This window comes from Paenibacillus sp. Paensp111, assembly GCF_059492195.1.
The window spans coordinates 2,907,924-2,965,594 of the sequence record NZ_CP168527.1; the positions used below are offsets into that span (position 1 = coordinate 2,907,924).

The 57,671-nt window shown below is 48.2% G+C and carries 62 protein-coding genes (2 of these 62 cut by a window edge); 3 read left to right on the forward strand and 59 right to left on the reverse strand.

What is annotated here, in order from left to right; all coding sequences use genetic code 11:
• The 31 genes from flhA to sucC all read right to left on the reverse strand — a co-directional run.
• Positions 1 to 294, reverse strand: the start of a protein-coding gene (gene flhA, locus ACEN86_RS13505; RefSeq protein WP_495631140.1) for a flagellar biosynthesis protein FlhA. It extends 1,740 nt beyond the left edge of the window; the window shows 294 of its 2,034 coding nt (coding positions 1-294); it begins with the start codon at positions 292 to 294; its stop codon lies off the left edge, out of view.
• Between the two features lie 24 nt (positions 295 to 318).
• Entirely contained in the window at positions 319 to 1,407 is a 1,089-nt protein-coding gene (gene flhB / locus ACEN86_RS13510; RefSeq protein WP_495631141.1) for a flagellar biosynthesis protein FlhB, read from the reverse strand.
• Between the two features lie 16 nt (positions 1,408 to 1,423).
• Positions 1,424 to 2,212 carry a flagellar biosynthetic protein FliR gene (fliR, locus tag ACEN86_RS13515; protein ID WP_495634305.1) on the reverse strand — a complete coding sequence of 263 codons (789 nt, stop codon included), beginning with the start codon at positions 2,210 to 2,212 and terminating at the stop codon, positions 1,424 to 1,426.
• A gap of 11 nt (positions 2,213 to 2,223) precedes the next feature.
• Positions 2,224 to 2,493, reverse strand: coding sequence for a flagellar biosynthesis protein FliQ (gene fliQ / locus ACEN86_RS13520; protein WP_127199671.1), 270 nt, complete (start codon positions 2,491 to 2,493; stop codon positions 2,224 to 2,226).
• A 54-nt stretch (positions 2,494 to 2,547) separates the two neighbouring features.
• Positions 2,548 to 3,306 carry a flagellar type III secretion system pore protein FliP gene (gene fliP / locus ACEN86_RS13525; protein WP_495631142.1) on the reverse strand — a complete coding sequence of 253 codons (759 nt, stop codon included), beginning with the start codon at positions 3,304 to 3,306 and terminating at the stop codon, positions 2,548 to 2,550.
• An 8-nt stretch (positions 3,307 to 3,314) separates the two neighbouring features.
• Positions 3,315 to 3,833, reverse strand: a complete 519-nt coding sequence (locus tag ACEN86_RS13530; protein ID WP_495631143.1) for a flagellar biosynthetic protein FliO — start codon at positions 3,831 to 3,833, stop codon at positions 3,315 to 3,317.
• 9 nt (positions 3,834 to 3,842) lie between these two features.
• Complete coding sequence (locus ACEN86_RS13535; protein WP_068619324.1) at positions 3,843 to 4,208, reverse strand: response regulator; 366 nt, start codon at positions 4,206 to 4,208, stop codon at positions 3,843 to 3,845.
• Positions 4,209 to 4,233: 25 nt separating this feature from the next.
• Entirely contained in the window at positions 4,234 to 5,514 is a 1,281-nt protein-coding gene (fliY, locus tag ACEN86_RS13540) for a flagellar motor switch phosphatase FliY (protein WP_495631144.1), read from the reverse strand.
• Positions 5,504 to 6,502 (reverse strand): flagellar motor switch protein FliM, encoded by a 999-nt coding sequence (gene fliM, locus ACEN86_RS13545; RefSeq protein ID WP_495631145.1) that lies wholly within the window; start codon positions 6,500 to 6,502, stop codon positions 5,504 to 5,506. Before fliM ends, fliY begins: the two co-directional genes overlap by 11 nt.
• Positions 6,503 to 6,545: 43 nt before the next feature.
• Entirely contained in the window at positions 6,546 to 7,007 is a 462-nt protein-coding gene (locus ACEN86_RS13550) for a flagellar basal body-associated FliL family protein (RefSeq protein WP_495631146.1), read from the reverse strand.
• Positions 7,004 to 7,228 carry a flagellar FlbD family protein gene (locus tag ACEN86_RS13555; protein ID WP_127199665.1) on the reverse strand — a complete coding sequence of 75 codons (225 nt, stop codon included), beginning with the start codon at positions 7,226 to 7,228 and terminating at the stop codon, positions 7,004 to 7,006. Before ACEN86_RS13555 ends, ACEN86_RS13550 begins: the two co-directional genes overlap by 4 nt.
• Positions 7,229 to 7,283: 55 nt before the next feature.
• Positions 7,284 to 8,099: a flagellar basal body rod protein FlgG gene (gene flgG / locus ACEN86_RS13560; protein ID WP_495631147.1), complete on the reverse strand. Its 816-nt coding sequence runs from the start codon at positions 8,097 to 8,099 to the stop codon at positions 7,284 to 7,286.
• A gap of 102 nt (positions 8,100 to 8,201) precedes the next feature.
• Positions 8,202 to 8,585, reverse strand: a complete 384-nt coding sequence (locus ACEN86_RS13565; protein WP_495631148.1) for a TIGR02530 family flagellar biosynthesis protein — start codon at positions 8,583 to 8,585, stop codon at positions 8,202 to 8,204.
• Positions 8,582 to 9,091 carry a flagellar hook capping FlgD N-terminal domain-containing protein gene (locus ACEN86_RS13570; protein ID WP_495631149.1) on the reverse strand — a complete coding sequence of 170 codons (510 nt, stop codon included), beginning with the start codon at positions 9,089 to 9,091 and terminating at the stop codon, positions 8,582 to 8,584. The genes ACEN86_RS13565 and ACEN86_RS13570 overlap by 4 nt, the downstream gene beginning before the upstream one ends.
• A gap of 42 nt (positions 9,092 to 9,133) precedes the next feature.
• On the reverse strand, positions 9,134 to 10,621 hold the full coding sequence (locus tag ACEN86_RS13575; protein WP_495631150.1) for a flagellar hook-length control protein FliK: 1,488 nt from the start codon (positions 10,619 to 10,621) through the stop codon (positions 9,134 to 9,136).
• A gap of 42 nt (positions 10,622 to 10,663) precedes the next feature.
• Entirely contained in the window at positions 10,664 to 11,578 is a 915-nt protein-coding gene (locus ACEN86_RS13580; protein WP_495631151.1) for a MotE family protein, read from the reverse strand.
• Between the two features lie 35 nt (positions 11,579 to 11,613).
• The gene (gene fliJ, locus ACEN86_RS13585) at positions 11,614 to 12,057 is read right to left on the reverse strand and encodes a flagellar export protein FliJ (RefSeq protein ID WP_495631152.1); all 444 of its coding nucleotides are present in this window, start codon (positions 12,055 to 12,057) and stop codon (positions 11,614 to 11,616) included.
• Positions 12,058 to 12,066: 9 nt separating this feature from the next.
• Entirely contained in the window at positions 12,067 to 13,386 is a 1,320-nt protein-coding gene (gene fliI, locus ACEN86_RS13590; protein WP_495631153.1) for a flagellar protein export ATPase FliI, read from the reverse strand.
• Positions 13,373 to 14,227 carry a FliH/SctL family protein gene (locus ACEN86_RS13595; protein WP_495631154.1) on the reverse strand — a complete coding sequence of 285 codons (855 nt, stop codon included), beginning with the start codon at positions 14,225 to 14,227 and terminating at the stop codon, positions 13,373 to 13,375. The genes fliI and ACEN86_RS13595 overlap by 14 nt, the downstream gene beginning before the upstream one ends.
• Positions 14,220 to 15,236, reverse strand: coding sequence for a flagellar motor switch protein FliG (fliG, locus tag ACEN86_RS13600; protein WP_495631155.1), 1,017 nt, complete (start codon positions 15,234 to 15,236; stop codon positions 14,220 to 14,222). Before fliG ends, ACEN86_RS13595 begins: the two co-directional genes overlap by 8 nt.
• A gap of 11 nt (positions 15,237 to 15,247) precedes the next feature.
• A complete protein-coding gene (gene fliF / locus ACEN86_RS13605; protein ID WP_495631156.1) occupies positions 15,248 to 16,843 on the reverse strand; it encodes a flagellar basal-body MS-ring/collar protein FliF in 1,596 nt (531 codons plus the stop codon).
• A gap of 35 nt (positions 16,844 to 16,878) precedes the next feature.
• Complete coding sequence (fliE, locus tag ACEN86_RS13610) at positions 16,879 to 17,187, reverse strand: flagellar hook-basal body complex protein FliE (protein WP_495631157.1); 309 nt, start codon at positions 17,185 to 17,187, stop codon at positions 16,879 to 16,881.
• Positions 17,188 to 17,220: 33 nt separating this feature from the next.
• Positions 17,221 to 17,673 carry a flagellar basal body rod protein FlgC gene (flgC, locus tag ACEN86_RS13615; RefSeq protein WP_495631158.1) on the reverse strand — a complete coding sequence of 151 codons (453 nt, stop codon included), beginning with the start codon at positions 17,671 to 17,673 and terminating at the stop codon, positions 17,221 to 17,223.
• Positions 17,674 to 17,675: 2 nt separating this feature from the next.
• Complete coding sequence (gene flgB, locus ACEN86_RS13620) at positions 17,676 to 18,086, reverse strand: flagellar basal body rod protein FlgB (protein WP_495631159.1); 411 nt, start codon at positions 18,084 to 18,086, stop codon at positions 17,676 to 17,678.
• Between the two features lie 378 nt (positions 18,087 to 18,464).
• The gene (hslU, locus tag ACEN86_RS13625; RefSeq protein ID WP_495631160.1) at positions 18,465 to 19,871 is read right to left on the reverse strand and encodes an ATP-dependent protease ATPase subunit HslU; all 1,407 of its coding nucleotides are present in this window, start codon (positions 19,869 to 19,871) and stop codon (positions 18,465 to 18,467) included.
• Positions 19,872 to 19,901: 30 nt separating this feature from the next.
• Positions 19,902 to 20,444 (reverse strand): ATP-dependent protease subunit HslV, encoded by a 543-nt coding sequence (gene hslV, locus ACEN86_RS13630; RefSeq protein WP_495631161.1) that lies wholly within the window; start codon positions 20,442 to 20,444, stop codon positions 19,902 to 19,904.
• A 95-nt stretch (positions 20,445 to 20,539) separates the two neighbouring features.
• The gene (gene trmFO, locus ACEN86_RS13635; RefSeq protein WP_495631162.1) at positions 20,540 to 21,865 is read right to left on the reverse strand and encodes a methylenetetrahydrofolate--tRNA-(uracil(54)-C(5))-methyltransferase (FADH(2)-oxidizing) TrmFO; all 1,326 of its coding nucleotides are present in this window, start codon (positions 21,863 to 21,865) and stop codon (positions 20,540 to 20,542) included.
• Positions 21,866 to 21,905: 40 nt separating this feature from the next.
• A complete protein-coding gene (topA, locus tag ACEN86_RS13640; RefSeq protein WP_495631163.1) occupies positions 21,906 to 24,005 on the reverse strand; it encodes a type I DNA topoisomerase in 2,100 nt (699 codons plus the stop codon).
• Between the two features lie 88 nt (positions 24,006 to 24,093).
• Positions 24,094 to 25,179: a DNA-processing protein DprA gene (dprA, locus tag ACEN86_RS13645; RefSeq protein WP_495631164.1), complete on the reverse strand. Its 1,086-nt coding sequence runs from the start codon at positions 25,177 to 25,179 to the stop codon at positions 24,094 to 24,096.
• A 218-nt stretch (positions 25,180 to 25,397) separates the two neighbouring features.
• A complete protein-coding gene (sucD, locus tag ACEN86_RS13650; protein ID WP_495631165.1) occupies positions 25,398 to 26,327 on the reverse strand; it encodes a succinate--CoA ligase subunit alpha in 930 nt (309 codons plus the stop codon).
• 27 nt (positions 26,328 to 26,354) lie between these two features.
• Positions 26,355 to 27,515, reverse strand: a complete 1,161-nt coding sequence (gene sucC / locus ACEN86_RS13655) for an ADP-forming succinate--CoA ligase subunit beta (RefSeq protein WP_127199646.1) — start codon at positions 27,513 to 27,515, stop codon at positions 26,355 to 26,357.
• 448 nt (positions 27,516 to 27,963) lie between these two features.
• Between sucC and ACEN86_RS13660 the strand changes: the two genes are divergently transcribed.
• Both ACEN86_RS13660 and ACEN86_RS13665 read left to right on the forward strand, forming a co-directional pair.
• Entirely contained in the window at positions 27,964 to 29,547 is a 1,584-nt protein-coding gene (locus ACEN86_RS13660; protein ID WP_495631166.1) for a YifB family Mg chelatase-like AAA ATPase, read from the forward strand.
• Between the two features lie 292 nt (positions 29,548 to 29,839).
• Positions 29,840 to 30,538 carry a hypothetical protein gene (locus tag ACEN86_RS13665; protein ID WP_495631167.1) on the forward strand — a complete coding sequence of 233 codons (699 nt, stop codon included), beginning with the start codon at positions 29,840 to 29,842 and terminating at the stop codon, positions 30,536 to 30,538.
• Between the two features lie 150 nt (positions 30,539 to 30,688).
• Here the strand turns inward: ACEN86_RS13665 and ACEN86_RS13670 are convergent, their stop codons facing one another.
• From ACEN86_RS13670 to ACEN86_RS13715, 10 genes are all read right to left on the reverse strand, one after another.
• Entirely contained in the window at positions 30,689 to 31,192 is a 504-nt protein-coding gene (locus ACEN86_RS13670) for a DinB family protein (protein ID WP_495631168.1), read from the reverse strand.
• 32 nt (positions 31,193 to 31,224) lie between these two features.
• The gene (locus ACEN86_RS13675; protein ID WP_495631169.1) at positions 31,225 to 31,623 is read right to left on the reverse strand and encodes a YraN family protein; all 399 of its coding nucleotides are present in this window, start codon (positions 31,621 to 31,623) and stop codon (positions 31,225 to 31,227) included.
• Positions 31,613 to 31,921: an EscU/YscU/HrcU family type III secretion system export apparatus switch protein gene (locus ACEN86_RS13680; RefSeq protein ID WP_495631170.1), complete on the reverse strand. Its 309-nt coding sequence runs from the start codon at positions 31,919 to 31,921 to the stop codon at positions 31,613 to 31,615. Before ACEN86_RS13680 ends, ACEN86_RS13675 begins: the two co-directional genes overlap by 11 nt.
• Positions 31,918 to 34,158: a TP0910 N-terminal domain-containing protein gene (locus ACEN86_RS13685; protein ID WP_495631171.1), complete on the reverse strand. Its 2,241-nt coding sequence runs from the start codon at positions 34,156 to 34,158 to the stop codon at positions 31,918 to 31,920. Before ACEN86_RS13685 ends, ACEN86_RS13680 begins: the two co-directional genes overlap by 4 nt.
• Positions 34,159 to 34,318: 160 nt before the next feature.
• On the reverse strand, positions 34,319 to 34,939 hold the full coding sequence (rnhB, locus tag ACEN86_RS13690) for a ribonuclease HII (protein WP_495631172.1): 621 nt from the start codon (positions 34,937 to 34,939) through the stop codon (positions 34,319 to 34,321).
• Positions 34,936 to 36,096, reverse strand: a complete 1,161-nt coding sequence (locus ACEN86_RS13695; protein WP_495631173.1) for a polysaccharide deacetylase family protein — start codon at positions 36,094 to 36,096, stop codon at positions 34,936 to 34,938. The genes rnhB and ACEN86_RS13695 overlap by 4 nt, the downstream gene beginning before the upstream one ends.
• A 299-nt stretch (positions 36,097 to 36,395) precedes the next feature.
• Complete coding sequence (ylqF, locus tag ACEN86_RS13700) at positions 36,396 to 37,259, reverse strand: ribosome biogenesis GTPase YlqF (protein WP_495631174.1); 864 nt, start codon at positions 37,257 to 37,259, stop codon at positions 36,396 to 36,398.
• A 142-nt stretch (positions 37,260 to 37,401) separates the two neighbouring features.
• Positions 37,402 to 38,025 carry a signal peptidase I gene (gene lepB, locus ACEN86_RS13705; protein WP_495631175.1) on the reverse strand — a complete coding sequence of 208 codons (624 nt, stop codon included), beginning with the start codon at positions 38,023 to 38,025 and terminating at the stop codon, positions 37,402 to 37,404.
• Positions 38,026 to 38,127: 102 nt separating this feature from the next.
• Positions 38,128 to 38,472: a 50S ribosomal protein L19 gene (gene rplS / locus ACEN86_RS13710; protein ID WP_127200719.1), complete on the reverse strand. Its 345-nt coding sequence runs from the start codon at positions 38,470 to 38,472 to the stop codon at positions 38,128 to 38,130.
• A 161-nt stretch (positions 38,473 to 38,633) separates the two neighbouring features.
• Complete coding sequence (locus ACEN86_RS13715; protein ID WP_495631176.1) at positions 38,634 to 40,085, reverse strand: 4-hydroxyphenylacetate 3-hydroxylase family protein; 1,452 nt, start codon at positions 40,083 to 40,085, stop codon at positions 38,634 to 38,636.
• 101 nt (positions 40,086 to 40,186) lie between these two features.
• On the opposite strand from ACEN86_RS13715, the gene ACEN86_RS13720 reads away from it, so the two are divergent.
• Positions 40,187 to 40,651, forward strand: a complete 465-nt coding sequence (locus ACEN86_RS13720) for a cupin domain-containing protein (protein ID WP_495631177.1) — start codon at positions 40,187 to 40,189, stop codon at positions 40,649 to 40,651.
• 251 nt (positions 40,652 to 40,902) lie between these two features.
• Here the strand turns inward: ACEN86_RS13720 and ACEN86_RS13725 are convergent, their stop codons facing one another.
• The 18 genes from ACEN86_RS13725 to fapR all read right to left on the reverse strand — a co-directional run.
• Complete coding sequence (locus ACEN86_RS13725; RefSeq protein ID WP_495631178.1) at positions 40,903 to 41,037, reverse strand: hypothetical protein; 135 nt, start codon at positions 41,035 to 41,037, stop codon at positions 40,903 to 40,905.
• A 168-nt stretch (positions 41,038 to 41,205) separates the two neighbouring features.
• Positions 41,206 to 41,967 (reverse strand): tRNA (guanosine(37)-N1)-methyltransferase TrmD, encoded by a 762-nt coding sequence (trmD, locus tag ACEN86_RS13730; RefSeq protein ID WP_495631179.1) that lies wholly within the window; start codon positions 41,965 to 41,967, stop codon positions 41,206 to 41,208.
• Entirely contained in the window at positions 41,968 to 42,486 is a 519-nt protein-coding gene (gene rimM / locus ACEN86_RS13735) for a ribosome maturation factor RimM (RefSeq protein WP_495631180.1), read from the reverse strand.
• Positions 42,487 to 42,610: 124 nt separating this feature from the next.
• Positions 42,611 to 42,841 carry a KH domain-containing protein gene (locus ACEN86_RS13740; protein ID WP_127200714.1) on the reverse strand — a complete coding sequence of 77 codons (231 nt, stop codon included), beginning with the start codon at positions 42,839 to 42,841 and terminating at the stop codon, positions 42,611 to 42,613.
• 23 nt (positions 42,842 to 42,864) lie between these two features.
• On the reverse strand, positions 42,865 to 43,137 hold the full coding sequence (rpsP, locus tag ACEN86_RS13745; protein ID WP_127200713.1) for a 30S ribosomal protein S16: 273 nt from the start codon (positions 43,135 to 43,137) through the stop codon (positions 42,865 to 42,867).
• Between the two features lie 43 nt (positions 43,138 to 43,180).
• Positions 43,181 to 44,566, reverse strand: a complete 1,386-nt coding sequence (gene ffh, locus ACEN86_RS13750; protein WP_495631181.1) for a signal recognition particle protein — start codon at positions 44,564 to 44,566, stop codon at positions 43,181 to 43,183.
• Between the two features lie 36 nt (positions 44,567 to 44,602).
• Complete coding sequence (locus ACEN86_RS13755) at positions 44,603 to 44,956, reverse strand: putative DNA-binding protein (protein WP_495631182.1); 354 nt, start codon at positions 44,954 to 44,956, stop codon at positions 44,603 to 44,605.
• 130 nt (positions 44,957 to 45,086) lie between these two features.
• On the reverse strand, positions 45,087 to 45,734 hold the full coding sequence (trhA, locus tag ACEN86_RS13760) for a PAQR family membrane homeostasis protein TrhA (protein ID WP_495631183.1): 648 nt from the start codon (positions 45,732 to 45,734) through the stop codon (positions 45,087 to 45,089).
• Between the two features lie 16 nt (positions 45,735 to 45,750).
• Positions 45,751 to 46,752, reverse strand: a complete 1,002-nt coding sequence (gene ftsY, locus ACEN86_RS13765; protein WP_495631184.1) for a signal recognition particle-docking protein FtsY — start codon at positions 46,750 to 46,752, stop codon at positions 45,751 to 45,753.
• A gap of 672 nt (positions 46,753 to 47,424) precedes the next feature.
• The gene (gene smc / locus ACEN86_RS13770; RefSeq protein WP_495631185.1) at positions 47,425 to 50,994 is read right to left on the reverse strand and encodes a chromosome segregation protein SMC; all 3,570 of its coding nucleotides are present in this window, start codon (positions 50,992 to 50,994) and stop codon (positions 47,425 to 47,427) included.
• A 285-nt stretch (positions 50,995 to 51,279) separates the two neighbouring features.
• Positions 51,280 to 51,975 (reverse strand): ribonuclease III, encoded by a 696-nt coding sequence (rnc, locus tag ACEN86_RS13775; RefSeq protein WP_127200707.1) that lies wholly within the window; start codon positions 51,973 to 51,975, stop codon positions 51,280 to 51,282.
• Positions 51,976 to 51,987: 12 nt separating this feature from the next.
• A complete protein-coding gene (gene fabF / locus ACEN86_RS13780; RefSeq protein WP_495631186.1) occupies positions 51,988 to 53,226 on the reverse strand; it encodes a beta-ketoacyl-ACP synthase II in 1,239 nt (412 codons plus the stop codon).
• A 123-nt stretch (positions 53,227 to 53,349) separates the two neighbouring features.
• On the reverse strand, positions 53,350 to 53,583 hold the full coding sequence (gene acpP / locus ACEN86_RS13785; RefSeq protein WP_024630176.1) for an acyl carrier protein: 234 nt from the start codon (positions 53,581 to 53,583) through the stop codon (positions 53,350 to 53,352).
• A 103-nt stretch (positions 53,584 to 53,686) separates the two neighbouring features.
• Positions 53,687 to 54,436, reverse strand: a complete 750-nt coding sequence (fabG, locus tag ACEN86_RS13790) for a 3-oxoacyl-[acyl-carrier-protein] reductase (protein ID WP_495631187.1) — start codon at positions 54,434 to 54,436, stop codon at positions 53,687 to 53,689.
• Between the two features lie 197 nt (positions 54,437 to 54,633).
• On the reverse strand, positions 54,634 to 55,578 hold the full coding sequence (gene fabD, locus ACEN86_RS13795) for an ACP S-malonyltransferase (RefSeq protein ID WP_495631188.1): 945 nt from the start codon (positions 55,576 to 55,578) through the stop codon (positions 54,634 to 54,636).
• 29 nt (positions 55,579 to 55,607) lie between these two features.
• Complete coding sequence (locus tag ACEN86_RS13800) at positions 55,608 to 56,597, reverse strand: beta-ketoacyl-ACP synthase III (RefSeq protein ID WP_495631189.1); 990 nt, start codon at positions 56,595 to 56,597, stop codon at positions 55,608 to 55,610.
• Entirely contained in the window at positions 56,594 to 57,595 is a 1,002-nt protein-coding gene (gene plsX, locus ACEN86_RS13805) for a phosphate acyltransferase PlsX (RefSeq protein WP_495631190.1), read from the reverse strand. Before plsX ends, ACEN86_RS13800 begins: the two co-directional genes overlap by 4 nt.
• Positions 57,579 to 57,671, reverse strand: the 3' portion of a protein-coding gene (fapR, locus tag ACEN86_RS13810) for a transcription factor FapR (RefSeq protein WP_495631191.1). 504 nt of this gene lie beyond the right edge of the window; the window shows 93 of its 597 coding nt (coding positions 505-597); its start codon lies beyond the right edge, outside the window; its stop codon occupies positions 57,579 to 57,581. The genes plsX and fapR overlap by 17 nt, the downstream gene beginning before the upstream one ends.

Here is a 57,671-nt window from a genome sequence, read left to right on the forward strand (position 1 = left end):
AGATACCCAACTGCCGAAAGTGGCAACCACGTGGCCCGCCTCAGCCTGTCCGAGAATCAACTTGGTTGTCGAAACGTTAAGCGCCAAGCGGAACAAGGTGGTAATCAGCAGCATGGCCGGGAAGATCGAGAACTGCAAAGCCTCTTTGGTATTCATGGCTACAAGAAGTATCATCATAGCCAGTGAAATGTTGATGACCAAGAGAATGTCCAGCAGCCAGGTCGGGATCGGGAGGATCATCATAAGTACGATACCGATAATACCTAGCAGTACCGATATATCTTTTATTTTCATGCGCTCCCTGCCTCCCATCCCGGATTATTTGACTTTCCCTTTAAGCTTATATACATAGGCCAATACTTCAGCAACGGCTTGGAACAAATCTGCGGGAATACTGTCCCCGATCTCAGATCGTGCGAACAATGCGCGTGCCAGCGGCTTGTTTTCCATAATAGTAACCCCATTATCCTTCGCGATCTCCCTGATGCGGAGTGCGACAAAATCCTGTCCTTTAGCAACAACTTGAGGCGCCTCCATCTGAGTACCGTCATACTTCAACGCTACCGCGAAGTGAGTCGGGTTCGTAATAATAACGTCCGCTTTGGGTACTTCCTGCATCATACGCTGCATAGCCATATGGCGCTGTCTCTCCCGGATCTTCCCTTTAATCTGCGGATCGCCTTCCATTTTCTTATATTCATCCTTGATATCCTGTTTGGACATCTTCAAGCTTTTCTCATGCTCGTATTTCTGATAAATAAAATCTAGGATTGCTAGAACAAACAACCCTACTGCGGTCTTGATTCCTAGTTGAAGCGTTAATTTGACTGCAAAAGAGAACGTATCCTCCACAGGAAGCTGGCCAAGCTTGGCAATATCGCCTCTTGCTCCCCATATGGTCGTGTAGACCAGATAACAGATTACGGTAAGTTTTAGTATCGATTTGAGGAACTCTACGAAAGATTTCATAGAGAAAATATTTTTGAAGCCTTTAATGGGATCCAGCTTGCTGAACTTCATCTTCAGGCCTTCGCCATTAAGCATGAAGCCAATTTGGGCGTAGTTCGCAACCAAGCCAACGATAATGACAACCACAAACACAGGTGCAAGCATGAGCAGAATCTGTACCCCATAATCACCCAGCAGCGTCATTACATTCTCTTTCGTCACGTCCATGGTCAAACGGTTAATGAATACATCGGTATACAACATGATGATTCTAGTTTTAAGAAATCCTCCAAAGGCCATTAAACATAGAAAGGAAGTAAGCAGGATCATCGCTCCCGAGATATCCATGCTTTTGGCTACCTGACCTTTTTTGCGGGCATCCTGCCGTTTCTTCGGCGTTGCCTTCTCTGTTTTATCGTCAGCGAATAGCTGCAGGTCGAGCGCATACCTGAACTGCAAGTAACTCCCTCCTTGCTTAACCCGGTCTTTGGCCCATGGCTGCCATCAGGTTCTCAAGTGACTTGAACATCACCTGGAACAAATACTCAAATGCATAGATCAGACTAGGCATTAAGAGTAACAGGAGCAGCAAGCCCACAATAATCTTTAGGGGTACGCCAATAACAAATACGTTAAACTGCGGCGCTGTTCTTGCAAGAAAGCCTAATGCTACATCTGTGAGGAACAACGCGACTACAAGCGGTGCCGACATCTGAAAAGCCAAGATGAATGATTCACTAAATGTCCTGAGTAAGAATTCAGACAAGCTGCCGTTGTATATTCTGCTGAAAAAATCATTGTTAAGCGGTATCCAATCATAGCTGCGCATGATGGCTTGAAGCAGATAATGATGTCCGTTAATGCTCAGGAAAAGCAGTGTGGCCACCATGTATTTAAAATTACTGATCATCGGGGCAGAAGCCCCCGTCATCGGATCAATTACATTGGCAATACTGAACCCGATTTGCAGGTCAATAAAAGCCCCTGCCATTTGGATGACCGAAAACATCAAAGCAGCAACATACCCCATCAACAAACCGATCAGTATTTCCCGGACAATAAACAGAAAATACGTTAAGTCCACAGGAACCGTTTGGTTAATTCCGCTAACCAGATATACAATTAGCGCTATCATTGCGGATAAGCCAATTTTGAACGTCCCAGGTACTGTTCGCGAAGCGAAAATAGGAGCTACCACAAAAAACGATGCAATTCGACAAAACATAAGCAAAAAAACAGAAAACCCCTGCAGCAACATATCCATGTTCATGTTGGTTAACCGATATAACTGGATAAGTTGCTTAGTATTCCAGAGGTAAAGTCAACCAGAGTCGTTAAGATCCAAGGACCAAATAATAGTAGAGCTAACAAAACAGCAACAATTTTCGGAACAAATGCAAGCGTCTGCTCCTGAATTTGTGTGGTTGCCTGAAATATACTGATAATCAAACCTACCACCAAGCCTAAAATCAGCATAGGTGCACTGACTTCCAAAACGGTATAAACGGCTTGTCCGGCCAATCCTATAATAAACTCCGAACTCATAACCGTCCCCCTTGTTCACTTAGTATGCTTCAAGCCGATAGACTGCCGCGTTCGTCATGTGCCAAAGCTCATGAGCAGAGACTTGACGACCAAATACCAGCCGTCAACCAGTACAAACAACAGGATCTTAAATGGCAGGGAAATCATGACCGGAGGGAGCATCATCATGCCCATTGCCATAAGCGTACTTGAAACTACCATATCTATAATTAGAAAAGGTATAAATATCATGAATCCCATTTGAAAAGCAGTCTTCAGCTCACTGATCGCGTAAGCCGGAACAAGAACTGTTATCGGGATATCTTCGTAGCTTTTAGGCTTCTCCGTCTTGGTATAACTCATGAACAGCTGTAAATCTTTGTTCCGGGTATGAGAATACATGAACTTCTTCATCGGTACAGCCGCTTTCTCAAGAGCTGCGGTCTGGGTAATCTCACCCTTCAGATACGGTTGAAGCGCTACATCATTAATCTGAGAAAGCGTTGGGCTCATGACGAACAGCGTCAGGAACAATGCAAGACCTACAAGTACCTGATTGGGCGGCATCTGCTGAGTACCTAACGCACTTCTCACAAAACCCAGAACAATAACGATCCGGGTAAAGCTTGTCATTAATACCAGTATGGCCGGAGCCACACTGAGTATAGTAATGAGCAATAAGATGGATAGAGAGCTTGTGCTAGGTTTGCCCCCGTCTGAATTCCCGACTTGGACACTGATATTAGGTATAGGATCAGCTGCTGATGCTATCGTAGTGGAAAAGACACTTAAGAACATCATAAGTAAAGCGACAATAATGACCTTTTTCTTCATTGAACCCTCTACCGATCTTTAGTTTGTTCGTCCTGCAGCAATTCTTCCATTTGCTGCTTCCGATTGGGCAGTTTGCGAAGCTTGGATTCGAACACCTCATGGAAAGGTGTCTCTACAAGTTCCTCCCCCTCGGATGGAGGCTCCTTACGGAACCGTGATACTAAGCCGGACAGGGCGGATGTGAGGTTTCCGAATTCCGGCGTCTCCTCTTCAAAGGAGCTAAGCAGAACTTCAACCTCATCAGGATCAGAAATCTTATCAAGCAGAGAAATATCCTCGCCCACGCCAATAAGATAAACGGTGTTTCCGATCTCAATTACCTGAAGAGATTTATTAGGTCCAAGTCCCACGGCCCCCACCGTCCTTATGGAGCGGGTCTTGGAGAAAAAGCGGTTGCGTCTTCCTAGAAACCGGATTAATAGAACGATCAGAACAATTATGATAGCAAGAACGACAATAACCGTAATTAGGCTTGAATAGAAGTTGCTGCTGTCGAACCCTGTCTGATTCGAAATGGCCAGGTTCATAGGCCTGTCCTACACACCCAGCGTTTTGTTGATAGCTTCAACAACACGATCCGATTGGAATGGCTTAACGATAAAGTCCTTCGCACCCGCTTGGATGGCGTCAATAACCATAGCCTGCTGGCCCATCGCAGAACACATAATAACTTTTGCTCCTGCGTCCATTTTCTTGATTTCTTTAAGAGCAGCAATACCATCCATTTCAGGCATGGTGATGTCCATAGTAATCAGATCAGGACGAAGCTCTTTATATTTTTCAATCGCTTGGGCTCCATCTTGTGCTTCACCTACTACCTCAAAACCATTTTTAGTCAGAATGTCTCTGATCATCATACGCATAAATGCAGCATCGTCCACGATAAGAATTCGATTTGCCATTGATTTAAATCCTCCCTAACCTTCTCTATTGTAATTTTTGAATGCGGTCCCACTGGCTTACGATATCTGTGACGCGTACGCCGAAATTTTCATCAATTACGACTACTTCACCTTTGGCAATAAGTTTGTTGTTTACCAGGATGTCGACAGGTTCACCAGCTAGTTTGTCTAGTTCGATAATGGATCCTTGAGAGAGTTCTAAGATATCCTTTATTTGTTTTTGGGTCCTACCTAATTCTACGGTGACTTTAAGGGGAATGTCCATCAGTAAGTTCAAATTATTTTCGTCCACATGCGCCATGGAAGGAGCTTGCAGATTTGAAAATTGAACAGGCTGCACATTGTAATTCCGGTTCGGTACACCTCCATAATGCTGAGGCTCAGCATAAGGCCTTTCCTGCGGGTAATGCGGTCCTGGATAGTAATCCTGCTGTGGCGGCATTCCTTGTGGATATGGAGCCTGGTAAGGCGGCTGAACCGGCGGCTGCACTGCAGGTGGTTGCTGCTGTACAGGCGGCTGCTGCTGTGCAGGCGGCTGGTAACTAGCTGGCGCTTCCTGAACAGGTGCAGGAGCAGGTACTGCTTCTGCGGCCGGCGCGCTTTCCTTTTGAGCAGGCGCTGGTTCTGGTGCTCCGCCGCCAATAAGGCTGTTAACCATATCTTTAGCGAATTGTACCGGAAGAAGCTGCATGATCGTCGAATCAATCAAATCTCCGATGGTTAGTCTAAATGATATTTTAATAAGTGTTTCATCGGACGGAAGGTTGCTTACCCCATCTCCACTTTCCATGTTCAATATGTCGATGCCCGGCGGCGAAATATTAACAAACCGGTTGAAAATCGTCGACATGGAAGTCGCTGAAGAGCCCATCATTTGATTCATCGCTTCTTGCACGGCACTGACATGAATCTCGTTAAGCTCCTCGTCGGCAGGATTTCCGCTGCCTCCAAGCATGAGATCGGCAATGACCTGAGCATCTCTCGTCTTGATAACCAAAGAGTTGATTCCTTCAAATCCAGCCACATAAGTGACATGAATCGCTACATGAGGCTTAGGAAACTCGGCTTCAAAACGCTCTCTGGTAATAATCGAGACTTTCGGAGTTGTGATATCTACTTTCATACTGAGGAGCGTGGACAATGCGGTTGCAGCACTGCCGAAAGTGATATTTCCGATCTCACCCAAAGCGTCCTGTTCCAGTGCGGACAGGTAATCATCAACCGTCTTCTCTTCAGATCCACTCTGACCAGCCTGTTTCAGCAAGGCATCGATTTCTTCCTGGGACAAATAGTCTTTACTCGTCAAATCCTTCAACTCCTTCATTGACAATTTCATCAATTTGAATGGCGACACGGTCTTTCATCGTACCCGGACTGCCGATATACTTCAATTTCTCACCAACCCGGATGGAAAGTCCCTCCTGCACCGGCTTGTTCAGTGCGATAACGTCACCCACCGTAAGTCCCAGGAACTCGCGAATAGACAATTGAGACTCCCCAAGTTCTGCAATGATTGGCAGTTTGGCCTTGTTCACGCGATGCTTCAGTGCTTCCACTTCTTCAGGTACCCGTGATTTCTTCTGGGAGACGAACCAGTGATGAACAGAAAGCTTTGGCATAATAGGCTCAATAACTACATGAGGAATACAAAGGTTAATCATTCCCGAGGTATCCCCGATTTTGGTACTCAGCGAAATAAGCGCGATGGTCTCGTTGGGTGACACAATCTGCATAAACTGCGGGTTAGTCTCCAGAGCCTCCATTCGCGGAGAAATATCTATGACCGTCTTCCAGGCTTCCTGCAGACTTTCAAAAGCTCTGCTGAAAATCCGCTCCATTATGATCGTCTCAATCTCTGTTAAGTTAGCAATCTTGGAAGGAGCGGTCCCAATTCCACCAAGCAGCCTGTCCAGCATGGCATATGCCACGTTAGGATGAACCTCCAGTACCATTCTGCCTTCAAGCGGCTCTGCCTCAAAAATGTTAAGAATCGTCATTTTCGGTATGGAACGAATGAACTCGTCATAGGGCAGCTGCTCGACCTGTACGACATTGATCTGGACAAAGGTTCTAAGCTGAGCGGAGAAATAGGTGGTAAGGTACCTGGCAAAGTTCTCATGAATCCTTGTCAAACTCCGAATATGATCTTTGGAGAACCTGACGGCTCTTTTGAAATCATAGGCTCTTATCTTCTTCTGTGTATCTTCTTTTTTAAGTTCTTCAGCATCCATCTCACCGGAAGAGAGTGCCGCAAGAAGGGCATCAATCTCATTCTGCGATAGTACATCTACCAACTATCTCACCCCCTTAAAAGGATCTATATTCTTTCACGATATGCTAAATAGTAGACATGATAAAGTTAGTTATATCGATCTGAACAATATTCCCTTCCGGGAGTGTCTGATTAATCAGGTTCTTCAGCTTATTGGCCAGTTGGTCCTTGCCTTTAGCCCCAGTTAAATCGTTAGGCTTTGTATCTGCCAAGGTTTTGATAATAATCGATTTGGCGTTAAAATTCATGATCTTATCGAACGCCTCTTTGGATGAGGAATCGTTCAGTTGAAAGGCAAAATCCATAATCACGACATAATTCGGATCCGACAGGTTTGTCTTTACCTGTTCCATGGTGCTTGTCACTTTCACGAGTTCATCCGCACTCAGCTTCTTCTCTTCTACCTTTGGAGTGGCATTCGTTGTCGCACTACTCTTGTTATTCATTGTCATTACCAGGTAGGCGGCCATCACGACCAGGATTAGTGCCAGCAAAATCGTGATTATCCATGGCGCCATTTTCTTCATAATAATTCCTCCGTTTGTTGCACTTTAATAGTTGCCGCATGAATGCCGATTTCAGTGTAATATTGCTTCACCCGCATCATGATCTCGGCAGACTTTTCCAATACGATGAACCGTTTCCCTGTAACCAGCGTTACATAAGTATCCGGGGTTTCCTCAACGGTCTCGATCAGCAGTGCATTAAGCCACATCGGTGAACCGTTCAAACGCGTGACAGCAATCATGGCGACCCTCCAGTGAAAGTTCCGGAGGAGGGCTTACCTCCCCCGGATCTCAAAATTAACGTTTCAAGTTCACAACTTCCTGCAGAACTTCGTCAGAAGTTGTAATAATCCGTGAGTTAGCTTGGAAACCACGCTGAGCCACGATCATCTCCGTAAATTCTCCTGTCAAATCGACATTCGACATTTCAAGCTGTCCAGAGACCATTGCGCCTGTACCATCAGTCACATTGTTCGCTGTTGTATATACCAGATCATCCAAGTTGGCATTTGGCGTTGAGCGGTACAAGCTGCCTCCTACTTTCTCAAGGCCTTCAGGATTCGTCACTTTCACTACCCCGATTTTGATATCAGAGTTGGTAGTTCCATCCCCCAGCTTTTGAATGATCGTGCCATCTTGCGAAATCGTGAATGCCGTAGTCGCAGGATCAAGCGTAATTGGTGCCCCTTCGGAACTCAACACGAGCATACCATCGGAAGTAACCAGATTGCGTGCTGCGTCCATATGGAAGTCACCCGCGCGCGTAAGGAAAGGAGACTCTTGATCTGGGGATAGCTTGACAGCAAAGAACCCGTCTCCGTCGATACGCAGATCAAGCGGATTGTTCGTTGTCATTGCGCTTCCGCCTGTGTGCAAGGTATCTACAGAGCCAATCGAAGTACCCAAACCGATTTGTTTGGAGTTAACTCCGCCATTGGTTCCTTCAACAGGGGTAGTAACCCCGGACACCGTCTGGCTCATAATATCTTTAAACATAACGCGACCAGACTTGAAACCTACAGTATTAACGTTAGCAATGTTGTTACCAATGACATCCAGCTTGGTTTGGAAACCGCGCATACCTGACACACCCGAATACATGGATCTTAACATGAATAAATTCCTCCTTAAGTGTTGAACCTCGTAAGCTGCTTCAGTCGATCCACAGCTATGCTTGGCTTCCGAATCCGGGCCAGCCAAGATTGAATAATCGAATTATTGAATGACTACGGCACTATCAATTTGAGTGAAAACATTGTTCTTGATACTGCTGCCATCCATTGCGGTGACTACAGTTCTGTTATTTACGTTCACAATGAGCGCCATGTCTTTCATTAGGATTAATGAATCCTTTGAGCCTTTGGCTGCTGCACTGTCTATAGCCGAACCGATTTGCTTCAGCTGATCTGGCTTTAGCTGAATGCCTCTTTGTTCGAGTCTTTTCACCGCGTGGTTACTGAATTTCACCATTTGGTCATTCAGAATATTCTGAAAGGATGCTCCCTGCTGTCCGCCTTGGTGGGCAGGTGTACTTCGCTGCGCTGCAGCCGGTGGTATTTTGCCAGGATATAAGCGGCCTACGGAGATGGGATCATTCATGGTGTTCCAGCCCCATTGGCATCTGCTGCTGCCTTGGTATCTTGTACATTGTTAATCTGGGTAATCTTATCAATTGCAACTTCCCTGCTGCCCACTTTGGCGTATTGAACACCTCCGCGGATGACGATGGAATCCACGATTCCATTAGCTGTTGTAGTTGTGGTTACAGGCTTTCCGGTATTAAAATCAAATCCGCTGGTCTCTGTGGTGTCAATCCAGGATACCTGCTTTCCGATCAGGCCCGATAGGTTACCGAGATTCTGATTCATCGTGCTGAGTTGACCCGAAATATTCATTAATTGCTCTACAGAAGTGAACTGCGCCATCTGGGCGATAAATTCCTTATCTTCAAGCGGCTGCATCGGGTCCTGATTACCGAGTTGAGTGACAAGAATTTTGAGAAACTGATCTTTCCCCATCGTCTGGTTATCTTTCGATGCTGCTTTGGCCACATTCTGAGTGGAGTAATTCGGCCACGCTACATTCGTTGGTGTAATATCCGCCATGTTTATGCCTCCTTCCTTGTATAATAGGTTGGTTGAACTCTACTAAGCTTTGGCTACAAAAGAACTTCCGTAGTCCTCCTCTTTCGAGCGAACTTCGCGTATCCAGTCGTTCCATTCCTCAGTCATGTCCGCTGCGGCAACCGCATCTTCACCACTGAGTTCACGCTGTCTGCCATTTTTCTTTTGCTCGCCTTGGCCGGCTCCGCTACCTGGTTGGCGTCCATCATGATACATATGTGAGGACAACGAGGTATTCTGCGTCACTTCGAGTCTCTCAACCTGAATGCCCTGAGATTGAAGTGCTGAACGAAGCTGATTCATCTGCTGTTCAAGCGAATCCTTTGCAAAAGCATGCTCTGTAGCAAACTGTGCGATCAAATGTCCATTTTGCATCGTAATTTTGACATCAACCTGTCCCAAATGTTCCGGGAAAAGCGTGATTGTCGCTTCGGTCATACCGTGAAGCTTAACAATATCCAGCTTACTTACTACGAACCCGCTCATTTCCTTCGCGAACTGTTCTACAGGAACAGCTGTCTGCAGAGGCTTGACAGGAACCAGACCAGAATCTCTAATTTGAAGCTGTCCAGCGGTCACGATCAAGGATGAATCTGCGGGTTTAAGAGCAGGATCCAGATCTGTAACTTCATTTGATGTATCGCCTGTCTGCAAGAGACTGCTGATCGACTTTACACCTTGTGTTGAAGTCAGCTGTTCTTTGGCTGTTTTGGACATTAGAATCGGAGCTGTCTTAGCGTTACCTTCATGTTGTGTCTGAGTTGATGCTGGAGTGGCTGCCAATTTCAGAAGGTCTTTAAGAAGTCCTGATCGCATACTGGATTCCGTAGAGACTGGAATTACAGCGTTGTCCTCAGTTACTTCCCCAGCCTGCTTGTTGCCTTGGTCAGTCGTCGGCTCGATGGCGGCCTGTAAAGACTGAAGAAGCTGTGCAATCTGCGGAAGGCGGTTAGCAGCCTGAGATGGTTGAGCTTGTAACTGGCTAAGCAGCTGCTGCACTCCATCCTGAACCGCAAATCTAAGTGTATCTGCATTCTGTGCAATAAGCGGAAGTTCCTGTGTCATACCTTCAGTATTCTGTCCGGCTTCATTATCAGCAGAACCTTGAATCTGACTCAGAAAAGCCTGCACCTGCTGAATCCAACCCTGCAACACTGCAATGAGAGATGGGTCAGCTGCGATCGCGTTATCCAGTGAGTTCACTCCCTGCACTAGATCCTCCAGTACAGTAGCTGTTTGTGGGTCCGTCGTGTCAGCTGCAGTTTCATCTATTGCTAGCCCAGTCGCATTTCCGGCTAATGTAGTCGTCTGACTGGCTGTAGATCCTGCCTGAGCTGGATTAGCTTGTCCACCTAGCGTGCTTAACAGCATTTGAACCAAAGTCTGATTGAAAGCAGGCGTTGTTCCTTGAACGGCTTGGGAATTAGCGGCTTGTGCTGCTTTCGTTCCCCCTGGGTTCGCAGATATAGCTGAAGTTCCATTTCCTGCTGATGAGTTTACAATTAAGCTCATGTTTATTTTTCACCTCCTTTCAATAGAGTCCATATCTTGTTTCTATTTGCTAAGCATTTTATTAAGAATTTTGGCCGCTGCTGCGGAGTCCGCATCGTTCATCGCTGATAAAATTTTTGACCTCGAGGTATCATCTACTGATTTCAATATTTTTAGCGTTTTGTCCGGACTCGTCTTGTTAGTCTCCAACAGCAGCTTTGCAGCATTCTCAGGAGTCATAGCCGCGAAGGTCTGACCGATTTCCTTGTCGCTTAGCCCGGTTGAGGAGCTCGTCGTTGCTGGCGTTGTTGCAGTGCCTTTGTTAAGTCTGGATTGCAGGGCTGCAATGGCCATATCCTCTGAAGGCTTCGCATCTTTAAGCAGGATGGAGACATCCGCTGCTTTCTTCGGGTCCATTTTCTCCAGGATAGCCGCCTTGCTCTCGTTGCTCATCGCATTCAGCATCTGTACCGTTTCTTCGGTTGTTAAGTTACCCAAGATTGCCGCAGCTTTGCCCGGGTTCATGGAACCGTACAGGTTAGCCAGTTTCTTCACTTCTTTTTGGTAATCACTTTCCTGGTTCACTGCATCTTGGGATTTCTGATCACTAACCGCTTTGTTCGCTTCATCCAGCTTGGTCTGAAGCTCCTTAACCTTGTCAGCCTGAGCTTTGGTGGCTTCGTTCGCCTTCTTGAGATTTGTATCCTGCTCAGAGACCTGCTCCTTCAAGCTCTTGATCGTCGCTTCCGAGCTTTCAGCCTGTTTGGTTGAAGCCGCCGGATCAGGAAGCCAATCCTTTACAATCGGAATGTTATTGCCTATCTTCAGGAACTCATTCTTGAAGTTGACATTAAACAGAGTAAGCAGTACGCCCACAAGCACTACCGTGAACAGGATAGGTGTAACTATAAACAAGAACCGTGCAAATCCTTTGCCTCCGGATTCTTTCTCCTCTTCCTCGGTGATTATTTTTGCCAATTTCAATCCTCCTTTACCTCACAACAGCCTGCCCCTTATGCTCTCTGGGCCTTCATGGCAAACCGGATTGTAGCCATCTCATCCAGTTCATTTTGTTCGCGGAGAAGTATTTGTTGTTCAAAGCCTGCTTTTGCTTTTTCCTTCGCTTTCAACCAGACCTTCTCATCCAGCATTCGGGTACTTAGCTGAGATTGCTTGTGCTCCACGTTCATCTCAGCACTTTCGATGTCACTAAGCTTACTCTTGATGCAGCGATCGAGATGTTCAATATAGCGCTGGAGCTCCTGGAGTCTAAGCATGGAGGAGGCACCCTCCGAGAGCATAGCCTCACTGGCTCTGGCTTTATCTTCAATCAGGTTCTCGAGCGTGCGCTGCTCCGCTTGCAGTTCACCGATTGCGGCTGAAAGCATCCATTCCGCTTGAGTCTTCTCATTCGATTTCAAATCGACCACTTTTTGATATATATACTTGAATCTCATTCTCTAAGGTCAGCTCCCCATAAATTCTGAAATCAAATACTCTATAGATTCCTCAAGCGTTGCTTTCTCATGAACCTTCTGTTTGGTAAAGTTCCATATCCGCTGGATTGCCTCGATGGACTCATCAATTTCCGGGTTCGATCCTCGTTGGTAAGCTCCAATGTTGATCAAATCCTCAGAGTCTTTATATACGGACATCAGTCGTTTTAAGTTATCTGCGGCTTCAATCTGATCTTCTGGAGCAATATCCTTCATAACCCGGCTGATACTCGCCAGAATATCAATTGCTGGAAAATGCCCCTTATTCGCAATATTCCGGTTAAGGACAATATGACCATCCAGGATCCCTCTGACCGCATCCGCAATCGGCTCATTCATATCGTCACCGTCGACAAGAACCGTATAAAAAGCGGTAATCGAGCCTACCGGGCCTGTTCCCGCTCGTTCGAGCAGCTTAGGCAGTGCAGCAAATACGGATGGGGTGTACCCTCTCATCGCAGGCGGCTCGCCAACCGCAAGTCCAACCTCGCGCAGGGCCATCGCGTACCGGGTCACAGAATCCATCATCAGCATGACATTCATGCCTCTGTCCCGGAAATACTCTGCGATCGTTGTGGCAATTAGCGCACCTTTCATCCGAATCAGTGCCGGCTGGTCCGATGTAGCAACAATGACAACGGATCTTTCCAGTCCTTCCGGTCCCAGATCTCTTTCGATAAAGTCCAGCACTTCGCGCCCGCGCTCTCCGATCAAGGCAATCACGTTCACATCCGCAGAGGTGTTTCTTGCGATCATTCCCATCAGGGTACTCTTCCCTACGCCCGATCCGGCAAAAATACCAACACGCTGGCCCTTTCCTATGGTCAAGAGTCCATCTATCGCCCTAACGCCGATGCTGATTGGGTCTTTGACCCTCGGTTTGCTCAGCGGGTTCATCGGCTTATTGTAGGTCGAGTAATGCCCCATACGGGAAGGAAGCAGGGACCCATCCAATGGCTGACCAAGCCCATCGAGTACTTTTCCAAGAAGCTCTGAGCCTACCTGTACGCTAAGCGGCTTGCCGGTCCCCACAACATCGCAGCCTGGTCCAATGGACTGAAGCTCTCCTAAAGGCATCAGCAGAACTTTGTTGTCTCTGAACCCGACGACCTCAGCTTGCAAAGGAACCGATGACTTTGTTGGATAGATGTAACAAACGTCCCCTATGCTGGCATCCGGCCCCTCCGATTCCACCATCAGGCCAATGACTTGCGTAACCTTTCCATTGACCCTGACAGGATCGAGTTGCCTCAAATGCTCCAGATATCGTTCAGATTCAAGCTTCTTCATGTTGTTGTCCCCGCTCTTCACTTTGCAGTGAAATCCGCATTAATTCCTTCTTAATCTCAGTGAGCTGAGTATCAATTCTTGCATCGATGCTGCCGAAGGAAGAACGAATGACACACCCGCGATCCTTCACAGTAGAATCCGGGAGAATCTGAAGCTCTGCCTGCGAATCAATCACCAGGCTCAGTTCTTCTCTCGCTCCCTGTACAAAGCTGAACTCTGAAGGCGCCACACAAAGCGTGAGTATGCTTTGATCTCTCTTTCTCGCCAAGTTCCGTTTAATTAAATCAAGCGTGTACTCAGGCTCCAGGCTAAGCTGATGTTCTATTACCTTCTCAGCTATAGAAGTGCTTAAATCTACTAGAAACGGCTCCGCTTCCTGTATAATCTGGTCTTTAGCTTGATAGGCTTGTTCAAGAACAACTCTTGCTTCTTGCATCATCTCATTAATCTCAATCTCCAGTGTACGAAGGGCTTCTTCCTTGCCCTCCTCGTAACCCTGATTGAACCCTTCCGATTTCACAGCCTCGATCAGATGTTCATCCTGCTCTCTTCGCTCCTGCCACCACAGCTCAATTTGCTCTCTGGCCTCAGCAAGAATTCGCTCAGCTTCCTCTGAAGCATCTCTTACCTGCTTCTCCGCAAAATCTTTCGCATCGCTAAGCATCTGACGTCTGGTCTCTTCAGCTTCTTCATTCTTCAAGCGATTTTGTTCAGCAGCATAAGAATAACGCTGTTGTTCTCCAGAGTCATGATCCACGTTAGAAGGATAGTGCTTGGACAAGTCGAGTTGCTTCAACAATTCGACAGGAACGTATTGAGTAGATTTGATCAGATTAGACAATGATGTCATCTCCTCCGCCACGGGCAATTATAATTTCACCGGATTCTTCCAGTCTGCGGATAGTTGCAACAATTCGGGTCTGAGCTTCCTCTACATCACGAAGCCTTACAGGACCCATGTATTCCATTTCTTCCTTGAAGGTATCGGACATCCGTTTGGACATGTTGCGGAAAACAGCTTCTCGAACTTCTTCGCTTGCCACTTTAAGCGCAAGCTGAAGGTCTGCATTCTCGATATCCCGGATAATACGTTGAATCGAACGATTGTCCACATTGACAATGTCCTCGAATACGAACATCCGCTTCTTGATCTCTTCCGCAAGCTCCGGATCCTGAATTTCGAGTGAATCGAGAATGGTACGCTCTGTTCCCCGGTCTACACCGTTCAAGATTTGAACGATCGACTCAATACCACCAGCGCTTGTATAGTCCTGAGTCACAGTTGCGGACAGCTTCTGCTCTAGCACTCTCTCTACCTGAGATATAACCTCAGGTGATGTGCTGTCCATTACGGCAATTCTTCTTGCAACTTCCGCCTGCTTCTCTTGAGGTAGGGAAGATAGAATCACAGCCGCTTGTTCGAATTGAAGGTAGGACAACACTAAGGCTATGGTCTGTGCGTTCTCATTTTGGATAAAGTTTAGAATCTGGTTCGGATCAGCCTTGCGGGCAAAATCAAATGGTCTCACCTGCAGCGTCGCCGTCAGTCGATTGATAATATCGTAAGCTTTCTGTGTGCCCAGTGCTTTCTCCAGTATTTCTTTGGCGTAATTGATACCGCCCTGTGAAATATATTCCTGCGCCATACAGATTTGGTGAAACTCGGCCAGAATCATTTCTTTCTCAGAACTATTCACGTTACGAACGTTGGCAATTTCTAATGTTAGCTGTTCGATCTCGTCATCGCGCAGATGCTTGAATATTTGAGCTGAAACCTCTGGTCCGAGTGAGATTAGCAGGAGCGCTGCCTTTTGCCTGCCGCTCAATCCTTGATTAAGTCCTTTTGACACTACGTTCACCTCTATTCATCAGCCAGCCAAGTCCGAAGCAGGTTAACGAACTCATCCGGTTTTTTCTTAGCCAACGTTTCCAGTTGTTTGCGTACTTGATTTTCATTGGTAATCGAATCCAGATTAATCGATGGAAACTCTGTTGGCATGGCCAGAGGAACATCTTCTTCGATCTCTTCATCTTGATTGCGGCGGCGCCGATAAATTAAGTATCCGATACCCGCTCCGGCCAGCAGCAGTGCTGCCCCAATTCCCCAAACCAATGGACTAGCCAAGCTCAGACCGCTTTGCGAAGCATTGTCTGTCTGGAAGGCTTGGGAGAAGACCGAAACTTTCTTACCCAGGTCGGCGTCTGTATAAGTAGTTCCAGAATCAGCCAAATAGGAAGCAACAATGTTCTTCAGAACATTCTGAATTGCATCTTGTGTAACCTGATCCAAAGAATTTTTTCCTGCAGGTGGTTCAACCATGACGTTTATGGTTAAATCTTTTACTGTATAGGGACTTTGCACAATTTCCTTGCTAATTCGGTTAACCTCGTAGTTGATAGTTGAAGTACTTTCATCCGAAGTTGTATCCGATGAAGAAGTGGAACCCGGATAACCAGGTACATCGGTCTGACCCGTACCCGTGACTCCCCCACTAGCTGGAGTACCTTTCCCTGTGTAGCTTTTTTGAATCTTTTGGGCGCTGATCTCAATCCCTTTCATGTTCTCGGTATCAACCGGGGTTACCAGATTTTCTTTCTGGCTCACCTGATCGAAGTTAAGCTTGGAAGCGACCAGAACATTCACCTTATCCGGACCTGTCAGCTTTAAGAGAAATTGTTGAACACTCTGACGCACATCATTCTCGAACTTCTTCTGAAGTGCCATATTCTCCGATACAGCTCCGGTCAGACTTCCCGCCTTTCCTCCGTTCTTCCCTGTCGCAAGCAACTCGTTATCATCACTGCTGGAGATTGTTATATTCTCCACTGGAAGATTGGGTACAGCAGTCTTAATCAGGTTATAGTAACCATCAATTGCGCCTTGATCGGGACGAAATCCCGGTTTGAAGCTCAGAACTACGGAAGCCGAAGCCTTCTCCTGTTCATCTGGACTTGCGAACACATTCTCTGCAGGCAGATTAATGAGCACCTTCGCTCCACTAACACCCTGCATATTCGTAAGCAGCTGTTCGACTTCACCGTTAAGTGCGGTCTTATATTTCACATTAAATTCGTTATCTGTCATTCCGATTGGAGAAGACGTCGTACCGAACGTTCCTGCGAAACCTATGGAGCCATTCTTGACAATCCCCTGTGAACCCACATCCACTTTCGCTCTGGCAGCCTGTGTACTTGGTACCGAAATGCTTTTTCCATCCGCACTTAATTGATATGGAATATTTCCCGTCTCCAGATAGTTAATAATTCCGGCAGCATCTGTTGAATCTAGGTTAGTAAAAGCTACTTCGTATTGTGTCTTGGAGAACTGCATCGTTAAGAGAATGATGGCAAGTAGAATGATGGATACGGTGGATATTAATAGTGTTTTTTGCTTTTTCGTAAAGTGGTTCCAGTACTGGCTTATTTTATCTCTGTACTGGGCAATTCTCTCATTCACATCGTCACCTCATCCGAAACTTTTGCTAAATTGAATTACATTTGCGTTCGCATAATCTCCTGGTAAGCTTCAATTACCTTGTTACGGACTTGCGAAGTGAGCTGCAAACTCAATAAAGCTTGTTCAGAAGCGACCATAACCTGATCCATATCAACCTGACCGGTAAGAAATTTATCACCCATCTTTTGGGCGTTCTGTTCTTGGTTAGCGACGCCGTCAATGGCGTCTTTGAGGAAGGACCCAAAATCTTTAATCGTATCCGAAGGACTGGCCGGTGTTGATTTGACTTGGGGCTGAACCAATTCAAGGGGCTTTATTGCACTTGCGACTGTACTTTGAATCATAAGACGACACTCTCCTTACCTGCTCTATTTAGTCTATTTCCCTATTTGTAGTGCTTTAGATTCCATGGATTTGGATGCATTCAGTGCTGTAACGTTAGCTTCGTAAGAACGGGTCGCTGAGATCATGTCTACCATTTCTTTTAATACATCTACATTTGGCATATATACATAACCATCTTTATCAGCATCAGGACTCGTTGGATTATACACAGGCTTGAAGGCTGTCTGATCTTCTTGAATCGCGCTAACCTTCACACCCTGTCCGGTCGAGGGTTGTCCGCTTACTGCTGAATTCAACATCTTACCGAACTCGGTTTCGTTAGGACTCATTACTACCATCTTCCGTCTATAAGGAACGGCTTGCCCGTTCTCCACTTTAGCCCGTGTTGTCTCTGCATTAGCAATGTTAGAAGAAATAACATCCATCCGGAGTCTTTGAGCAGTTAGTGCTGAAGAACTAATTTCGAAGCTGCTGTTAAGTCTCAAATTTATGCTCTCCCTTCTACTGCTGTTCGCATCATTTTAATTCGGCTGTTCATCTGCTCAATATAAGCGTTATATCTTAGCTGATTCTCTGCCATGGACGACATCTCGGAGTCTATATCAACATTGTTCATATTGTTATTCATCGAAGTAGATTGATCTGTGGTTATCAAGGTATCCGGAACATTGTTAACGGGTCCAATCGCAAAATGCTTGGGGTCTGTTTGTTTCCCCCGGAGTACTATTGTACCGTTATCCATCTGACTTTGCAGCAAGCTCTCGAAAGAAACTTCTGATCTTTTGAAATATGGAGTGTCCACATTCGCGATATTGTTGGCAATGACGCTTTGTCTTGTATTTGCAGCCTTCAATGCGCCTTCCAATCTATCAAACCCTACCCCATTTAATAACTGCACATCCAAGCCCCCCAAAAAGATGAAATATGACCTAATAATTCTGCAATACATCTTTCCATATCTTACGCTAAAAATCCTCTAATTTCGACATTTTTTTCTACTTTGCTTCTCTTTCTATTGTCCTACAAGAGCAAATTCACTATTAATGTCATATATCCTAAGTTTCGTAGAGAATGGCCTATAATACAATGAGAAAAAAGCCCTATTTTTTTAAAAAATTTGGTAATTTATTATAATTATAGCTAAAATCTAATTTCTTTCTTTTAAAACTGCTAAAAATCGACAATCACATTCCTTGGAATTTCGCCAAAATAAAAACCGACCCTTAAGTCCCGGAAAGCAGGACCTTGGTCGGTAACTAACTTCATATATTCTATTCTACAAGATATATTGGCTTAAGTCCCGGTCTTTGGCAATATCGCCCAGCTTTTCGATTACATATTGGGGAGTGATCACCATTTTATCCAGGGTAAGCTCTGGTGCTTCAAAGGATAAGTCCTCCAGCAGCTTTTCGAGTATGGTATGCAGTCTTCTTGCACCAATGTTCTCGGTATTGGCATTCACCGCAGCGGCAATATTGGCAATTTCGCGAATAGCCTCGTTCGAGAATTCAATTTCAATATCTTCTGTACGCAGGAGATCAATATACTGTTTGGTCAAAGCGTTCTGCGGCTCGGTCAATATGGACACAAAATCATCAAGCGTCAGGCTGCTGAGTTCAACCCGGATCGGAAACCGGCCCTGCAGCTCGGGGATCAAATCCGAAGGCTTAGACACGTGGAAAGCCCCGGCAGCAATGAACAGCACATAGTCGGTCTTGACGGGACCATATTTGGTCATAATCGTCGAACCCTCTACGATTGGCAGGATATCACGCTGTACCCCTTCTCTGGATACGTCAGGCCCCGCTCCCTGTCCCCGGCTTGCAACTTTATCAATCTCATCGATAAATATAATCCCCGACTGCTCGGCTCTGCTGATCGACTCCTGTACAACATCATCATGATCAATCAGCTTGTTGGCCTCTTCCTGAGTCAGCACCTTACGCGCTTCCTTTACGGTAAGCTTCCGTCTCTTCGTCCGCTTCGGCATAAGATTTCCGAACATCTCCTGCATATTCATTCCGAGCTGATCATTGCCCTGCCCGGCGAACATGTCGAGCATATTCGGAGCGTTGTCCTCCACATCGATTTCCACGGTCTCATTCTCAAGCTGCCCGGCAAGCAGATTAAACCTAACCTTCCGGCGCTTCTCTGTAACTTCACTATCTTGTTCCGGTTGATCTTCATTCACCTGCGGTGTCCCCTGGTTCTGATTCCCGAATAGCATCTCAAAAGGATTACGCTGGCTCTTGTTCCTGGTAGGAGAAGGAACGAGAATCTGGACAAGACGTTCATTAGCAAGCTCCTCCGCCTTATCCTTGACTTTCTCTGTGCGCTCCTGCTTAACCATACGGATGGCTGTCTCGACCAAATCTCGGACCATAGATTCTACGTCCCGTCCCACATAACCTACTTCTGTGAACTTTGTAGCCTCGACTTTGACAAATGGGGCATTAACCAGCTTGGCTAATCTCCGGGCAATTTCCGTCTTCCCCACACCTGTTGGGCCAATCATCAAAATGTTTTTAGGCACAATCTCATCACGGACCTCGTCGCCAAGAAGATTACGACGGTATCGGTTACGGAGCGCAACGGCTACCGATTTCTTTGCCTGCTTCTGTCCTACAATGTATTTGTCCAGTTCAGCAACAATCTGTCTGGGGGTTAGTGCCTGATTCGTCATATAAATCCCTCCTTGGCTCTCTGAATCTACTTACAGCTCTTCTACAATAATATTCCCGTTCGTGTATACACAGATCTCTGAGGCTACCTTGAGCGATTCTCTGGCCATGTCCTTCGCATCCAGATTAGAAGCGTGGCGCTTGAGCGCTCTAGCAGCCGATAAGGCAAAGTTACCGCCTGAGCCGATAGCCAGGACATCGTCGTCCGGTTCTATAATCTCCCCGCCGCCTGAAATCAGAAGCATTCCTGTCTTATCCATAACAATCATCAAGGCCTCTAACTTGCGCAGCACCCTGTCTTGACGCCAATCCTTAGCTAATTCAACTGCTGCACGCTGAAGGTTCCCGTGATGCTCCTCAAGCTTGCCTTCAAACTTCTCAAATAAAGTAATCGCGTCTGCTACAGATCCGGCAAATCCGGCAACAACCTGACCTCTGTAAAGCCTTCTTACCTTTTTCGCCGTCTGCTTCATAATGACACTCTCACCGAAGGTTACCTGGCCATCGCCGGCGATGGCTCCTTTACCATTATGGCGAACCGCACAAATCGTTGTTGCATGAAAAGACATTTCCATCGATATCACCTCATCTTACTTTATGATTGAACCTATATTTTCAAGACCGAAAACAGATTCACCGCCCTAAGGATTAGGACGGCAACTGGTTGTTTTTATATGGACTCACGGGTTACAAACTGCTCAAGGCTGTCCAGCGCCCTTCGGGCCAGTGCCTCGTTCTTCTCACTTTTCTTCCTGTATCTCTCTTCAAGCTTAGGGAAAAGACCAAAGTTCGCATTCATCGGTTGAAAATGCTTGAAGTCAGCCGTTGTTATATAACGGGCCATACTTCCTAACGTGGTGTCTTCCGGGAACACAATACCTTCCTGCTCCCTTGCCGCTCTCGCTGCATTTATACCGGCAATCAGCCCCGAAGCCGCGGACTCCACATAACCTTCCACCCCAGTCATTTGACCGGCAAAAAACAGCTTGGGACGCTTCTTGGTCTGATAGGTAGGCTCGAGCAGAGTAGGAGAATTAATGAACGTATTGCGGTGCATTACTCCATAACGAACAAATTCTGCGTTCTCAAGGCCCGGAATCATGGAGAAGACCCGCTTCTGCTCTCCCCATTTCAAATGGGTCTGGAAACCGACCAGGTTATACAAGGTCCCGGCAGCGTTATCCTGACGCAGCTGAACTACTGCATGCGGTAATGTGCCGGTATGAGGATTCAATAGACCAACGGGCTTCATTGGCCCGAAAAGAGCGGTCTGCTTGCCGCGCCGCATCATAATTTCGATCGGCATGCAGCCTTCAAAATAGATTTCCTTCTCAAATTCCTTAACCTGGGCGACTTCCGCAGTGATCAGAGCTTCATAGAACGCATCAAATTCCTGCTCTGTCATCGGACAGTTGAGGTAAGCTGCCTCGCCCTTGTCATACCGGGAAGCCAGATAGACCTTCTCCATATCTATGGAGTCTTTCTCTACAATGGGAGCAGCCGCATCATAGAAGTAGAAGTATTCTTCACCCGTAAGTCCTTTAATTTGTTCGGAGAGGGCCGGCGAGGTCAGCGGGCCGGTAGCAATAACGACAATCCCTTCTGAAGGGATTTCTTTCAATTCTTCATTAACTACCGTAACCAGTGGATGCTCGTGAAGCGTTCTTGTAATATCCCCTGAGAACCCGTCTCGGTCTACCGCTAGAGCTCCCCCAGCAGGCACTGCGTTCTTGTCTGCAGAACTGAGCACCAAAGAGTTCAGCCTGCGCATTTCTTCCTTCAGTACACCAACTGCATTGGTAAGACCGTTCGCCCGTAGTGAGTTGCTGCACACCAATTCAGCGAATTTGTCCGTATGATGGGCAGGCGTCTTCACGACCGGCCGCATCTCATATAAAGTCACCGGGATACCGCGGCTTGCAATCTGCCAGGCAGCCTCACTGCCTGCCAGACCTGCTCCGATTACGGTAACCCTTGCCTGATCTGTCAATTTCATAACCTCCTACAATATTGCCAAGCCATTCGGGAATGAATGTTCACTCGGATGCATCGTCATCATTTTCTTCTACTGCTTCTGTATAATCGCACCCCGTGCACTGGAGCTTCGTTCCTTGCTTGTTACGTTTCTCAACCAGCAGTGAACCACACTGCGGACACGGCTTGGGTGATGGCTTATCCCAGGATACGAAATCGCATTCCGGATAACGGTCACATCCATAGAAGACACGGCCTTTTTTGCTGCGGCGTTCCACAACATGCCCTTCTTTACATTTCGGGCAGGTCACACCAATATCCTTAATAATCGGTTTCGTATTCCGGCAATCCGGAAAGCCGGAACAAGCCAGGAATTTACCAAATCTTCCGAGCTTGTAGACCAGCGGCTTGCCGCATTTCTCACAGATCTCATCAGATACTTCGTCCTCAATCTCAATTTCCTTCATCTCTTCTTCGGCAACCTCAAGGCGCTTCTCAAAGGACTCGTAGAATTCACTCAGTACTTTGACCCAATCTTCCTCGCCCTCTTCCACATGGTCGAGGTCACCTTCCATATGAGCGGTAAATTCCACATCAAGAATTTCAGGGAAGAACTGTTCCATTTGCTCAATTACGAGTTCCCCAAGCTCTGTGGGCATGAATTTCTTCTCTTCGATAGCTACGTAACCACGCTTCTGAATAGTCTCAAGAGTAGGTGCATACGTACTCGGACGACCTATGCCCAGCTCTTCAAGCGTCTTCACTAAGCGGGCCTCGGTATATCTTGGAGGCGGCTGGGTGAAATGCTGCTTGGGATCCACGTGCTGAGTCTCCAGCACATCTCCCGACTTCAGCGGAGGAAGGAATTTATCGTCATCGGTGGTTCCATCGTCATTTCCTTCCACGTAGACCTTCATGAAACCATGGAATCTTACCTTGGAGCCCACTGCCCGGAAGGTCGCTTCACCAGCGGCAATATCCACAGAAAGCGTATCCAGAACGGCAGAAGCCATTTGGCTTGCCATGAATCGTTCCCATACCAGCTTGTAGAGTCTATATTGATCCCTGCTCAGGAAAGATTTGATAGAGTCCGGATCACGCATTGCTGAAGTTGGACGAATGGCCTCGTGAGCCTCCTGCGCATTGGCCGCCTTTTTGGAATATTGGCGGGGAGATTCAGGTACAAATTTATCGCCATATTTATCAAGAATATAGTCTTTGGCCTCTTCCTGTGCAGATACCGCAATCCGGGTAGAGTCCGTACGCATATAAGTGATCAGACCCACGGTGCCTTCCTTGCCAAGCTCAACGCCCTCGTACAGCTGCTGAGCGACTGACATGGTCTTGGCTGCACGGAAATTCAATTTTCTCGCAGCTTCCTGCTGCATTGAACTCGTTGTGAACGGAGCAGATGGATGACGGAGACGTTCCTTCTCCTTCACCTCGCTTACCTGGAATGAAGCTCCTTCTATCGCTTGAAGCACCTGCTTGACATCAGCTTCATTTGACAGCTCGATCTTCTCGCCTTTCAGCCTGTGGAATTTGGCCTCAAATGAGGTATCTCCAGTCTTCAAGGCAGCTGTAATACTCCAGTACTCTTCAGGGACAAACTCAGAGATTTCATTCTCCCTGTCGAGAATAATCTTGACCGCCACAGATTGTACACGTCCAGCGGACAAGCCCTTTTTTACCTTTTTCCACAAAAGAGGGCTGATCTTGTATCCTACTAAACGGTCTAATATGCGCCGCGCCTGCTGGGCATTCACCAGATCCATATTGATTTTACGTGGAGTCTTGAATGCATCCTTAACTGCATCCTTAGTAATTTCGTTAAACACAACCCGGCAGCTCTTACTGGCATCCACATCAAGCAGATGCGCCAAATGCCAGGCAATGGCTTCACCTTCACGATCGGGGTCAGCCGCCAGATAAATATTCTTAACTTTCTTGCTCGCACTTTTCAGTTCCTTCAATATAGAACCCTTGCCGCGGATGGTTATATATTTGGGATTAAAGTCATTCTCGACTTCAACGCCAATCTGACTCTTTGGCAGATCGCGAATGTGACCCATAGACGCTTTCACGATATATTTGCTGCCCAGATATTTGCCGATCGTCTTCGCTTTCGCAGGAGACTCGACAATTACTAGTGAATCCGCCATAGGCTCATCCTCCTCTCACAACACTTCACAGTATACTTTACCAAGTAATTTATAGTCTGGTTTATCACTCATCTAACCCGAGTCTGAACTATATTATTTTGTAAATAGAACCAGGTAATTGCACGACCTGCTTTTTTATGATTAAAGATAACAGAACTGAATGCAAAAGTCCAAAATCCCATTTCGTTCTTGAGAGCAATCCATCAAAGCTTAAGGTGCTCTGCTCCAACATATGGTATATGTGCTGCTCCTGTTCTGTCAACTTGTTTCCTTCGGAAGATATTTCATTTTTTGTCGCATGCTGCATCCTTTCAATCCCGTACTCTTCCAAAATATCTGCTGCTGAGGTTACCAGCTTGGCTCCCTGCTTGATAAGTCCCAGAGCACCGCTGCTCTTCGGAGAGGTTATGGGTCCCGGGACGGCAAACACATCCCGGTTCGCTTCCATGGCCGAATCAGCTGTAATCAGCGATCCGCTTCGGACATCCGCTTCAACTACCAGAGTTCCCCGGGTTAGTCCGGCAATTATCCGGTTACGCTGCGGAAATAACCCTGGATGCGGAGGTGTACCTATAGGATATTCTGACACTACAAGCCCATCCGCAGCAATTCGGCGGTATAAAGACGTATGTTCAGATGGATAAGCTGTATCGATGGCAGTTCCGAGAACGGCGATCGTCGCCCCGCCACAGCGAAGGGCAGCTTCATGACAGACCCCGTCTATCCCTCTGGCCATCCCGCTTACGATGGTGACCTCATGCCTGCACAGTTCAGCGGCTAGCATTTCCGCAACTTTCCGTCCATAAGCGGTAGGTACTCTTGTTCCAACCATGGCTATTGAAAATGTACTCAGCAGCCTTCTGTGCCCCATCAGGTACATTGCCCAGGGAGGCCGAACCGTTTCCTTCATTAATATAGGATAATCCTTATCCAGCCGTGTCACTGCTTCTATCCCTTTTTTATGTATTAATTCTTCCCTTTGCTCCAGCCATTCTTCTGTAAATTGACTTGCCATTCTGGCTGCTTGAACCTCGGTTAATCCGCAGTCCACCCAGTCTGAAGCTGTAAATTCGGTTGCCTTCTCCCAGTATTCCATTTCAAGAATCCGCTCTATACTCTTCCATCCGATCCCTGGGGTCTCTTGAAGGCCAATCAGTACTCTCTTCTTCTTCATATCCAAGCTTGCTCCTCCTTTTTAATTAACACACCAGCTGACTATTAATTCGACTATGTACTATAACTTCTATACGCTACTGGCTTCCCTGAATAAGAACAAAAAAAGACAACCTTCTTCCCGTCATCGGAAAAGAAGGTTGCCTACCTTTAGACAAAGTATAGCATATATTGGAAGCTCAGTTCTAATTCAATTTATACTTTGCCCATGAATGCTTCTTAATGAGTTGTGCACTGGCTAAGCATGCCGCGCTCTTCGAGTACAGTCACAAGTGTTGAGCCCATTTCCGCCGGAGTTGGAGCCACTTTAATACCGCAGGACTCAAGCTTGGCGATTTTTTCTTTAGCCGTACCTTTACCTCCGGAAATAATCGCACCCGCGTGACCCATACGTTTGCCTGGAGGAGCAGTTACACCGCCAATGAAGCCAACGACCGGCTTCTTCATATTATCGCGCACCCACTCGGCCGCTTCTTCTTCAGCAGTACCGCCGATTTCGCCGATCATAATTACCGCATGAGTATCCGGATCTTCGTTAAATCTGGACAGAATGTCGATGAATTCGGAACCTTTCACCGGGTCACCGCCGATACCCACAGCAGAAGACTGACCAATACCGCGAGTCGTCAATTGATGAACCGCTTCATAGGTGAGCGTACCACTACGGGAGACAACACCTACATGACCTGGAGTATGAATGTAACCCGGCATAATACCAATCTTACATTCGCCTGGAGTAATTACGCCAGGACAGTTCGGTCCGATAAGCACGGTATTCTTGCCTTCCATGTAGCGTTTCACTTTCACCATATCGAGTACAGGAATACCTTCAGTAATACAGATCACGAGTTCCATTCCTGCATCTACCGCTTCCATAATCGAGTCCGCAGCATATGCTGGTGGAACGTAGATTACGTGCGCTGTCGCGCCTGTTGCTTCCTTGGCTTCACGAATCGAGTTGAAGATCGGCAGAGTTACGGTCTCGCCGTTCTCTAGGGTAATGTCCAGACTTGTACCGCCTTTGCCCGGAGTCACACCGCCGACCATTTGCGTGCCGTATTCAAGGCCGCCTCTTGTATGATACAGTCCGGTTGCTCCCGTAATACCTGAGGTGGTGACTTTCGTATTTTTATCGACCAAAATACTCATATCCAAAGCCTCCTTCTAAATTCCGTATTATGATACGAGCTCTACGATCTTGCGGGCACCATCAGCCATGGAATCCGCAGAGACAATAGCAAGTCCCGATTCTGCCAAGATATTCTTGCCTAATTCGACATTGGTTCCTTCGAGTCGAACTACGAGCGGACGGTCAAGCGAAACCTGCTTGGCTGCTTCAACAATCCCTTCGGCGATAACATCACAACGCATGATGCCACCGAATATATTTACGAAGATACCCTTTACCTTGCTGTCGGACAGGATAATCTTGAACGCTTCAGTTACTTTCTCTGCTGTTGCGCCGCCCCCTACGTCGAGGAAGTTGGCAGGGTCGCCTCCATAGTATTTGATAATATCCATGGTAGCCATGGCGAGGCCAGCTCCGTTAACCATACAGCCGATATTCCCATCAAGAGCAATATAGCTGAGATCAAATTTGGACGCTTCAATCTCCTTCGCATCCTCTTCTTCCAGATCGCGAAGCTCAAGAATATCCTTATGACGGAAAAGGGCGTTGGAGTCAAAGTTAAGCTTGGCATCGAGCGCCATAACTTCGCCATCTCCTGTAACTACAAGCGGATTAATCTCTGCAATAGAGCAGTCTTTCTCAATAAATGCGGTATATAGGGCCAGCATGAACTTTACAGCTTTATTCACAAGTTCATTCGGAATGTTGATCGCGTATGCTAATCTGCGGGCTTGGAATACCTGTAGCCCTACAGCCGGATCCACAACTTCTTTGAAAATTTTCTCTGGCGTTGCTGCCGCAACCTCTTCAATCTCCGTGCCGCCTTCCTCGGAAGCCATAAGCACGACACGCCCGGTTGCACGGTCAACTACCACACCGACGTAGTATTCCTTACGAATGTCACAGCCCTGCTCGATCAACAGGCGCTTCACTTCTTTGCCTTCTGGCCCTGTCTGGTGCGTTACCAGTACTTTGCCAAGGATTTCATTTGCATAGTTACGAACTTCATCCAGATTCTTCGCTACTTTGACGCCGCCAGCTTTACCGCGGCCACCTGCATGTATTTGAGCCTTCACCACGACCACTGGGCTGCCCAGTGCTTCGGCTGCTTCCACGGCTTCATCCACCGTAAATGCCACCCGTCCTTGCGGAACGGTCACTCCATATTGCTTCAGGACTTCTTTTCCTTGATATTCATGGATATTCACTCTAGAATCCTCCTATCAACGGGCGGTTATTAAGGGTATGAGAAATTCCATATAATTTCAAACCCACAATATTGTATCATGTTTTTAAAACGCTTTCCTTAAAAAGTTCGGTAATTCTACATTTTTTTGATATCGTTTTCATCGCGGGTTGAGAATGATCAGCTTCTCCTCACTAGGATATGGGGAATTTTTCTATCCCAACTCTTAAATACATAGTAAAATAGACTTAGTTCATAGTTTGTATTTTCCTACTAGGCTCCAACCTCAGAAACGTACGAGTATGCTAGTTGTAAATAAACCACGTGTCCACCTTGACTTATTAAAAGATTCATCCAATAATTAATCATATTACCTAGAATATGAAGGAATGTATAAGGAAGCACCTTTTTCCTCACGGTACCTGGCTCTAGTATGCCAATACTCCAAGATGAAAGGGTGTTTTTTTGTTATGTATGGAAAATTGTTCAGTTCGTGTTTGTATGGGATAGACGGTGTAATGATCGAGGTAGAAGTGGATCTGTCCAGCGGAATTCCGCAGACCTCTATTATTGGCTTGCCCGACTCAGCGGTCAGGGAATCCATAGAGCGAGTACGTTCAGCCATCAAAAACTGCGGTTATACCTTTCCCCTTCAGAGAGTCACGATTAATTTGGCTCCGGCAGACTTAAGGAAGGAAGGCTCTGCCTTTGACCTCGCTATTGCCCTGGGTCTTCTGACCGCGAGCGGGCAGATCACTCTGCCTGAAGACGAGAAAATGCTGATCATCGGTGAGCTGTCGCTCGAAGGCGGGCTGCGCCCCGTGTCTGGCGTACTGTCCATGGTAGATTTAGCGAAGAGACAAGGCTTCACCTCCGTTCTGCTTCCAAAGTGCAGTGCGGAAGAAGCTTTACTCCTTGAAGGAATAAAGGTATATGGACTCACTCATCTGAAAGAGCTTGCACCTGAAGCCGAACAGTCACAAGGCACTCAAGGAGGTCCTCTTCACATCGGTTCATTCCACCACTTGAAAGAGCAGCCCACTGCCAGGGAGGTACCCACGAATCACTCCTCTGCCGCTCAAGAGGATTACAGCGATGTGCTCGGCCAGCTGCACGTTAAGCGTGCCCTTACGATCGCTGCTGCCGGCATGCACAATATCCTTCTAATTGGCCCTCCGGGAACCGGCAAAACGATGCTTATTCGCCGTCTTCCCACCATCCTCCCGCCTCTGTCCCAGGATGAATCTCTTGAAGTGACGAAGATCTTCAGCGCAGCAGGTAAGCTCAAGGAACCGGAGGCCGGCCTTATTCGTACAAGACCCTTTCGGTCTCCCCACCATACAATCTCAGCAGCAGGCATCGTTGGAGGAGGAACCATTCCCAAACCCGGTGAAGTCAGCCTCGCCCATAAGGGAATCCTGTTCCTGGACGAGCTGCCTGAATTCTCACGCGGGGCCCTAGAGGTACTGAGGCAGCCGCTCGAAGACCGGGCCGTTACTATAAGCCGAACGAAGGCGGCATTTACCTTCCCGGCTCATTTCATTCTGGCGGCATCGATGAATCCTTGTCCGTGCGGTTACTTAGGGACCGAACCGCCACTTCCTCCGTGCACATGCGGTCCAGGACGCATTCTTCGCTACCGTGACAAGATATCCGGCCCCCTGCTGGACCGAATTGATCTACAGGTCGAGGTGCCCCGTCCCGGAGACTGGCCCCATGATCCGGCGCCCCTCTCTTCGGCTTCAATGAGGAAGAAAGTTCAGGCGGCGCAGGCGCGTCAGCAGGAACGCTATCATAAACATAAGATTTCCTGGAACAGTGAATTGTCAGGAAGCACCCTGCGCCGATTCACTCAGCTGAGCGGTGAAGCCGAGGCGTTGATGAGGACCACTTTCGAGGCTCTTGGACTGAGCATGCGGGCTTATGACCGTATTTTGAAATTGGCGCGTACTATTGCGGATATTGATGATTCCGATGCCATTACCCCATCCCACGTAGCTGAAGCGATTCAATACCGACAGCTGGACCGCCGCAGCCGGGATTTGCTGGGGTAGCAGGCCGGCATTTGGCGGAAGAAAGGTGATGTAAAAGTAGAGAGGACTACAAGCACCCAAACTCGCTCATTCGGTCACCTAGAAAAGGTTAATCCCTCACCTTCAAACGCCTTTTGATTCTATCATTATGGCATGCTAATTTACTATCATGTACCATTAAATGATAAATATTGATATAATTGGATGAATGATAGCTTGCATGAGTGGATAAATCCTGCGAATGAAATTTCGATTAATGTTAAAATTTAAGGTTTATGGCTTTACAATAGAACACAAATAGGAGATGAGTTACATGAAGAAAATGTTCATCTTAACACTTATCGCATCTTTAGTCATCATTGCAACCACCTCTTCAATTATGTACTCCCGTTCAAAAGATGCATGGGTACCTAAGGAAAATATCACAAAGGGATTTGATGATATAAAAAAGAGCCTTGATGAGACACAGGACTCTAAGAAATTATCTAAATTAGTTATAGCTAAGAACATCGAAGTCAGTAAGAAACAATTTATCTTTTATAAAAAAAACTATGAATTAACAAGTAAATTAACAAGCAATCAGCAAGGAATTGCCTCCCAGTTAAAGTTAAGTGATACTGATCTTATTGACAATCTAGTTAAAGAAGAGCTTGCGGTCAATTACGCTAAAAAACTAGGTATAACGGTTTCAGAAAAAGAGATCAGTGAGGAAGTTTCTCGAAATCAAGAGGCTATAGACAATCCAGACACAGACATAGACAAAGGAAATGAACTGGTCAAAGAACTAATGAAAAACCGAATAAGAATAACGGATTTGACAAAAGAACAATTTTGGAAAAGCAAAGAAACAAGATATGAATATGAAAAAGCAATCTTTCTCGGTAAGCTCGGTACAAAGTTAGTTGAGGAAAAGAAAATTAATGATCTGTCTGAAATGAATGCATTTGAAGACTCTCTTTTAGCTGAGTATAAGAAACAAAATACTATTAACTATGATGTTCTTATTAAATAAACGATGCCTTTCATAACACCTCTCTTAGAATTCCGGGATAGCAAGCAGGCTTAAGCATTAAAAGAAAGATATAACAAAAAAAGAGACCCTAAAGATAAGCTACTTTAGAGTCTCTTTGATATCTCGTTATGTAATCTGCTTAATGAAAGATCACACCTCAGGCGGCTGCATCCCTATGGCCGTCCATTCCTCCATTGAAGGACCATAAACGCCTGGAACCGGAAGACCCGCCTGACGCATCAGTACAGTCATCTGTCCGCGGTGATGAATCTGATGGCGGATCAGCACCGTAAGCGTGAGCCCTTTAGGCCATATGTCACCATACATCTCGTTCGTCTCTGCCAGGGTGCTGTCGGTCCACTGCTGCCTGATGGCTTCGCTCAAGGCCTTGCTGGCCTCACGGTAGCTTTCGGCAATAGCGCTCGCTGAGGCAGGAACCGGCGCATCTTCATGCGGGGCTTCGAACACAAGACCTGTCCGCGATAACATCTCGTGCAAGGTGGTAACGATGTGCCATGCAATCCGCCCTAAAGTCCGATGATTCGGGACGATGGCCTGGGACAAGGATTCATCTGTTAGTACATCCAGAATGCTCTCAGTCATTGCACTTTCATGTTTCCAACTATCCTCAAACGATTTAATCGTTGTGAACATAAGCAGCCATCTCCCTATTCGTAATTTATTCTTTAAAAAGCATTTTCCACATGCTCCAGTGACTCAAATCTTCCATCATGCCCCAATTGAACCGCTATAACGTCGAATCTAACAGCCGAATCAGAAGTGTTCTTGCTATGCAGATACACGGCAGCTGTCGACCTGACCTGAGTTATTTTACGGGCAGTGATAGATTCCAATGCAGTTCCATAAGCTAGTGATCTACTGCTGCGGCTGCGAACCTCTACAAAGACGATTACCCGGCTTAGCTCGGCGATGATATCAATCTCGCCGCTTCGGCAGCGCCAATTCCGTTGAATAATCCGGTAACCCTTATCCACTAAATAGGAAGCCGCCTCATGCTCGGCAAAGCTTCCCCTTTCCTTCCGCAAATCCTTATACTTGCCTTTGCTCCTCAGATCATTCTCCACGGCTGAGTCCCTTCTCAGCAGCCCGGTCCGACCGGTAGATGAAGCTGAGTATTTCAGCTACCAAAGCATACAGCTCCGGCGGAATCTGCTGATCCAGATCCAGCTTGGACAGCACCTCCACCAGGGCAGCATCCTCCTGAACCGGGATACCGTGCTCTTTGGCCTTCTCCAAAATTCGTTCCGCCAGGTGGCCCGTTCCTTTGGCCGCAATGACCGGCGCTTCATGCTCCGATGGCTCATATTTCAGAGCCACTGCCCGTTTCATAGAGAGATTCCGTTCTCCAGACTTCTCCTTCATATCCGGAAATCCACTCCTTTATAAGCTGGGGGAACATAAAGCGGCGGTACACTGTCCGCCCCCGGCTTCTTAGATGAGGTATCCATCGCTTCCGCTTTCAAGGACAACAACCGGTACCCTGCCGATTCGATGGCATCCTTAATCTCATCCTGCCTGCTCTCGATAAAAGTACCTACAGCTTCCTGCTCACTGTGTATCTTCAGGATGACCTTCTTGTCAGCAACCTGAACATCCACCATGACCTGGCCGAGATGCTTCATTTGCAGGTCGAACCAGAGCCGGCAGTTCGAGGCGTCCAGCTCCCCACGCTTGCCGCGTCTGGACTGAATATGAACGGAAGCCGTCTGATCTCCATCCGGGCCGGTGAACGGCAGGAACATCGTCATCTGGGCAAAAGGAGCCGTGCGATCTGTGTTCATCAGCAGCTGCTGTCCGGTAAGCTGGTTCACAAGCTGCTTCGCGGTATCCTGCAGCTGCGGCGGCAGGTCACTTGAATCAAGCACCTGCATGAGCAGGCTCTTGAGCGTCTCCTTGATCGCGGCGGCGGGCTCTGCAGCCGCTGCTGGCACATCCGGCAGCGCCGCAGGGCCTGCGGCCGCCGGGCTTCCTGCCGCTGCGGGGCCGCCAGCCGCGGCGTGCCGCTCGTGCTGCCCGGCAGGCACAGCCGCCCCGGGCACTGCCTGAGCCGCACCGCTGCGCGCGGGTGCGGCTTCCCCGCCCGGCGCGGCCTGCGGCACGCTGCCGGAAGGCCCTTCGCCGCCGGGCGCTGCTGCGCCGCCCGCCGCGGCGGAAGCCGCGCGCGCCGCGCCTTCGGCAGGCGGCGCCTCCGGCGTCGGTGACGCGCCAAGCGTCACCGTGCGCGCCGTCTGCTGCTCGTGCTCTGCACCGAGCAGCTTCAGTACCCGCGCCACCCACGGCTCTGCCCCGTGGGTGCGCGCCGGCGAAGAGGCCGCAGGCTCTTCGCCCGTGCCCCCTGGAGCTGCAGCCGCAGGCGCAGCTCCGGGTTCTTCAGGCGCGGGAGCTGCCGCGCCTGAGAGGGTTCCAGCTGCCCCTTGAGTAGCGGAGCCTGATGAAGGGGCGGCGGAAGCAGCACTGCTTGCTGCTGGTCTTGCAGAATTAACTCCATTCCCGTCTGTCCCAGCATGAACTCCACTTCCGTCTTCCGCTTCCATATTGCTCAGCTCACTCGCGGCTCCAACTGTCATTTGACCTGCGTTTTCAACAGAGGTCCTGGACACACCTGATCCCGCATTTAAGATTGTACCATAATTATCCAGAACAGCGCCATTTCCACCGCCAGCAATCCCAGTCCCCACTGACCCTGTTCCTTGTCTGCTACCTGCCTCCTGCCTTCCTTCAGCTAACAAAGTATTAGCCGCAGCAGATGGAGAAGCTGCGCTCTGCGACCCCAGGTTACGCAGCTCTTCAAGCAGCCCCTGGACTTTAAGCAGAAGTTCACTGCCTTTAGAAGGTCCAGCTGCCGTAATATGTCCGGTCTGTCCGGCCCTTTCTGAACCTGACCCGCTCGCCCCCTTCAGTTCATGGGGCTGCAAAGCCTCAGCATCCGGTACCTTCTGCCCCGCTGCAGATCCTGCCTGACCGCCTGAATTAAGGCGAGTAGAACTCTCCTGATCTGTAATCTCTGATAGCAAAGCTGACACCTGCTCTCCAAGTGTAGAGAGCAGATCCTGTACCGAGGTTCCGAACACGGCTTGATTCAGACCGGCCACACTTGCGGCCGTTATGGGGAGACCCCGGTGAAAGGCGATTGCGGCAGACTCCACCCACTGTTCCAGTGGAAGCCCCTGCGGCTTACTGGCAAGGGACTGCTGAAGCGCTGAAGCCTGATCTTTCGTCAAGGGAATTCCCTGGGTCTGCATCAGTTTTAGCATTTCTCGATTCTCTGTAGTATTCTCCATTCCGAAGCTGTCCAGCATTTCAGCCAGTGACCGATCCGTTAGTGAAGCCGATGAAGTGAAGTTAAGGGGCTTTAAAACCGCCATACCATCCTTCCCTGGAGGCTGAACCTGAAGAAGGGTCGTCTGTCCTTTTTGCAGCGGGGTCTCCAGAACAGCCCTTAACTGAACGCCCTGGACCTGAACCACGGCCTCCTGGCCATTCTCGGATACACTTAGCACAACCCCGCGAATAACCTGGCCCATCTTTAATTCCAGCTCCTTCGGCTGGCCAGCCCTGTTCTCACCAAGTAGCCCCCGTACGATGGGTCCGATGTTCATCTTCCTTTGCCCCCTTTATTTGCAGTCTTCCCTCGAATGAACATAAAGAAAGCACCTATTGGTGCCTTTTCAATTAAACCCATATCTATTTTATCGGAAGCTCATCTTAAATAGTTGAACCTCCTTATAAGAAAAACCCGCCTTCTAAGCGGCGGGTAAGTTAGAACAATTCCTGCTGACGTATGAACAAATTACGCATAAAGCTTTTACGATGCATAGGTGTTGCGCCCAGGGACAGAATTTGTTCCCTATGCAGCTTGGTGGCATATCCTTTATGTACAGCAATTCCATATTCGGGGAACATCGCTTCCCATTCTCCTTGGCAGAGCCGATCTCGGGTAACTTTAGCCACAATGGAAGCAGCCGCAATAGATTGACTGAGGGCATCCCCTTTAATTACAGCCATCTGCGGGATGTCTGAATCCACTTTCTCCGCATCTATCAGCAGGTAGTCCGGCGTAACAGACAGCTGCTCCAAAGCTTCTTTCATGGCTAACCGGGTTGCCTGCTTGATATTAATTCTATCAATGGTGTCTGCATCGGCAAATCCGACCCCTACAGCGACAGCCTTCTCCATTATGGTCTCGTAGAGCATTTCCCGCTTCTTCTCACTAAGCTTCTTGGAATCAGTTACTCCTTCAATCAGAATATCCTGAGGAAGAATAACGGCGGCCGCAACCACATCTCCGAACAGACATCCGCGGCCCACCTCATCAATTCCAGCAATATGGCGGAAGTTCTCCCGCCAATATTGCTTCTCATAAGTTAACATATCCGTCACGCTGCTTCTCCACTCCCCACCACATTTACGGACGGAGCCTGGGACTTAGTATTCTTAACTACTGACTTGCGTTGCCTCTCAGGCTCTGGAATAACCTGCTCCAGAGTCTTCAATGGACCCTGATTCAGCAAATCAAATGGACTGCTAAGCTTCTTCGCCTTCTGCTCCGCGCCGTTCTTCATTAATTTGATAAGTTCGTCGGGATTATTCTTGATCCCGCCGGCGTTGACTCGGTACCCGTTCAACTGCCCTTTTTTGTTAATCCCCGGTTTAACGGTGAATGTGATCTTAATGCCAAGCTCGCGGCATACTTCCAGTGTTGACTTCGTATAGGCTCCATAAGGAAAGGCAAGGATATCCATGTCGTTATTCAGCTTTTCCTTCAGCATAGCTTGAGCCATAGAAAGATCTGTCTTTACCCGTGACTTAAATTCTTCATTGGTCTCTTTGCGCTTCAATTTCTCGAGATACATAGGACCCGCAAGAACGGCTCTTGTTGCTTTATGTGAAGCATTTGTAGGCGCCTGGATATGGGAGTCATACGTGTGATTGTAGAAATCAATCCCATTCTGGTGCATAGTATCAATTTGATCCCACGTTAATTTGGGTATCCCGGGATGCTTTGGATTATCAATTGTATTGAGGATAATGAACATCGTTGCAGGAACTTTATTTTCCTTTAGCACCGGATAAGCATACTGGTAAAAAGATTCGTACCCATCGTCAAAAGTCATTAATACGGCATTGTCGGGAACCGGCGTACCTTTCAAAATGAAGTCATTATATTGCTTCATGGTAATCCATTTGAACCCGTTCGCCTTCATCAATTCAATCTGGCGCTTGAATTTGGAGACCAGTACTGTGCCCGCATCAATCTGTTCAGGGGTTACTTCATGATACATCAGTACAATGACCTTATTACGATAATATACTTTATTGGGCGTTACGGGGGAAGTTAATTTCTGGTCGTTATGTTTATTAACCGGGCCTCCGCTGGTTTTAGCAGTACCCAGACTTGCTCCAAGCTGACCCATGGTGCTTAAAGGAGTTAAGTTGTTAATTTTAGTATTGCGGCTTCCTTTCTCCCAAAGAAATGCTGCGGCTACTATAATGATAAGACCAACCAATGCTGCAGACATCCATTTTTGATTTTTCATTTTCCTCCAATTTCCTCTCTATCCAATTCAACTTAATTCTTTAACAGATTAACATACCCTACTAAGGGGTTCGTTTCGTTTTTGTAACATTTTTATCGGTTAAAGCATTTCAATTGTAAAGTGGTATCTGGATAATTTTTCATTTAATCTGAATCAGCTGCTTAAGAATCCTCCTCCCCTATGTTCTATAACTAAGACGCATAAGAAGGAAAAATGTTTCAATATTTTGGATTTACTTCCAAATGGGTTATGTATATTACAACAAAAAAAAGCGCCGGCTCAGCCGACGCTTGGTTAAATCAATAAGGGGATTCCATGCTGAATCGGCCCAGCTTGCCAGCCCTCAGCTCTCTGAGCATAATTCCAGATGCCTTCTCGAGATCCACCCGGCCTCCGCTTATAATGCAGCCGCGTTTTCTTCCAATGGCCTCCATTACAGCAACAATCTCATCTGGATTCTCAAGATCCTGTGGCCGTTCTCCCAGATCGAATCTTTCCTGAAGCTGAGTCCAGTAATATTGACATAGATATTTTATTGCGAAAAAGGCGATGTCTTCCACGTTCAGAATTTCTTCCTTTATCGCCCCCGTTGCAGCCAAGCGGTAACCGACATTCTGGTCTTCGAATTTGGGCCATAGGATACCAGGGGTATCCAGCAGCTCCATTTCTGTCCCGACCTTGATCCACTGCTGACCTTTCGTCACTCCCGGCCGATCTCCGGTTGCGGCTATGCTACGGCCTGCTAGACGGTTGATCAGCGTAGATTTCCCGACATTCGGAATTCCGACGATCAACGCCCGTACCGCCCTTGGTCTAATTCCCTTAGCAATCTGGCGGTCAATTTTCTCCTTGAGCAGTTCCTTTGCCTTAAGCGGGATTTCCTTAACCCCTTGTCCGGTGGAGGCATCTGCTGTAACTGCCGTATGTCCTTCCCGCTTGAAGTATTCCACCCATTCCCGGGTAACCGCCGGGTCAGCCAGATCGGATTTGTTAAGCAGAATCAGCCTCGGCTTGTTCAGCAGGATCTCGTCGATCATGGGATTGCGGCTGGATAGAGGAAGGCGGGCGTCCAGCAGCTCAATGACCACATCAATCAGACTCAGCTTCTCCTGAATCTGTCTCCGTGCTCTCGTCATATGTCCGGGGAACCATTGTATTGTCATCGTCTTGTGCACCTCTATTTTCCCTATACTTATGGATATGTATCCATATATAGAGAACGAACTAAAGACTGTTTCCAGCTTTAGTTCGCTCCTATGTAAAATGGATGAACAAGTGTATGCTTCGTCCATCCATTTTTAAGTATTAGTGTTTGATAAAATGAATATCCTTCATCGGCCAGAATACCAGATCGGCACGGCCAACAATCTCCTTCTGGGAGATAAAACCTAACCGGCGGCTGTCTGTACTGTTCGAACGATTGTCGCCCATGACAAACACATACCCTTCCGGTACTTTCCCGTCCTTGAATTGCTCATTGGGGAAGTCGGCTTCATCATTGTACAGCTGATTGTTCTTATGCTTCTCATCTATGGCTTCTTGAATGTAAGTCTCATTGACTTTGACTCCATTCACCGTAACCGTGTCGCCTTCGACCTTCACCGTATCGCCCGGTACGCCGATTACACGCTTAATAAAGTCCCGTCCTTCGGTAGGTACATGGAACACCACGACTTCTCCATGACGAGGCTGTCTGAAATCATAAAGAATTTTATTTACGATAATCCGTTCACCCGTGTGAAAATTAGGCTGCATTGAAGGCCCATCTACAATAAACGGGGCAAAGAAAAGCCAACGAATCAGGACAACCAGTACAACCGCAATCACAATGGCTTTAAGCCATTCAAGCGCCTCATTTTTCTTCTTCCTGGACGGTTCCGGTGTTACTTGTGTTCTATCCGGCTGCTCCGATTGAAATTGCTGTTCCATAGCTCGCTGCCCTCTCTTTATCTACAGGATGGTATTCGTATACCTATTTTATTAAAAACGAAAGGGGCTTGAAGATCAAGCCCCCGGATCGTTATCCATAGATTAACGACGTACTTCTTTAATTCTAGCTGCTTTACCGCGAAGTTCGCGAAGATAGTACAGCTTAGCACGACGCACTTTACCACGGCGAGCCACTTCGATTTTATCGAGTTTTGGGGAATGAAGCGGGAAAGTTCTTTCCACACCTACACCATTGGAAATTTTACGAACTGTAAAAGTTTCACTGATTCCACCGCCACGACGCTTGATAACAACACCTTCAAACAACTGGACACGCTCACGAGATCCCTCGATAACCTTTACGTGCACTTTCAAAGTGTCACCAGGGCGGAAACTCGGAATATCCTGACGAAGTTGTTCCTGCGTAATCGCTTGTACGATATTCATATATGACTCCCTCCTTCCACTCAGGTGTTCTTACATCTTCCGAAGAAATCCTATGTTCTTCATCATTATCCGCAGAGGACCACCGAATTCACAACAAATGCAATTGTATCATACTAAAGCATGTATAGCAAGAACTTTAGCGCCCCGAAAAAATCACGTCATTATTTATGCTTCATCCATTGTTTCACTATATTGATATACTTTTCTCTATCCGACAGATTGGCATAAATCCGCTCCGTGAGTGTCCCAGGGCTCCCGAAGAAGAAACGTTCATATTGGCTCTGCCTTCCGCCGAAAGCACTGAGGCTCAGCTCCCAAGCCAGTCTGAATAAATGCACCTTCGTGTACGCGTCCACATCTACACCTTGCAGATACTTATCCAGATAAGGGGAGATGGGAGAGTTAAAGTCCTGCTCGGATGGAATCATAATCAGATCACTGGAACCCAGAAGCTGGATCGCCTCCACAATTCGCGGATAGACTTTGGGATACCAGGCATTTGCCGCATACAGCGGCTTCGGACTCGGCAGCATGATTCCCCACTCATCCATGGAGGACTGCTCTTCGGAAGCAATAACAAAGGCTTTCAGGGTCTCGAGTGCAATCAGAATTTCAGAGACCTTTTCGATGAACAATCGGTCTATGCTCTTATCCTGACATTCCGCCAAATATTCAAGTACACCAATGAGGAATTCTGTTTTGGCAATATATCGGCACAGAATCTGATGCGACACGTGCGTATGGAAATGACTTTGTACGAAAAAATTCTCAGATAGCTCCTCATCTCCATATAAAAACATTCTGTCATGCGGAACTAATACATGATCCAGAATGACCAGCGTATCCATCTCCTCGTAACGCGAGCTTAGCGGGTAATCGTACTTGGAAGAGCCCATTACCGTGTTCTCCCGGCAAATGAACTTAATCCCCTTCAGGTTGCTCGGAACAGCAAAGAAGAACGCATACGGATTCACAGGATCCAGTGTTGTTGGAGGCTGGGGATAGATCAGCAGCTCTTCCGCCGTAGCTCCCTGTGTGTTTAACAGAAAGGCTCCGCTCACCAAATACCCATCTGGAGTAATCTCGTGAACCCGCGCGGCTGACGATTCGCTTCCGTTATCCAGCATGGCTGACAGCCTGCTTACTTTGGACTGGATAAAGCCATGGGACAAGGTGATATCATTCTCACGGCAGTAGACATAATAATTTTTGAGATTCTCAGCAAATTGAGGGTTGCTGCCAGCAAGTAAATCGGCGGCACCCGAGAAAGCCATGAGGGCGGTGTTCATATAGTCGGGAGAACGCCCCAGGAAGCCGTGATGCCTCTCAGCCCATAGTGACATCATATCTCTGCGTCTGCTTAAGTCTGTTTTGCTCGTGGGATGCAGAAAAGATAACCCGACCCGATCTCCTGTATCAGGAGAAATATAGGTCATCTTATCCCTATAGGATTCCTCAAATTGCATATCATACAGCGATGCCTGGGACTGAATCAAACCACGAAAAGCCATATGGTCCGAAAGCTTCCCTTGAATAGGTGCCCCATGCAGCCAAACCTCTGGGCTCAGCCTATTCAAATTCTCCACGTACTGCTTACCGGTTTTGATCGACATGAGAACGCCTCCTAAGCCTGCACCATCTGACAATCCGTCCTAAAAGCGGTATATTAATAGGGATAACGATTAGAAACTTATTTGGAAAGAAGGAATTCAACATGACTGAAAAGCAGCTTTCCCCGCTGGTCGAAGCTTTGCAATTATCCCCTCACGTGGAGGGCGGATGGTATAAGGAATTATGGAAGGCTTCCTTTGAAATTCCTCAACAGCTTCTTGGAGATGAATACTCAGGCCCCCGCTATGCTGCCTCTTCTATTTATTTTCTGCTGCACGCGGATGAAGCCTCGGATTGGCACACGGTCCTCTCCGATGAAGTCTGGCTGTGGCACTCGGGAAGCCCGCTTCTGCTAACCTTGGGCGGAGATGGCGACCAGCCTGACAAAACTCAAGAAATTATTCTAGGTCCCGACATTCTGAATGGCCAGACGCCTCAGGCCTTGGTGCCTGCCAAGGTATGGCAGTCAGCCAAGCCGCTCGGTGATGAACCTGTCTTGGTATCTTGTGTTGTAGCTCCAGGATTTCATTATGATGACTTCCGATTGATTGACAAAAGCAGCAAATAACATGATTCAACTGGTTTGTTAGCATGGCTTCATTAGTAATATACGAAGCTTAAGTATACTAAATGTATGTCTACGTAATTAAAAAGATCATTTTCCTGGCGGACCTTGATCCGTCAAGAAAATGATCTTTTATTATCTGAATTAAACCGTTCCATACTCCACCGTTTACTCATTTGGCAAAGTCTCTATAATACGGTCTGTCTCCGCCTGAATTGTGTCGGTAAGCTCATACATACTGACTCCTCCTTTACTCATTTACGATTCGCATAGTAGGCAAGCACATCATCTACTGTTTTGAAAGGCTCTGTGAACTTTTGTTCCGACTCTTTCTCAGGTTCCATAAATACTTCTATTGTAGGCAGCTCCCGCTGCGTTTCCGGTATCATGTCTTAATCCCTCGCTTGTAATTTGCTGTTTGTATTATCTTATTACCCTATTTCCCTCCTTCTTTAACAAAATACTTCTTTATTTTATGCAGAAGGACCAATAAGGGACCTCGTTCCATTAAAAAACCTCCAAAAAGGCAGATGTCTGCTTTCATGGAGGTTCCCTAGTTATTGCTGTTCAAGTTTGATTTCAGCCAGCCATTTAAGATCTTTGGCATTCAGGTCGGCATGCTCAAGCAGATCCGGACGGCGCTGCCAGGTGCGCCTGAGCGCTTCCCGGCGTCTCCAATCGGCAACATTCGCATGATGTCCGCTTAAGAGGATATCAGGCACCTTGTAATCTCTGAACTGAGCAGGTCTCGTGTAATGCGGATATTCCAGCAGCCCCGTACTGAAGGAGTCCGTTATGGCACTAGTCTCATTTCCAAGCACCCCGGGCAGCAGCCTGGCTACACTGTCGATAACCACCATGGCAGGCAGTTCACCGCCCGTCAGCACATAGTCTCCAATCGAAAGTTCATCCGTAACCAGGTGCTCCCGAATCCGTTCGTCATATCCTTCATAGTGTCCGCAAATAAAGATAAGGCGATCCTCGCGGGAGAGCTCTTCTGCTTTCTTCTGTGTGAAAGGCTCCCCTTGAGGGCACATCAGGATGATTCTCGGCGGACGAAGAGATTCGGATTGCTCCCCGGAAGAATCGGCTTCAAGCAAGCTTTCTACGGCATTGAATATGGGCTCAGGCTTCAGCACCATCCCCCCACCCCCGCCATAAGGAGTATCATCAACCATGTTATGCTTATTGCCCGAGTATTCCCTGAAGTTCACCGCGTTCAACCGAATAATCCCCTTATCTTGAGCCTTACCCAAAATACTGGAGCCAAAGACCCCGGCGAACATTTCCGGAAATAAAGTCAGTACATCAACGCGCATTTACAACAGTCCTTCCATTAAATGCACCTTAACCAGCTTGTCTTTGACGTTCACATCCAGAACTACATCATCAATTACAGGAATGAGGATTTGCTTACGAGCCGGTGTCTTCACGACCCATACGTCATTGGCCCCCGGACGGAGGATCTCATCAATCACTCCCAGTTCCTCCCCCTCTTCCGTTACTACCGTGCAGCCGATAATTTCGTGGAAGTAATACTCATTCTCTGGTAGTTCAATGGTTTGGTCTTTGGTAACTTTCAAATCCCATCCCTTATATCTCTCAACCTCATTGATATTTCCATACTCTTTGAACTTAACGAGATATGTCTGTTTGGAGGGACGAGACTGCTCAATAGTAGCTTTAATCTGCTGTTTCGTCTCCGGGTGTACCATAATCAGCTGATTCCCCTGAGCGAAGCGCACCTCCGGAAAATCTGTACTGAGCAGCACTTTGAGCTCTCCGCGAATCCCGTGTGTATTCACGATTTTACCAACCGTTAGCAATGAATCGGACATAATTCCCTCCTGAGCATATAACTTTAAAAAGTTGAAGTGTATCTATAGAACTGCGAACACGTATAATCTTCAGCATGTACGAAAAAGGGCTAGGAAATGCATCCTAACCCTCTTTCGTATATTTTTAAGACATAATGTCCACGGTGACCCGTTTGTCTAGCTTCACTGCTGCAGAGGTGACAACCGTGCGAAGCGCCTTGGCGATTCGCCCCTGCTTGCCAATGACTTTCCCTACATCGTCTGGATGTACGGAAAGTTCAAAGATAACAAGCTGCTCTTTCTCCACAACGTTCACACGCACATCTTCCGGATGATCAACTAAAGCCTTCGCAATTACGCAGACTAATTGTTCCATAAGAGGACCCTCCGAATCAGCAATTATTTCTGGTTCTTAAGTTCATGGAACTTTTTGAGGACACCAGCTTTGCTAAGCAAGTTACGGACAGTGTCAGATGCTTGTGCACCATCTTGAAGCCATTTCAATGCTTTTTCTTCATTGATATTTACAACAGCCGGCTCAGCGACTGGATTGTAGTAACCAATTTCCTCGATAAAGCGACCGTCACGCGGGGAACGGGAATTCGAAACCACGATACGGTAGAAAGGAGCTTTATGAGCACCAATACGTTTCAAACGAATACGAGTTGCCAACGAAATTCACCTCCTTAAATAGGATAAAATATATATCTAAGACTTAACGGAATGGAAACTTCATCCCGCCGCCTTTCAGACCTTTCATACCCTTCATAGCTTTGGCCATCTTGCCGCCTTTAGGGCCGCCCATCATATCTGAGAACTGCTTCATCATCCGGCGCATTTCGTCAAACTGCTTAATCAACCGGTTGACATCAGCCAGCGAGGTACCGCTGCCAAGCGCGATCCGCTTACGCCGGTTATGATTAATCATGTCCGGATTCTGCTTCTCCTGCTTAGTCATCGAATGCACAATGGCTTCAACGCGTCCCATCTGCTTCTCATCGACCTTGACGTCCTTAAGCTGCTTGACCTTGCCCATCCCTGGAATCATATCCATGATCTGATCGATAGGTCCGAGCTTCTTCACCTGATCCATCTGCTCGAGGAAATCGTCGAAGGTGAATTCGGCGTTGCGCATCTTGCGCTCCATTTCCTTGGCTTTCTCGGCATCAATATTGGACTGAGCCTTCTCAATGAGCGAGAGCATATCACCCATACCAAGAATCCGGGAAGCCATCCGCTCAGGATGGAAAGGCTCAAGCGCATCAATCTTCTCGCCAAGCGCTGCGAATTTAATCGGACAGCCGGTTACAGCTTTGACTGACAAGGCCGCACCACCACGGGTGTCCCCGTCCAGCTTGGTAAGAACTACCCCTGTCAGCTCAAGCTGGCTGTGGAAGCTCTCCGCTACATTGACAGCATCCTGTCCTGTCATTGCATCCACAACGAGCAACACTTCATCCGGCGTGGTGATTTCATGGATCTGACGAAGCTCTTCCATCAGCTGCTCGTCCACATGCAGACGGCCTGCCGTATCAATAATCAGATAATCGTTGCTGTTATCCTTGGCATGCTGAAGTGCCTGACGGGCAATCTCAACCGGATTAACACCATCACCAAGTGCAAACACCGGAACCCCAATTTGCTCACCGAGCACCTGAAGCTGCTTGATCGCGGCCGGTCTGTAAATGTCCCCTGCTACAAGCAGCGGCCGGTGATTCTGCTTCAGAAGAAGCTTGGCCAGCTTGGCCGAGGTGGTGGTCTTACCCGCACCCTGGAGACCCGCCATCATAATTACGGTTGGAGGCTTATTACTCTTAGCCAGCTTCGCTTGGCTGCCGCCCATTAGATCCGTTAATTCCTTGTTAACAATGTCGATGATGACCATTCCTGGTGTGAAACTATCCATCACATCACTGCCGATGGCCTTCTCCTTCACCTTGGCGATAAATTCTTTGACCACTTTAAAGTTAACGTCCGCTTCAAGCAGGGCAAGGCGAACCTCGCGCATGGCTTCATTCACATCATCTTCCGATACCTTGCCTTTACCGCGCAGCTTGCTGAATACGCTTTGCAACCGGCTGGTCAATCCTTCAAATGCCATAATTAGTCACCTCCGTATCAATTCTGATTCTGCTGATCACCACTCCTGCATACTGCGAACCATGCCAAGAGCCGTCTCTTTATGTACATCCGTAAGGTTGCTATCTTCCAGCAGCCGGCGCAGATTCTCAAGCTCTCCGTGACGCTGCTGCTGCTTCTGAAGCAGTCCAAGTTTGTCTTCATATACTTCCAGCATCTGTTCAGCCCGCTTAATATGCTCATACACGGCCTGACGGCTGATCTCAAATTCCGATGCAATCTCACCCAGCGAGAAGTCATCATGGAAATAATATTTCAGGAAAGTCTGCTGCTTCTCAGTAAGCAGCGGTTCATAGAAGTCGAATAACAGATTTACTCGATTCGTCTTCTCTAGCCTATTCTCTTGACTCACAGCGGGCACTCCCTCCGTCAAGGAAAAACACTTTACAGTGCATCAACGTTCCTTATCATAACGAAAACAAAAGAAGATGTCAAGCTTTTTCCCTTAACATCTTCTTGTCTTCTTTGTACTCTAATTCCGGTTAATTCCCGGGCAATAAATACAGCAAAATCGTGAAGAAATGCAGCACACTTCCCGCCAGTACAAACAAATGCCAGATCGCATGGTGATAAGGAAACGCCCTCCATACATAGAATACGGTGCCGAGCGTATACAATAAACCGCCGATGACAAGCAAGTTGATTCCCATTCCCGGGATGGCTGCGGTTAATGGCCCCCAGGCAATAACGATTAACCAACCCATCAGGAGATAGAATACTGTCGAGAGGAACAGAAATCTTTTCACAAAATAAGCTTTAAACAAAACACCCAGCAGGGCAATCGCCCATACTATGCTAAACAAGGTCCACCCGAGCGAACCACGAATGGCTACCAGCATAAAGGGAGTATATGTTCCAGCGATGTACACATAAATGGATGAATGGTCAAAGAACTCGAACAGATCCTTCAGCTTGCCTTCTTTAAAGCTGTGTACCAGCGTTGAGCTTGTGTATAGAAGCAGCATACTCACACCATAGATCGTGAAGCTGACCACATGCCAAGCCGTTCCTTTCATACTTGAAAATACAATGAGAAGCACAAGTGCCGCCACGCTTAACAAAGCCCCGATGCCATGAGTAATCGCATTCGCAATTTCTTCCCTGCGCGGGTAGGTATGAGTGTTGGCCATTGTTATTCCTCCTTTTTTAGGACTGGACTTCAGACTCCTCTGTCTCTTCCTTCAGTATGCCGGAGAATAGTCCATGAACGAACTGTTCAGAATCAAATTTCTGTAGATCTTCCATTTTCTCACCCAGGCCGACCAGCTTCACAGGCAGACTCAGTTCTTGGCGGATAGCCACCACGATCCCGCCTTTGGCCGTTCCGTCAAGCTTCGTGAGAACAAGGCCGGTTACCCCGCTCTTCTCCCCGAACAGCTTAGCTTGGCTCAGCGCGTTCTGACCGGTTGTGGCATCGAGCACCATTAGCACCTCATGCGGCGCATCCGGGATTTCGCGCTGAATGACGCGGTAAATTTTGTTGAGCTCTTCCATGAGGTTGGACTTGTTCTGCAGACGGCCTGCCGTATCGCACAACAGAATATCTGCACCGCGCTGTTTGGCCGCTTGAACTGCGTCGAACATAACAGCCGCCGGGTCTGAACCTGCCTGCTGCTTGATCACCTCTACGCCCACACGCTGACCCCATACTTCGAGTTGTTCTATAGCACCGGCACGGAATGTATCCCCAGCAGCCATAAGAACCTTCTTGCCTTCCTGCTTGTAGTGATGGGCAAGCTTGCCAATTGTAGTTGTCTTTCCTACACCATTTACACCGACGAACAAGATGACCGTAATTCCATCCGGATTCATACGGATGCTGTTATCCTCATCGCCGCGAAGCAGCTCCTGAATCTTCTCGGACAGAATAGGCTGAAGTTCAGCCGCGTCTTCAATTTTGCGTTTCTTCACTTCACTGCGCAGATCGTCAATCAGCTGCAGGACCGTATTTACGCCCACATCGGCCCCAATTAGAATCTCTTCCAATTCTTCAAAGAACTCTTCATCAATCTTCTTCCGGCGGGTTACAAGTTCAGCGACCTTCTCAACAAAGCCCTTCCGGCTCTTCTCCAGTCCTTCCTTGAACTGTTTGGTAACCGATTCTGTTTTTGCTGCAATGCTCTCTTTTAATTTTTTGAAAAAACTCACAGATGGAATTCTCCTTTACACTTGTTTTACCCTCCCAAACCCTCCCTAATAGGGAGGGCCCCAGAGGGACTTCCCTCTGGACACCCGAAAGGTTTGGAGTGTGTGGTTGTTTTGTTGGCACCCGTGTGACTTATAGAGGGGGGAGTCGCTTGCCGTCCCTTTGGGACCCGCTTTACTACGGCGCTCCTGCCCGGACTTAGCTCACTATGTGCACTGAGCCGCTTGCCGTCCCTACGGGACCCGCTCAACTGCCTGCGTTTTGGGAGCGTTCATGTGACTGTCGTACGTTTGCCCGCTCTCCCTACGGGATTCGCTTTACTGCTGCTCTTTCATGAGCACTTGTGTAACTAAGTGCGTATGCTGTTGCCTTGTAGATAAGAGCGGTTACCCGAAGGAACCGCTCTTTCATTATTATCCCACCCTTGATTAATGGATGGGAAATTGTAAGCAGGTAGAGAAAGTTTGGAGCTGTAGAAGCGTCAGCGCTCGCCTTTATCTTCGGATTTCAACCCCGTGGTTGTATACAATCAGGAAATCCGAAGATAACAGCGATCGGAAGCCCAAAGTTTCTCGGACTGTGCTTTTTAATTCCAAAAGTTCAAAATTTCTCGGACTGTGCTTTTTATCGGCAGACTTTAATCGTCTTCCTCTATTATGGCACGCCAGTCACCTCTAAGCAATTTCCGCCTCGTCATCTTCAAGTCTTACGGATACGAGCTTCGAAACGCCGCCCTCTTCCATAGTGACACCGTATAGGACATCGGCTTCCTCCATCGTACCTTTGCGGTGGGTCACCACGATGAACTGGGTCTGCTCCGAGAATTCGCGCAGGTACTGGGCGAACCTGATGACGTTCGCTTCATCCAGCGCGGCTTCCACCTCGTCCAGAACACAGAAGGGAACGGGTTTGACTTGAAGAATGGCGAATAAGAGTGCCATTGCAGTAAGGGCACGCTCACCACCCGACAGCAGCTGCAGATTCTGCAGCTTCTTACCCGGCGGCTGGGCCACGATATCAATTCCTGTCTCCAGCAGGTTCGTGGGATCGAGCAGAACCAGATCTGCACTTCCGCCTCCGAACAATTTGGTAAAGACAGTGCCAAATTCTCGGCGGATTGCATCAAAGGTAAGCTTGAAACGCTTGGACATTTCATCATCCATCTCGCGGATTACTTGATAGAGTGTTGTCTTCGCTTCAACGAGATCATTCTTCTGAATGCTCAGGAATTCATAACGCTCGGATACCCGCTGGAATTCCTCAATAGCTCCCAGATTGACTTCCCCAAGGGCAGCAATACTTCGCTTAAGCTCTTTAACCTCAGACTGGGTAAGGGTTATATCTTCTGGAATGGTGTAGCGCTGCTTGGCTCTTTCATAAGAGAGCTCATAGTCTTCGCTCAGCTTCTTCAGAATATTATCGAGCTCGACATCAAGACGGTTAGCCTGAATCTCGGTCTGGAGCAACTGCTCATCCACCGACTTCAGCGCTGCCCGTTGATCCTTGGTCTCGCTCTCTCCTTCTTCAAGCTTCTTCATCAGTGCGCTTCGGGAAGCCCGCTGCAAGTCCAGCCGTTCACTGGTACGGCTTTTCTTTAATTTATAATCGTTCAGATCCTCAATCTGGCGAACACTTTGTGCTTCATTCTCTTTGAGATCATTTTCAATGGAGCTTAGAATTCGGCGGTTTTGCTCCAGCTCTTTCTCCTGGGCATTGAACTCTGCCTGCTGTCTGCTGAGCTGCTCCCGAAGGGAAAGGCACTCCTGATCCAGCTTGCCTTCCTTTACTTTGAGCTCGGTAAGCTGAGTCTGAAGCTCTTCCTTGGCAGATTCGTTCGCTTTCCGGGCGAATTCAGCCGCCTGGATAGAATCATGCTTGGACTGCTGGTCGGCAGCCAGCTCTTTAAGCTTCTGCTCCGCCTCCGCCTTGCTTTTATCCAGTTCTTCCATCTCTTTAACATAATGACCCTTCTCTTGACCATACAGCTCGAACTGCTCAGACACATGGCGATACTCATGCTCCACCTGTTTGAGATCGCCAGCCACCGTCTGTTCCTCTGCACGCATGCGATCTCCGGATTCTCTTAATTTCTCCAAGTCTGTCTCCAGCTGAGCGATTTGTCCTCTAACTTCTTCCATACTGCTCCGCAGTTTCGTAATCATCGTCTCACTTTGGCGGATGTCGCTATCCAGCTGTTCAAGCTGACGGCTGCGGCCAAGCAGATTGCTGTTCTTGCGGTGCTGACTGCCCCCAGTCATCGAACCACCTGCGTTAACCACATCGCCTTCCAGAGTAACTACTCTGAACCGATACTGGCTTTTGGCTGCCATCCGGTTGGCATGCTCAAGCGTATCCGCAAATACCACATTCCCCAGCAGGCTGCCGACAATGTCGGCGTACCGCGGCTCAAATCCAACCAGCTCCGCTCCAATCCCTACGAATCCTTCTGCATCTTCCATCGTCCGCTTATCTGAAGCGGAGATTTGACGCGGGCGGATGACATCCAGCGGCAGGAAGGTCGCACGTCCCAATTGACGCTGTTTTAGAAAAGCAATCGCCTGGCGTGATACCGCTTCATTCTCCATGACCACATGCTGCATGGCGGCGCCCAGCGCTGTCTCCACCGCAATTTCCAGCTTCTCGGGCACCCGGATCAGCTCAGCTACCGCACCATGTACGCCAGCCAGCGTTCCTTTGCGCGAGGCTTTAAGCACTTCCTTAACCCCTAGCGCGAAGCCGTCAAAATCATCCTGCATCTCCTTCATCGTATCCCGGCGGGATACCAAGGCTTCGCGCTTTTGCTCCCATTTCCGGAGACCGTCCCGGCTCTCTTCCGTCAGCTTTTGCAGAGAATGGAGCCGTTCGCTTTCCGATATGTAGCTTTTACGAACCTCGGCGATCTCTTTGGCCATCTTCTCCAGCTTGCCGCTAAGCTCCGCTTTCCTCTCAGCCAGCTTCTGCTGCTCGTCCCGCCACTTCGTGCCTTCCGTCTCTGCCCGCTCCATCCGGCGGACAACGCCTTCTTTCTGCTGGTCTGCATAGCGGATCTCATTGCGCGCCTGCGCAATTTGATTCATGATCTCCAGCAGGTCTCCCTTAAGGGCTTCCTCCTGCGCCTGACTGATTCCGCCAGTCACTCCAAGCAGCTTCGCTTCCTCAGCAGACAATAATGCACGAAGCTCTGTCAGCATTCGGTCCGATTCCGAGTATTTATCCGACATGGCTTTTAGTTCGAGCGCACGCTGATTATATCGTTCCTCACTGGCCGCGATAGAATCAATCAGCTGCTGCCGATTCTGCATTAAGTTCTTGGCGCGCTCCTTCAGCAGCCCACCATAACCTTCATTTTTCTCATAGCTCTGACTATATTCCAGAAGCTGCCCCTGCAAAGCTTCAATCTCTTCCTCAATTACACGCAGCTCGGACCGTTCCTTCTCCAGCGTAGCGTCATGAGCAGACACAATCGTGGACAAGGCAAGCTGCTCTTCACGCAGCTTAGCTAGCTTAGTATTCGCTTCGCTCCAAGAAGTGTGGATCTGATCGATTTGATAAATATACATGGAAATCTCTTTATGCTTAAGCTGCTCACGCAGTTCCTTATAATGAATGGCTTTCTCGGACTGTTCCTTCAGCGGCCCGATCTGATCTTCAAGTTCGCTGACCAAATCATGAATACGAAGCAGATTCGTCTCGGTCTCCTCTAACTTCTTCCTCGCATCCTTCTTACGGGACTTATATTTCACAATACCGGAAGCTTCCTCAAATATTCCTCTCCGGTCTTCGGATCGAGTACTTAATATTTCTTCAATTCGGCCTTGTCCAATAATGGAGTAAGCCTCTTTACCAATCCCTGTGTCCATGAACAGCTCAGTGATATCCTTAAGCCGGCAGGATTGCTTGTTAATCAAATATTCACTATCTCCGCTACGATGAACTCTCCGGGTCACCGTAACTTCGTTGAAATCCAAAGGAAGCGCCTGGTCCGTATTATCCAGCGTAAGCGATACTTCTCCGTATCCGACTGCCTTTCTGGCATCACTACCGGCGAAAATAATGTCTTCCATCTTGCCCCCGCGCAGCGACTTGGCACTCTGTTCACCGAGCACCCAGCGAATACCATCAGATATGTTGCTCTTACCGCTCCCGTTCGGGCCAACAACCGCAGTTATTCCCCGCACAAATTCCATTTCCGTGCGATCCGCGAACGACTTGAAACCCGCTAGTTCAATTCTCTTCAAAAACATACGTGCACTATCACCTCTACCGCCTATTGTAACATAATTAAGGTTCGGCTGTGACCTATCAAATCACCCAGTAAACCCGCTTGTATCAACATTTTTCCACTGATATCCGTATACGGATAACTAAAAATGGCAGACCCGGTATCGCTACCTTGGTCTGCCATTTAATAAAAAGAATCTTTTAAGTCCATCTATATGGAATGAACTAAAGAAATGAATGTTTAGATTCTGGCAACCGCTTATTGCGGTAGGAAATCGATCACACAGTCTTTAGTTCAATCCATCTAACTACTCTTGTACTCTTAAACGCTCCAGCGCAACAGCCGCGGCTTGCTGCTCAGCCTCTTTCTTGGAGCGCCCGCTCCCTTGGCCGAGACTCTTTCCGTCCATGAATACCTCCGAGACGAATTCCCGCTCATGCGCAGGGCCCCGCTCCTCAATAATCCGGTATTCAAGCGCGCCCAGATTATGATGCTGGGTCAGCTCCTGAAGTTCTGTCTTATAATCTGTTACCTGAAGCTTTCCGTTTAAGACCACCTGAGTGAACACATGCTTGTCCAGGAAGGCAGTAACTGCCTCAAGCCCCTGATCCAAATAAAGCGCACCGACAAAAGACTCAAATACGTCCGCAAGAAGTGCCGGACGCGTACGCCCACCGGTTAGTTCTTCTCCTTTACCAAGCAGAACATAATTCCCGAACTCGAGAGCTTCGGCAAATTTAACCAGAGAAGGCTCACAGACAATCGCTGCGCGCTGCTTCGTTAACTCGCCTTCAGGCCGATTCGGAAATAGATTGTAAAGATATTCCGAGACGGTCAGCTCAAGCACCGCGTCGCCCAAAAATTCGAGTCGCTCGTTGTCCTCATGCTGGCTGAACCGGTGTTCGTTTACATAGGAAGCGTGAGTAAATGCCTGTTTCAACAATTGTCGGTTCTGGAATTGAATTTGAAGTTTTTGTTGTAACTGCTTCAGATCTCCACTCAACAGACTGACTCCTTATGCATCGAATTTCTTCAGGATAATCGTGGCATTATGGCCACCAAACCCAAAGGAGTTGGACATTGCAATCTTTAAATCGGCTTGTCTTGGTTCATTAGGTACATAATCCAAATCGCACTCCGGATCTTGATCTTCAAGATTGATCGTAGGTGCAATAACCCCGTTCTGCAAGGACAGACCACAAATCACGGCTTCAACGCCTCCGGCAGCTCCAAGCAGATGCCCGGTCATAGACTTGGTCGAGCTGATAGCTACTTTATAAGCATGGTCGCCAAGCGCTTTCTTCACAGCGAGCGTCTCGGAACGGTCACCCACCGGAGTTGAAGTACCATGCGCATTAATATAATCGATATCCTCCGGATTCAGCCCGGCATCCCGAATGGCCATACGCATACAGCGCGCAGCACCGTCCGGATCCGGCTCCGTCATATGATGAGCATCCGCGCTAAGTCCGTAACCGATGACTTCGGCATAGATCTTAGCTCCGCGCTTCTGTGCATGCTCCAGGGATTCAAGAATAAGAATTCCGGCCCCCTCGCCCATGACGAAGCCATCACGGCCTGTATCAAATGGGCGGCTTGCCTTCTCAGGCTCGTCATTACGTGTAGACATGGCACGCATCGCACAGAATCCGGCCATTCCCGTAGGGCGAATGGTCGCTTCAGCTCCACCGCAGATCATGACGTCGGCGTCGCCGCGCTGAATAATGCGGAATGAATCTCCTATGGAATGGGTTCCTGTCGCACAAGCGGTTACCTGAGTGGTATTCGGTCCTTTAGCTCCGAACATGATCGACATTTGGCCTGAGCCCATATTGGCGATCATCATCGGAATAAAGAAAGGGCTTACGCGTTTAGGTCCTTTTTCCAGCAAAACATTATGTTGATCTTCCCAGGTTCCAAGACCGCCAATCCCTGAGCCGATGGATACACCGATACGTTCTGCATCTGTGTTCGATCCAATCTCGATTCCGCTGTCCTTCATGGCTTCGGAACCTGCTGCAATGGCGAACTGGACAAACCTGTCCATTTTTCTAGCTTCTTTACGGTCGAAATATTCTTCAGGATTGAAATCTTTCACCGAAGCCGCAATTTGGGTTGTATAATCGCTGACATCAAAAGACTCGATGCGCGATACGCCGGATTTCCCGCTAACCAGGCTGTTCCAGAACGTGTCCAAATCTTTGCCAAGGGAAGTCATGACTCCCATGCCTGTTATAACTACTCTATGCTTCAAACACATTCACCTCGTATAGACTTCATGTGTAATATAAAATATCAATGAATACAATCATTGAGAGTTTCTGCCAAGATGAGGAGAAGTCCCGCCTGAATAAACAAGGTACGGGACTTAAATGACTTAGGTATGAGATTGTATGTAATTTACAACTTCACCTACGGTCGTTATCTTCTCTGCATCTTCATCTGAAATTTCAAGATCGAATTCATCTTCCAATTCCATAACCAATTCAACGACATCGAGCGAATCAGCACCAAGGTCCTCTTTGAAAGAAGCTTCAAGTGTTACTTCGGCTTCATCAGCACCCAAGCGATCAACTACGATGCGTTTTACACGCTCCAATACATCGGACATCCGGTTCACCTCCTCTTTGGTATTATACGAGAATTAAACTTAAAATGCCATAGAGGCCGTTTTAAAAACCCGCTTTAACGATATATCGCTCTTGCGAAGCAGCCTACATGTACATTCCGCCATCTACATGAAGGGTCTGTCCTGTCATGTAAGAAGCGGCTTCTGATGCCAGGAACAGAACCACATTAGCGATTTCCTCCGGCTTGCCAAGACGTGCCAGCGGAATTTCTCCAAGCATTTTGGTACGAATCTCTTCCGGCAATTCCCCAGTCATATCCGTATCAATAAATCCTGGTGCCACACAGTTCACCGTAATATTACGGGATGCCAGCTCACGCGCGGAAGATTTCGTCAGTCCGATTACCCCCGCTTTAGCGGCTACGTAATTGGCTTGACCCGCATTTCCAAGAACGCCGACAACAGAAGAAATGTTAATAATCCGGCCTGAGCGCTGCTTCATCATCGGACGGGTAACGGATTTGATTCCATTAAATACGCCCTTCAGATTCGTCTCAATTACCTGATCGAACTCTTCTTCCTTCATACGCATAATAAGATTATCTCTGGTAATTCCTGCGTTATTCACGAGAATATCAATTCGGCCCCAAGCTTCAATCACTTGTTTGACCATGGTCTCGAACTGGCTGCTGTCACCTACATGAGCTTTGATGGCAAGGGCACTGACGCCCATGGCTTCGATCTCACGAACAACTTCTGCAGCGGCTGCTTCATTACCGGCAAAGTTAACAGCTACATTCGCTCCTGCTTTCGCAAGCGAAAGCGCAATGCTTCTGCCAATCCCGCGGGAAGCTCCGGTCACGAGTGCCGTCTGACCGGCAAGTGGTTGTGTCATCCCAATGTGCCTCCTTTCTCAAGCTTATTCTGCCCAGCTGCAGCTGACTGCAAAAGGGCACGGCGCTTTCAAGGGCTCTCCGGTATTTCACGAAGCAGCGCTAAAGCGCAGCTGCAGCGAAGCTACTCACGGCCGGGTGTCCCCCGGTATGCTTAGCTTAAGCTTACGCAGGCTTGACTAAATCACGGATGGGCAGCTTAAAGCTCCTCTTTCAGAGCCGCAGCCGCCTGCTCGAGACTTTCAAGGCTATTCACATTCAATCCTCTTACGTTCTTGTCGATTTTCTTAAGCATGCCTGTAAGAACATTTCCTGGGCCTATCTCGACAAAAGTATCAACGCCTTGTTCAATCAACCAGCGAACACTATCTTCCCAGAGAACAGGAGAATAGACCTGCTGAGTCAGGAGAGCAGGAACCTCGGCTCCTTTATGTACAGGCTGAGCTGTAACGTTCACCACAACTGGAACAGAAGCATCCGTGTAGTGGACACCCGCCAGTGCTTCTTCAAGGCGTTCAGCTGCTGAACGCATGAGCGAAGAATGGAACGGACCGCTAACTTCGAGCGGAATGGCACGTTTGCCTCCCGCTTCTTTGACACGTTCTACCAGGGCGCCCACTCCAGCGCGACTTCCAGATACAACAATCTGTCCGGGGCAGTTGATATTGGCCAGTTCAACTAGATTCCCTTCGGAAGTAATGGCTGCACACAGATCAGCTAGCGCACCCCGCTCAGCTCCCAGTACCGCAGCCATGGCCCCCTGTCCGCCCGGTACGGCCTGTTCCATGAACTGACCCCGCGCGCGAACCGTAGCCACAGCGTCTTCGAACGAGAGAACGCCCGCCGCCGTCAAGGCTGTATATTCACCCAGACTGTGTCCTGCAAAATAATCCGGCGTAATTCCTTTGGAGGCAAAAATTCTGTAAAGTGCGTAACTTGTTGTCAGCAGAGCCGGCTGTGTATTCGCCGTCATCTTAAGTTCTGCCTCCGGGCCATTAAATATAAGGTCGCTTAGGCCAAAGCCAAGCTTCTCATCTGCTGTGCGGAACAGTTCCCCCGCCTCTGGCACTTCATCATAAATATCTTTGCCCATTCCTACGGCTTGGGAACCTTGTCCCGGAAATACAAATGCTAACTTTCCCATAAATCAGATAGCTCTCCTTCGTTGACTGATTACCACACAAGAACCGATGCGCCCCAAGTAAGGCCGCCGCCAAAGCCGACAAGCAGGATCGTGTCTCCCTCTTTCATACGTCCCTCTTCAGCTGCTTCTACCAGAGCCAGCGGGATGGATGCAGCCGAGGTATTCGCATACTTATCGACATTGATTACGCATTTCTCCTCCGGAAGGTTCAAGCGTTCCATGGCTGAATGAATAATCCGGATATTCGCTTGATGAGGAACGAACAGATCCACTTCTTCTTTCGCTACTCCAGCTTTGCGGAGAACTTCCTCTGTGGCTGTACCCATCACGCGAACCGCAAATTTAAATACTTCCCGGCCATTCATATAGATAAAGTGCTTGCCGCCGGCTACGGTATCTGCTGAAGCTGGCAGTCTGGAACCGCCTGCTTCGAGCTTCAGCTGGCTTCCGCCAGCACCCTCCGCACCAAGGTCAAAGGACAGGAACCCTCTGCCCTCAGGCACTTCGCCAAGGACTACCGCACCCGCCCCGTCACCGAACAGCACGCAAGTATTACGGTCCGTATAATCTGTAATGCGGGACAAGGTATCTGCGCCAATAACCAGCGCGTTGTTATACATCCCTGTCTTAATAAAGTTGGTTGCCGTTGCCAAGCTGTATACAAATCCCGAGCAGGCCGCAGACAAATCAAACGCCGCAGCCTGCTTCGCCCCCAGCTTCTCCTGAAGCAGACAGGCTGTAGATGGGAACGTCATATCCGGGGTAACCGTAGCTACGATAATAAGGTCCAATTCATGCGGAGCAATTCCTGCCGACGCAAGCGCCTTTAAGGAAGCTTCATAAGCCAGATCCGAGGTTGCTTGTTCAGGTGCAGCGATATGGCGCTCACGAATCCCTGTTCGAGAAACGATCCACTCGTCGTTCGTTTCCACGATTTTCTCCAGGTCCGCATTGGTTAATACTTTCTCGGGCACATACTTGCCTGTACCAATAATTCCTACCGATCGCAAATTATTCACTTCAATACTCTCTCCCCACTGCTGAATTCTTTGGATATGTTCTGAATCAACTGACTGCGAAGGGCAATCCTCGCCTGCCGGAAGGCATTCTTGATCGCATCCGCGTCCGAAGAGCCATGTCCTTTGACCACAAGCCCGCTAAGCCCAAGCAGCGGGGCCCCGCCGTGCTCCTTGTAGTCCATCATGCTTTTGAGTCCACGCAGCTCCGGCATCAGCACAGCAGCCGCCAGCTTGTTCTTAAGTGAACTCGTGAATTTCTCTTTCAGGATCGAGAATAAGGCCCCCGCTGTTCCCTCCAAAGATTTGAGGAGAATATTTCCGGCAAAACCATCACAGACCAGAACATCACAAGCCCCGGCCAGCACACCGTGCGCTTCCACATTCCCCACAAAATGAATAGGCAGCTCCTGTAGAAGCGGGTATGCCGCTTTGGTAAGCTCATTCCCTTTGATGGCCTCGGTTCCCACGTTAAGCAGGCCTACTCTAGGCTTATCAATGCCATGCACCTGCTGGCGGTATACACTGCCCATCAGAGCATACTGTGCCAAATGCTCAGGCTTCGCATCCATATTGGCACCGAGGTCCAGAGCCAGAACACCCCGGCCGTCAACGGTCGGTATGATCGGAGCAAGTGCCGGACGCTCAATGCCTTCCATTCTCCCTACAACCAGGAGACCTGTTGTCATCAGAGCACCCGTATTCCCGGCAGAAATCATCGCGTCGGCCTCTCCCTCGCGAACCATTCTCCCCGCGACTACCATGGAAGAATCCTTCTTGCGGCGGACCGCCTTAACGGGTTCGTCTTCCCCGCCGATCACTTCAGTTGTATGACGTATAGTTAGATTGGACGGACGTTCCTGAAGCAGCGCTTCGATCTGAGCCTGATCTCCGACCAGGACGATCTCGATATCCTTCCATTCCTTGGCGGCTGCAAGCGCGCCTTCCACATTGGAGCGCGGCGCGTGGTCTCCTCCCATGGCATCAATGGCTATCAACATGTGTAGTTCCCCCTTCACTGTGTTCCTCTTTCCCGGAACGATAGATGACGAAGTTCCCTTGGAAGACCATCTCCTC

Bases quoted from the DNA above. Each gene is read 5' to 3' on its own strand.
- ACEN86_RS13720 (WP_495631177.1), top strand. From the start codon at position 40,187: ATGACTGAAAAGCAGCTTTCCCCGCTGGTCGAAGCTTTGCAATTATCC.
- fliQ (WP_127199671.1), bottom strand. From the start codon at position 2,493: ATGAGTTCGGAGTTTATTATAGGATTGGCCGGACAAGCCGTTTATACC.
- ACEN86_RS13555 (WP_127199665.1), bottom strand. From the start codon at position 7,228: ATGATTGCTGTCACGCGTTTGAACGGTTCACCGATGTGGCTTAATGCA.
- ACEN86_RS13685 (WP_495631171.1), bottom strand. From the start codon at position 34,158: ATGAACATCGGACCCATCGTACGGGGGCTACTTGGTGAGAACAGGGCT.
- smc (WP_495631185.1), bottom strand. From the start codon at position 50,994: ATGTTTTTGAAGAGAATTGAACTAGCGGGTTTCAAGTCGTTCGCGGAT.
- ACEN86_RS13550 (WP_495631146.1), bottom strand. From the start codon at position 7,007: ATGAAGAAAATGGCGCCATGGATAATCACGATTTTGCTGGCACTAATC.
- ACEN86_RS13530 (WP_495631143.1), bottom strand. From the start codon at position 3,833: ATGAACCTGGCCATTTCGAATCAGACAGGGTTCGACAGCAGCAACTTC.
- ACEN86_RS13715 (WP_495631176.1), bottom strand. From the start codon at position 40,085: ATGTCGATCAAAACCGGTAAGCAGTACGTGGAGAATTTGAATAGGCTG.
- trhA (WP_495631183.1), bottom strand. From the start codon at position 45,734: ATGGCCAACACTCATACCTACCCGCGCAGGGAAGAAATTGCGAATGCG.
- flgG (WP_495631147.1), bottom strand. From the start codon at position 8,099: ATGTTAAGATCCATGTATTCGGGTGTGTCAGGTATGCGCGGTTTCCAA.
- ACEN86_RS13695 (WP_495631173.1), bottom strand. From the start codon at position 36,096: ATGAAAAATCAAAAATGGATGTCTGCAGCATTGGTTGGTCTTATCATT.
- acpP (WP_024630176.1), bottom strand. From the start codon at position 53,583: ATGTCCGATGTATTGGAGCGTGTAAAACGCATCGTAGTTGATCGCTTG.
- plsX (WP_495631190.1), bottom strand. From the start codon at position 57,595: ATGTTGATAGCCATTGATGCCATGGGAGGAGACCACGCGCCGCGCTCC.
- trmD (WP_495631179.1), bottom strand. From the start codon at position 41,967: ATGCGCGTTGATGTACTGACTTTATTTCCGGAAATGTTCGCCGGGGTC.
- fliJ (WP_495631152.1), bottom strand. From the start codon at position 12,057: ATGAGATTCAAGTATATATATCAAAAAGTGGTCGATTTGAAATCGAAT.
- ACEN86_RS13725 (WP_495631178.1), bottom strand. From the start codon at position 41,037: ATGATACCGGAAACGCAGCGGGAGCTGCCTACAATAGAAGTATTTATG.
- ACEN86_RS13665 (WP_495631167.1), top strand. From the start codon at position 29,840: ATGAAGAAAATGTTCATCTTAACACTTATCGCATCTTTAGTCATCATT.
- ACEN86_RS13570 (WP_495631149.1), bottom strand. From the start codon at position 9,091: ATGGCGGATATTACACCAACGAATGTAGCGTGGCCGAATTACTCCACT.
- ffh (WP_495631181.1), bottom strand. From the start codon at position 44,566: ATGGCATTTGAAGGATTGACCAGCCGGTTGCAAAGCGTATTCAGCAAG.
- ACEN86_RS13740 (WP_127200714.1), bottom strand. From the start codon at position 42,841: ATGGAACAATTAGTCTGCGTAATTGCGAAGGCTTTAGTTGATCATCCG.
- ACEN86_RS13660 (WP_495631166.1), top strand. From the start codon at position 27,964: ATGTATGGAAAATTGTTCAGTTCGTGTTTGTATGGGATAGACGGTGTA.
- ACEN86_RS13680 (WP_495631170.1), bottom strand. From the start codon at position 31,921: ATGAAGGAGAAGTCTGGAGAACGGAATCTCTCTATGAAACGGGCAGTG.
- fliP (WP_495631142.1), bottom strand. From the start codon at position 3,306: ATGAAGAAAAAGGTCATTATTGTCGCTTTACTTATGATGTTCTTAAGT.
- fabD (WP_495631188.1), bottom strand. From the start codon at position 55,578: ATGGGAAAGTTAGCATTTGTATTTCCGGGACAAGGTTCCCAAGCCGTA.
- topA (WP_495631163.1), bottom strand. From the start codon at position 24,005: ATGGCGGATTCACTAGTAATTGTCGAGTCTCCTGCGAAAGCGAAGACG.
- trmFO (WP_495631162.1), bottom strand. From the start codon at position 21,865: ATGAAATTGACAGATCAGGCAAGGGTTACCGTAATCGGAGCAGGTCTG.
- fliI (WP_495631153.1), bottom strand. From the start codon at position 13,386: ATGAAGAAGCTTGAATCTGAACGATATCTGGAGCATTTGAGGCAACTC.
- fliR (WP_495634305.1), bottom strand. From the start codon at position 2,212: ATGGATATGTTGCTGCAGGGGTTTTCTGTTTTTTTGCTTATGTTTTGT.
- lepB (WP_495631175.1), bottom strand. From the start codon at position 38,025: ATGGAACAGCAATTTCAATCGGAGCAGCCGGATAGAACACAAGTAACA.
- hslV (WP_495631161.1), bottom strand. From the start codon at position 20,444: ATGGAAATGTCTTTTCATGCAACAACGATTTGTGCGGTTCGCCATAAT.
- fabG (WP_495631187.1), bottom strand. From the start codon at position 54,436: ATGACACAACCACTTGCCGGTCAGACGGCACTCGTGACCGGAGCTTCC.
- sucD (WP_495631165.1), bottom strand. From the start codon at position 26,327: ATGAGTATTTTGGTCGATAAAAATACGAAAGTCACCACCTCAGGTATT.
- fliE (WP_495631157.1), bottom strand. From the start codon at position 17,187: ATGATTCAAAGTACAGTCGCAAGTGCAATAAAGCCCCTTGAATTGGTT.
- hslU (WP_495631160.1), bottom strand. From the start codon at position 19,871: ATGACGAATCAGGCACTAACCCCCAGACAGATTGTTGCTGAACTGGAC.
- ACEN86_RS13565 (WP_495631148.1), bottom strand. From the start codon at position 8,585: ATGAATGATCCCATCTCCGTAGGCCGCTTATATCCTGGCAAAATACCA.
- rimM (WP_495631180.1), bottom strand. From the start codon at position 42,486: ATGTCCGATTCATTGCTAACGGTTGGTAAAATCGTGAATACACACGGG.
- dprA (WP_495631164.1), bottom strand. From the start codon at position 25,179: ATGAAGAAGAAGAGAGTACTGATTGGCCTTCAAGAGACCCCAGGGATC.
- rplS (WP_127200719.1), bottom strand. From the start codon at position 38,472: ATGAATATCGTACAAGCGATTACGCAGGAACAACTTCGTCAGGATATT.
- ACEN86_RS13670 (WP_495631168.1), bottom strand. From the start codon at position 31,192: ATGTTCACAACGATTAAATCGTTTGAGGATAGTTGGAAACATGAAAGT.
- ACEN86_RS13575 (WP_495631150.1), bottom strand. From the start codon at position 10,621: ATGAGCTTAATTGTAAACTCATCAGCAGGAAATGGAACTTCAGCTATA.
- ACEN86_RS13535 (WP_068619324.1), bottom strand. From the start codon at position 4,208: ATGGCAAATCGAATTCTTATCGTGGACGATGCTGCATTTATGCGTATG.
- ylqF (WP_495631174.1), bottom strand. From the start codon at position 37,259: ATGACAATACAATGGTTCCCCGGACATATGACGAGAGCACGGAGACAG.